Consider the following 57,671-nt stretch of genomic DNA (forward strand, 5'->3'; position numbering starts at 1 on the left):
GTAGATAGCGAGGGTAGCATGGGTGTCGTGGTTGTTCTCTGGCGACGAGAGCGCGGCCCCGGTGACCGCCACCTACGCTTTGGTGGGCAGCGTCGGGGGGGTGTAAGAGGCGGTGACAGGGCGTGTGACGTGGGGTGCGCTGTGACGTGGGGCGTGACAGGGCGTGTGACGTGGGGCGCGCTGTGACCCGGAGTGTGACCGGGCGTGCGGCTGTGTGACGCGGCGTGCCCACACCCGGTCACAGGGGTCCAAAAACCGCCATTTTCCAACGTTTTTCAACGGCCGTGACCGGGAATGGACACCCCATGTCACACGCCATGTCACAATCACACGCCCGGTCACACGCCGAGTCACAGCGCGCCCCACGTCACACGCCCTGTCACGCCCCACGTCACAGCGCACCCCACGTCACACGCCCTGTCACGCCCGCAACCCCGGCCACGCCGCCGGCCCCGATCACCCCACCAGATCGTGCTGCGTCCACCTGCCCGTGCGGTACCGCAGGTAGAACAGCAGCGCCCGCACGCCCCACTCGGAGCACCAGACCAGCCACAGGCCCACGATCTGCAAGCCGAACACCACGGAGACCAGATACCCCACGCCGATGCGGTAGATCCACATCGAGGACAGCGAGCAGATCGTGGTCCACTTGCCATCGCCGGCCGCGCGCAGTGTGGCGGGCAGGATCGACTGCAGCGAGAAGAGCAGCGGGTATCCCACGAGGTTGATGATGAACAGGATCCACAGGGTGCCGTGGATCTCCTCGGGCGCATGGAAGAACGAGTCCAGTGCCCACGGGTAGAGGGCCGCCATGACCAGTCCGCACGCCAGCGAGCTCACGGATCCGACGGCGATGAACAGCCATGTGATCTTCTTGGCGTAGGCGTAGTCGCGCGCCCCGATCGCGGCACCGGCGATCGGAACGACCGCGGTGCACAGTGTGCGCGGGACGATCTCGATCCATCGCACCCACGAGTAGATGATGCCGTTGGCGGCGAGCTGGAGGGTGCCGAAGGGCACGATGAACATCTGGATGATCAGTTTGCCGCCGTTGAAGAACAGGTCCTCCAGAATGAACGGGGCGCTCACGGTGAGCACCTGCCATATGTCCGCGAGGTTGGGCCGGAGCAACAGCGCGCGCGTGAGCCTGAGCTCGCCGGCGTGCGCGACCAGCATCGCGCAGCCCATCACCGCACCCACCAGCTGCGAGAGCACGGTCGCCCACGCCAGACCCTCCATGCCCCAGCCCAGCCATGTGACGAACACCAGATTGAGCAGCATGTTCGACCCGTTGGTCACCAGGGACAACACCAGCGTGATCCGGGTGCGCCCGATGCCGCGCAGCACGCCCGCCACCGCCAGATACAGGCCGCGCAGGGGGTAGCTGACGAGCACGCCGAACAGGAAGATGCTGATCTTGGCGAACACGTCAGGGTCGGCCGATCCGAAGAACAGACGGATGATCGGCTCCTCGAAGGCAAGCACGAGGCCCGAATACACCACGGTCACGGCGATCATGGCGTGCAGCGAGGCGGCCGTGACGCGCCCGATCCTGTCCTTGTGGCCGGCGCCGAAGTGCTGCGCCACAAGCACGCATGCGCCTAAGGCGATCGAGTTGAACGTGCCGAACATGAGCCAGTGGATGGCGTTCGCGGTGTTGACCGCACCGACCGACGAGGCGCCGTCGGAGCTGATGATGCCGGTGTTGCAGAAGTCCACAAGGGCCAAAAACACGGTGTCCACGAACACGGGCAGGGTCAGGTTGTACACATCGCGCGCGGAATAGTTGGGGCCGCTGAACGCGTGGACGGCTCGTTGGAAATGGGCGTTGGACGCGAGATCCGGCCGGTGCATCGTCGCAGCTCCTCTGGGTGTCTTGCCGTTGGCCAACGCCGACGGATCGACGCTGATGGACGGGCACCCATGCTAGTGCAACGTTGTCGTCCAAACGGAATGGTTGCCAGAAGTTGCCGATTTGGGCGGTGGCGCGAGACCCGTGTCGCACGGCCCGCCGCCCGGATCAGACGCTACAGCGTGCGCAGGCGGAACTCCCCGGTGCGGTTCGAAGCGACGATCATGTGATCGTTCGGCAGCTCGGTCCAGCCGTATTCGGCGGGCTGGTCGAATCCGGAGGAGGCGGCCACCACGCCGCCGGTGTTGAGCTTGCGGTAGCGGATCACGCGGTAGTCGTGCGCGAACCGTTCCATGCCGTAGGACTCGTACAGCTCGATCACGCGCGGCGAAACCTCCTTGCGGGCGCAGGCGCGCAGGATCACCAGTTCGTTCTCGCTCTGCAGCATGCAGTTGTAGGAGCTCAGCGGATAGGTTTTGCGCAGCAGCGCCACGGCCTGGGAGACCGATTCGGCCAGCGTGCAGCCCATGCGCACACGCTCCAGGATGAGCGCGAAGTAGATCGCCGAATCGCTGCGGCCGCCGGTTTCCGCCAGGATGGTGCGATCCACCGGAAAGTCGTGGTTGGTGACGATGTTGAGGCCGGTCTGCTCGGAGGAGATGTCGCCGTTGTGCATGAAGCTCAGACCGTCGCAGAAGAACGGCTGCTGGTTCTCGATGATCAGCGGCAGGCCGGAGGACGCGAGGCGCAGATGGTAGATGCCGCCGCGGGCGCCCTGGCGGGAGACCAGCTGGTAGATCTGATCGAACCGGGCGGCGACGGTGGACTTGTACAGGCGCGTGGCGGTTTCCGGCGTGCGCGCGCCGCCGTCGGAAAAGTGGCGGGTCACGGTCGGCTCAGTGACGAGCGCGCAGCCCCAACCGTCATTGTGGATCATGGACTGCTGACGGTACTGTTCGGCCAACCGCGTACCCAGCACATCCTGAAGGCTGAGATTGCGGCCCGACGTGGCATAACCAAGCAATCTGCACATAGTCCTCCACCTTAACGGCCAATCGCCGTTCGCACACGCGCGTCGTTATAACGGTTTCTTATGACCAGCCCGCATGCGGTCGGACATCAGTCATCTGAATAGGGCCGCCTGAACCCACAGCCCCGCCAAACCGGCCCGCCAAACCGACGGGGGCGCCCCGCCCCGCGATCAAACGCGGAACGCGGAACGCCCAGAAAGTCCTACTTCACCACCGGCCGGTTGCCCACGCGCACCAGACCGGGCACGCGCCACGTCGAGACGAACAGCGGCTGCGTTTCGATCAGCGGGTTGTAAGGAGCCAAGCCGAACCACTTGACGGGCGAGCCGGCCACATGGCGGATCGCGTATTTGATCTGCAGCGACAGCGCGCCGCGCGAGGAGATCTTCGACTCGGGCATCAGGGCCTTGTGGATCAGCACGTAGCGGATCGTGCCGATCTGCGGGTCGGCGTCCACCTTCGGGTAGATCGACTTCTGCTGCGGCAGTTCGCCGGAACGGGACAGATCGTGCATGATCTGGTGCAGGTACGCCGGGATGGACTGGTTGACCTTGAAGCCCAGGCGGATGCGCACGCGGAACAGGTAGTTCGTGCCGAAGTTCTCCACCGAGTACTCGCGCGTGAACGGCTCGTCTGTGGTCTGCACGGACACGGCCCACCAGGCGCGGGCGCGCTTGGGGTGGTCGGCGAAGATGGAGAAGAAGATGTCCGTGTCCAGGCGCTTCATGTCCGGATCGGACGTCAGGTACACGATGTTGTCCGCGAAGTACGGGATGCGGAAGTCGCCGTGCAGGCGCTCCAGGGCCGGCAGGCAGTCCTTGGGGGCCATGTGGCGGCGCTGGGCGCGCTCGAGCTTGGTGCCCTCGTTCCACGTGTACATGATGATCAGGATCGCCACGGTGAGCAGCAGCGTGAACCAGCCGCCGTGCAGGAACTTGGCCATCGACGCCACGAAGAACATGACCTGGATCGCCAGGAAGATCACGGTGAACACGATCGCGCCCACCCGCTTGCCGTCATGCCACAGGTAGACCGCCAGCAGGACGGTGGTGGTGATCATCGTGATCGTCAGGGCCAAGCCATAGGCGGCGGAGATGTGCTCGGAGTCCTTGAAGATGCCCAGCACGATCAGCGTGGCCGCGCACAGCACGAAGTTGATGGTGGGGATGTACAGCTGGCCGCGCGTGCGGGCCGGGTAGCGCACCTGCAGATGAGGCATCCAGTTGAGGCCGGTTGCCTCGGAGACCATGGTGAACGCGCCGGTGATCAGGGCCTGCGAGGCGATGATGCCGGCCGTGACGGACAGGATCACGGCCACGTAGCGCACCTCGGGGGTCATCATCTGGAAGAACGGGTTGAGGCCCGGCACATCGACGAGCTCCGGATTGTGCTGGTTGCGCAGGATCCACGCGCCCTGGCCGAAGTAGTTGAACACGAGGGCGATCTTGATGAACGGCCAGGTGAAGTAGATGTTGCCGCGCCCCACATGGCCCATGTCCGAGTACAGGGCCTCGGCGCCGGTGGTGGACAGGAACACCGTGCCCATCAGGGCGATGCCGGCCGCATTGTGCGGGCTGAACAGGAACTTGACGCCGTACACCGGGTTGAGGGCGGCCAGGATGCCCCAATCGCCGCCGATGTTGACGATGCCCACCACGGCGAGGAAGCCGAACCAGACGAGCACCAGCGAGCCGAACACCTTGCCGATGGACTCGGTGCCGCGCGACTGCACGGAGAACAGCACCACGATGATCACCACGGTGATCATGAGCGTGAGGTTCTCGTTCTCCCGGAACAGCGGCTCCATGAGCGGGATGGTCTTGAGGCCCTCCACGGCGGAGGAGATGGACACGGCCGGCGTGAGTACCGAATCGGCCAGGAAGGCCGCGCCGCCCAGCATGGCGGGGATCGTCAGCCACGTGCCGTACCTGCGGATCAGCGAGTACAGGGCGAAGATGCCGCCCTCGCCCTTGTTGTCGATGCGCATGGCGATGAACACGTACTTGACCGTGGTGATGAGGGTGATCGACCAGAACACCAGCGAGAGCATGCCGTAGACGGCCTCCTCGCTCGCGTTGGCCAGACCGCCCTGACCGGACAGGAACGTCTGGGCGGTGTACAGGGGCGAGGTGCCGATGTCGCCGTACACCACGCCGAGCGCCACGATCGCCATGCCGAAGGTCACCTTGTCCGGACCGGACTGCAGGCGGGCCCACCACCGGCCGATCGGGCCCCTGGACTGGGCCTTGGCGAGGCGCTCGGCCTCCTTGCGCTGCTGCTCCTTCTGCTTGGTGAGCTCGGCGCGCTCCTCCTTAGTGAGCACGCGCCGGGAGACCTTGGGCGCGTTGGTGAAGTTGCCGCGGGGCAACACGGCGGTATCCGTGACGTCGGCCTTGCTGCGTGCCGCGGTCGGCTTGGCGGGCTGCGGTTTGGCCGTCTGCGGCGCCGGCTTGCGGTCCCACGCGGGATGCTCCGACTGCGGCTGCGGTTCGTGCTGAGCGGCAGGCCGGGAGGTGCCGGCGGCCGGGGCGGGCTTGGCGGAGGGGTTCGGAGTCTGAGCGGGCTTGGCGGCCGCGGACTTCACGTCCGAGGGCTTGGCCGTCGCATTCTTGACGTCCGCCGGCCGATCCCCCTTGGGCTCGTGCTGTTCGTCTTGCACCATGTACGTCCTTTCAGATCCTTCACGGCACACACACATTCTCTCTTGCAGAGGGATACGTTAGTACCAAATGACGTAATTAGGAAATCGTCAGGATGAACAGCAGCCGAATTTCGCGCATTTGAGCCAAAATCGGCCCACAGGCCAAGCGGCTCATGGGCTCCCGTCCGCAAGATCGCGGCGATCAGCCCGTTAGCGTTCCGTCAGTCATGGGTAAGCGATCCGTTAGGACGCGGCCGGCCCAGCCGCGGTCAGACGCCGTAGACCTCGCGCGTGACCGCGCGCGTGGCCCGCGCCACCGCGGCGAGCGGCAGATCCATCGCGTCGGCGAGCGCGGTGAGCGTGTACGGGATCATGTAGGGCGCGTTGGTCCGTCCCCGGTACGGCATGGGCGTGAGGTACGGCGCGTCCGTTTCCACCATGATGTGATCCAGCCCCACCAATCGCGCCGATTCGCGAATGCCGTCGTTGCCCTTGTAGCTCACGGTGCCGGAGAAGCTCAGGTACCAGCCCTGCTCGCGCGCGATCTCGCCCATTTCCGCATCCCCGGAATAGGAGTGGAACACCGTGCGCTCGGGGGCCCCGTCCGCCAGCAGCGTCTCGATCACCTCACGATGCGAGTCGCGATCGTGGATCTGCATGGGCAGGCCGAGCTCCTTGGCCAAGGCGATATGCGCGCGAAACGCCTCGCGCTGCAACTCCTTGGCCCCCTCGCCGGTGCGGAACAGGTCCATGCCGGTCTCGCCGATCGCCACCACCTGATCGGGGTACTGCGTGGCGAGCCGATGCACCTCGGCCAGCGCGTCCTCGAACGACGTTTCATGCCAAGGCTTGTACTTGAGTTCCAAACCGTCCGGCCCGGGCACGCCTCGGTGCCCGTGGAGCACGGACTCGTTGGGATGGATCGCGAGCGCCGCGTGCACAAGACCCGGGTGATCGACGGCCATCCGGACCGCGGTCATCAGGTTCGGCAGCTCGCAACCCACGTCGATAATACCCTCAATGCCGACAGCCCGCGCCTGTCCCAGAATCTCGTCCACATCGTAGACCGGCACGGGGGGCTGCCCCTTGGCCTCGGCCTCGTGGCTCATGGCCCTGGCGAAGGGGATCACGGAGGCCACATGCGTATGGTTGTCGATCGTGCACGCCCCGTCCGGCAGCGGCGCCGGCGCGGGGGCCCAGCTGCGGTCCCTGTGGTGGTGTTTGCTCATCGCGATCGCCCGCCCATCATCATTGCACACCCATCATTTACGCAGGCTGCTGCGGTCGAAGCGCTCCGGCGCGGCGCCCTGCGACCCGGCCATCGAACCGGATCCGGCAGCAGTCTCCGCCTCGGACTGCCGGGCCTTGAGATCCTTCTCATTCGGCTCGAGCACATGCACGTCCATGCCGGGCAGGCGGCCCCACGAGTAGATCGCCATCATGGTGGCGAACACCGGCACGCCCACACCGAAGGTCATGAGCAGACCGGGCCACTGCCAGTAGGCCCACACGGTGAGCAGGAACAGGCAGAACACCATGAGGCTGCACATCGGGCGCGCGATCACCATGGACAGCGACGTGCGCAGGGTCCACATGAAGCCCTCGTCGAAGTTCGCGCGGATCGCCCAGCTCATGAATACGAACAGGCCGTAGATCAGGTTGAGCAGGAGCAGCACGCCGGAGACCGCGTAGCCGATGCGGCCCATGTCGTTGTTCTGCACCAGCCAGTACTCCCAGATGATCAGCGCCCAGATCAGGAACTGCGGCCAGCCGAACACGTTGGCCTGCACGAGCTCGTCCTTCCACGCGCGGTGGAACGTGACCCATGTGCGCCTGACGGTCCACGAGCGGTCGTCCACGTCCAGCAGCCAGGTGCGGTAGGTGGAGTAGGTGGCCGCGATGGACGGGAACAGGCCGGCGACAACCAATCCCATCACGGTGTGGACGATGAACGCCACGTTGACGATGAAGATCATCAGGATCACGCGGCAGACGAATTCGTATTTCAGGGCGAAGCCTTTCATGGCATCGAACCTCCTGTGTTCAAGAAACGGCTCCGACTATCGTAGCGCATGCGAATTCATCCTGAGGAAAGTGCAGTTCCTCTTCGTCATCCTGAGCGCTGAGCCGTGAATCAGACAGCCCGGTGGGCTGTCCGTAGGCAGGCCGAGCCGTGAAGCGAACGCCGGCGGCGTTCGCAGGCGAGGGCGAACGACAGTGAGCGAATGAAGCCGCGGCCGCAGGCCGACCGCAGTTGCGGTCGAGCCGCCGCCAAGGCGGCGACGGTCCGGCGCAGCCGGACACGGTAGGGCGGAGTCGAAGGATCCTTCGCTTCCTTCGGGATAGCGTAGGGGGATTACTCGCCCACGGTGATGAGACTCGCATAGCATTCCATTTCGAGCCCCTCAAAGCGTGCCTTCACGCGAGGTTCGTAGTCGCGCGGATCGGCGCTGCCTTGCAACATGGCATCTTCGGCGAGGACCAGCTCGCTATGGGATCGCATACGCAATGCCCCAGTGAGGAATACGCCGGCCGGAATGAGTACTGCCTCGTCCTGCCCGCAGTCATCGAGCGCACGCTGGATTGCGTCGGTGTTGAGCATCCTGCCATCGCCGATCGCGTGATACGGCGCGGCGGTGACGTCGATCATCCTTTTGACGACGGCGGTGCGGAATGTCGCAGCGGTAAGCGCTTCCGGTTCCGTACGAGTCCGCCGTTGCAATGACAGCTCGACCGAGTACTCGGCATCCGGATCCAATCCATCGATCACGGCGAACGTACGGTCGATACCGTCGATGACGCGATCACCGATACAGAGCCGATACCGGTCGGATGCTCCGGCCGTCTCCGGCTTGTCCCAGCAGACGGTGAGCGAGTACGCACGCGGCACCGCCCGGAACAGGAATCCCGTCTTCGTCGTCATTCTTCACCCCAAACCTGTTTCATCGCATGGAACATCTCCTCGTCGGTCTCGTGGTTCTCCATGTTGAGCACGACGATCACGTCACGCCATTGCTCGGCATAGCAGAACTCATGCTTCCAGCGGAAGTAGTGGGGTCCGTCGCCGCGGTTGCGCAGATACGACATCAATGTGGCGCACACCTGTGCGGAGAACTTGACATCGGTCAGGCAGTCGTTCGCCCAGTAGCCCTGCCACACGTCGTGTTCGCGTGCGCGCATTGCCGCGTTCCCGGCCTCGAATCGTTCGCGCGCCAGTCCGGCGTGGTAGAAGGCATGTTTGAAGTCGCCGGCGAGCGCCTCGCCGACCGCCGTGCACACCAGCGTGGTGCCGTGGATGCTCTCCCGATAGATCGTCGCCTGCAGGCCGATCGTGTCGCGGATGAGTTGCGCCGCATGCGCATCGCCATGATCCTCGGCGTCGAGCGCGGCCCGCTCGCAATCGCGTGCAAGCCGGTCGTAGCGCGGGAACGCCGCATCGCAGATGCCTTGGACGTACGCGATCTGGTCGGCGAATCCTCCGCGCACCAGCCATGCGAGGTCGTTCTCCTCGTCACGGTTTCCAGACAGGTAGTGCGTGGCGATCATGCGCGGCAGATAGTTGTAGAACTGTTCGCCGCATTTCTGGTCCCACTGGTCGCCGAAGCCCGCGGCGGCATCCCAGTAGCCTCGCATCAGCCGTGCCACCGCCGAGGAGGGTTCCTCGCCGTAGTAGCGACGGGCGTAGTCGTCGAGGAAGGCGTCGACGTCGAGGTCCGGTCCGTTGCGCCACATGCAGGCGATCAGGTCGAGCGTGAGCACATGCGGTTTGACGTTCGAGCAGTTGACGACCCACAGCGCGTTGCCGTTGTTCGCGAGCACCGCCGCCAGTTCACGGGCGATGTCGTCGGGCGATTCGGGCAGCTGGGTGATGTGGTTGGCGGCCTGCAGATCGTAGAACGAGGCGTGGTAGTAGATGCCGTTGGCTCCCGGATCGTCGGCGGACGGCATGGCCGGTTCGCGTGGATCCCAGTTGCCGTTGCGTCTGACCATCATGCGGCCGTACCCGTTGTCGGCCCAGATCTTGATCACGTCGTCGGGGATGTCGAGCAGCCCCTTGCGGTACAGTTCGAACGCCTCGGAGTACAGGTAGGTGGAGACGGGGGCGGATGGATCCGATGCGCGGATGAGATCGTATTCGTCGCGGATCGCCTCGGAGATCACGCGCCCACGGTCCTCGTCAGTGACGTGGCGCGGGTCATCGCCCCAGAACGGGCCGTCGGAGCTGCCGCGCAGACCCAGCGTCCACACGACCTTCGATCCGCGTTGCCGTTCGATCGATTCGCGCCACAGCGCCTCGTATTTGTCATGATCCTCCGGCCAGCGGGCCCTGGTGCCGGGGTACGCCTCGGAGAACAGACGGGCGCCGAGGGGCGTGGCATGATGCTGGTTGACGTACAGGCCCATGTGTCGTGCGAGATCCCAATGCGGTTCCATGTTCTGCCCGGAACCGGGGATGACCAGATTGCCTCCGCAGCGCAGCAGCGTGGAGAACACCATGCGCCAGGTCAGCTCGTTGTCGTTGCGGATGTTCCACGCGACGATGAGCACCTCGTCGTTGACGAACCAGCCTCGATAGCGTACGGCCGCGGGACTGGAGTCGAGTCTCGCATCGGCGTCCAGAACGAGGCGATCGCGGACCGCAGGCCTTTGGTCGTTCCAGAACCAGAAATCCTCGAAGCCGAGCCACGATCTGCTGATCGCGTACAGACCGTATATGCAGCCCAGATCGTCGGCGCCCGAGACGATGATCTCGTTCGCCGCGTCATCGACCGTGACATGGTACTGTTCGTCGTCCAGTGCGCGGTCGTATCGCACGGCGATGGTCGCCGGCGCATCACCGGCGACCGGCGTACCGGATGCGAACGCCGTGCGCAGGTCATGTTCCAGATCCTCGATCGCGTATGCGACCGGCTCTGGCGTGCCGGGGAACGTCCCGTCGCGCCAGATCACGGTGGATCGTCCGTCAAGTGTCACTGTCATTGCTGTCATGTCCTTGTCACTGCGTGTTGCGTGTTGCGTGTTGCGTTGTTGCCGATGCGATCACAGCGCTCATGCCGTTTCGAGGACGAGTACGGCGTAAGGGGCGAGGGTGAGGGGTCCCGCGGCGATGTCCGCGTCGGCGAGCAAGTCGTGTCCGGCGAGCTCTTGCGGCAGGTCGACGCTGACGGTCGCGTACGCGGGGTTGAGGACGAACGTAAACGTCGTGCCGTCGTCGGCGACGCGGCGTGTCACCTCGATGGTGACCGGCGTCCCATCGGCCGGTGCGGCGATGTCGGCGACGGAGTCGACGGGCGTGCCGGTCAGCGGTTCGGCGGTCAGGCCGGCGATGCCGGTGCCGTCCAGGATCCGGTCAACGAACAGCGGCATGGCCGTCTCGTCGGGGAACGTGGCGGCGTAGTACACGCCGCCGTTGCCCGCACTCGGACGGAACGTGAAGGCGGGTGTGCCGGCATAGTACTGGGTGCCGTAGGTGGCGAGCACCTGCGTGCCCTCGTCTGCCTCGAGCACGTCGAACAGCACGCGGCCGTTCGGGGTCGCCGCCGTCCCGTCGCCGGTGCCGTCCGCGAACCACAGCGGTACGACGGTCTTCGCCGGGTCGAGCGCGTCGGTCTCCTCGACCCACACGCCGGCCAGATCGCGCAGCGGCACCGGGATCTCGCCCTGATAGAGGCTGTCGTGCTCGTCGGCCAGGGCGCTCAGCGAGGTCAGCAAGAGTCGCCCGCCGCCCTCGACGAAAGCACGCAGACGAGAGACGAGCGAGGCGTCCATCATGTACAGGCAGGGTGCGAGCACCACGTCGTAGCGATCGTACGAATCGTACGGGCCGACGATGTCGACCGGGATGTTGCGGCGGTGCAGTTCGGCGTACCAGCGTCGCACTTCGGCAACGTAGTCCATCGAGATCGTGGGTCCCGCGGACAGGCCGATGCCCCAGCGCGACTGCCAGTCGAAGACGAGCGCCACCTTCGCCGGCGCCACTCGGCTGCCGAGGATGCGGCCGGAGACGCGCTTCAATTCGGCGCCGAGTTCGGCGCATTCGCGGAACGCGCGCGTGCGGTCGGTGCCGTCGGAGCCGATGAGCGCGCCGTGGAACTTCTCACAGCCGGCACGGTTCTGCCGCAGCTGGAAGAACTGGACCGTGTCGGCGCCGTGGGCGACGGCCTGCCAGCTCAGCTCGCGCATCTGGCCGGGACGCTTCTGCGTGTTGTACGCCATCCAGTTCTGTCGGCTCGGCGTCTGTTCCATGAGCATGAACGGCCTGCCACCGCCCACGCCGCGCATGAGCTCGTGGTTCATGGCCACGTCCGCCGCCGGGGCGTCGGGACGCGGGTAGGAATCCCAGGAGACGACGTCGACGCTGTCGCGCCAGCGGAAGTAGTCGTAGGTCGGGTAGGTGCCCATCATGTTCGTGGTGACGGGATTGACCGGGTCGAAGCGGCGGATCGCGGCCTTCTCCTCGTTGTACGAGTCGAGCACGCACTCGCCGTAGAAGCGCTGGTAGTCGAGGGAGTAGCCGCCGAGAATGGCCTTGCCGCCCCAGCTGGTCATGTCGCCGAGCTCGTTGGGCGGGAAGATCTCGTCGAAGCTGTGGTAGGTGTGGGACCAGAACGCCGCATTCCACGCCTCGTTGACGGCCTCGATGCTGCCGTAGCGCGCCTTGAGCCAGTCGCGGAACCGTTCGGCGCACGTGTCACACCAGCACATGCCGCCGTATTCGTTGCCGATGTGCCACGCGACGAGATTGTCGAGATGCCCGTAGCGTTCGGCGAGCTTGCCGGCGAGCGCCACCGAGTACCTGCGGAAGGTCGGGCTGTTGATGCACGCATTGTGGCGTTCGCGGTGGCGCATCTTGCGCCCCTTCTCGTCGACACGGTTGACGTCGGGGTGACGCAGGGCCATCCATGCGGGCAGTGCGCCCGTGGAGGTGGCCATGACGATCGAGAGCCCCGCGTCGGTGACGGTCTCGATGATCCGGTCGAGTCTGGAGAAGTCGTATTCGTCCTCGCTGGGCTGCAGCTGCGCCCAGGAGAACACGTTGAGGGTGACCTCGTTGACGCCGGCCTCACGCAAGAGACGCATGTCCTCGTGCCAGATCTCCTCTGGCCACTGTTCGGGGTTGTAGTCGCCGCCGTAGAGCATGCAGCCCTGCGAGGCGAGGCGGTCGGCGAAGGTCGGTGTGTCGGTCATGGTGATCGGTGTCCTTTCTCTACCGTCCGTAACGGTTGTCTTCGATGCCGCGGATTGCGTTGATGATTGGATTGGTGACGTCACTCGGCGTCGAGCCTGTGGCGAAGGATGAAGTACAGCGCCCAGTCCTGGTCGTTGGCCATCGGATCGGCGAAGTGCGTGCGCTCGCCGTTGACGGAGAACGGGAACACGTAGGCGCAGGAGGCGGTGCCGTCCGGGAAGAACAGCTGCAGCAGCGCCTTGCGGGAGGCGTCCGCACGACGGCGGTACGCCGCCGACTGATCGCCGTCGTCCATGAGATCGGCGGCCAGATCGAACAGGTCGCCGGTCAGCCCGCTCCAGTAGTGCGGGAACGTGTCGCCGTATTGCTTGCGCTTGCCGAACCAGAAGCCGTCCCAGTGGCGGATCGCGACCTCGTTGAGATGCGCGTCGGGCTGGCATCCGTTGAACTGGTCGAGCACGTGCAGCTGCTCGAATCCGGCGGCGAGCAGCGCCCGATCGCCGGTCAGCGCGGCGGTCTGCAGGATCACGCTCGTGGCCGGGGCGACGATCGACTGCTCGTAGTTGACCTCGTGCTTCGGGTAGTTGAGCCCAAGTCCTGCGAGTTCGCGCGCGTGACGGACGAACAGGTCGCGCATCTCGTCGTGCAGATCAGACTCCCCGGCTTCGTCGAGCGCGTGTTCGAGCGCGAGGATCGGCAGTTCGATCGGATAGAAGCGGAACGACCCCTGCGCGTAGAACCATGCGAGGATGCGGCAGGCGATCCTGAGATCCTCGACGTCGCCGTCGAGCTTCCACAGCTCCACGAACAGCTCGGCGTACCAAGGCGCGTTGTACAGACGGCGATAGGCGTTGTCCCTCGGGGAGTCGTTGAACACCTCGCCGGTGGCGGTGTCGACCAGTTCGCGTTCGACGAACGAGCGGTAGTCGTGGAGGCTGTCGGCCAGCTTCTCCCGCAGACCGTCGGAATCGCGCTGCGCGGTACCGTCCACGAAGGTTCCGTCGCCCAACGCCCGCAGGGAGGCGACGAGGAGCAGCCCCATACCGACGCGCTCGCGTCCGGCGTTGTAGTCGTTGACGACCAAGCCGCTGTCGTCGCCCGCATAGTAGTACTGTCTGCCGTCCTCGTTGTCATACGGTAGGTACGCGCCCTTGAGATGCTCGTCCTGCCCGCGGTACTGCTGGCGGTCGGCGATGAAGCGGACGCGTTCGGCGATCAGTCGGTCGATCGGCGTGGAGACGAACAGACGGGTCGTGACCGTGCGCTCGCCGGCCCGGACGGTGAAGCGGTGTTCGCCGACTCGGTCGCGGTAGGTGTCGTGCGTGAACGCGTCCGCGTCGTCGGGCGTGTAGGAGAACAGGTATCCGCCTTCCCCGTCCGGGGAGGCCGGTAGTCCGTTGACGCTGACCGTCTCGCCCGGCTGAAGCGCGAACGACGGGTGGATGCGCAGCACGGCCATCTCGCCGGGGAACGTGACGTACGAGTTCCAGCGTGCGTCGATGAACCGGCTGCGGAACGCGGCCTGGCGCAGGAAGTCCTCGCGCGAGTCGCAGGGGAAGATCGTCCATGAGATCGTGCGCATCTGCCCGGGAGCGAACTCCATCGCCTCGGGATGCAGCACGAAGCATCCGCGGTCGTTGCTGTAGTGGCTGAAGTCGCGACTGACGCTGTAGTCGGCGAGCGCGCCCTCGGTCAGGACGAGTCCCAGATGCGGCGCCTTGCCGCTCATGCGCAGGGCGAGGATCCAACTGCAGGTGCCGCCGCAGAAGAGGTGCGCGTTGCAGTGGCGTTCGATCGAGTAGTCGCCGGTCTCATCCCAGTAGCGGTCCTCGAGCGGCAGGGTGATGCCGATGTCGCCGACTGCGGCGCTGATGGTCTTGGCGGTGGCGTTGCCGAGCAGGATGGTGGTGACGATCGTGTCGCCGTCACGCATCATGTGGACGGTGGACTGGATGCCGGCCGGCGCGCTCACGGCGGCGTACGGGTGGTCGTGGCGCAGCCAGTCCATGCCCTCCGGGTCTGCGGAGAATCGGATCGATACGTCTCCCAACTGGGAGGTCATGGCCTTGGTGTCGGCGTACGCCGGTGTCACCGGTGAGTTGCTGCCGAGTGCGTACATGGGTTGTTCCTTTCCCGAGATGATTCCCGAGATAATCCCGGGTAAGTGTCCTACAGGCGGTTGTCCCATTCGTCGTGCCATTCGAGCAGCGCTTTGCGATCGCCGATCTCGATGGGCAGGGTGACGAGTTGCGAGTTGCCGAGGTCCTTCGGGTTCCAGCGGTCGCCGATGTAGAGGAAGCGGGTGGCGTGCCACTGGTCGGCGCCGTCGAGCGGGACGATGATGTCGCACTGCGAGTCGAACGTGCGCGAGCCCGCCGGGGTGAACGGCTTCCAGTCGCTCCAGGGGCCGTGCAGGTCGGAGGCGGTCGCGTACATGTTGTCGTTGCAGTCCCAACCGGTCAGCTGCGAGCCGAACCAGTAGTAGACGCCGTCACGCTTGACCATGATCGGCGACTCGTAGCCCGCCCAGTAGTCGGTGCCCTTGAGGCAGGCCACGTCCTCGACGACGCTCAGATAGTCCTCGGACAGGCGGTAGATGTGCGTGCCGTGCGGGCGGTCCTCGGACAGGATGTATCCGGTGCCGTCCTCATCCTGGAACACGCCGATGTCGCGCGATTCGTAGCCGCGGAACTGGAACGTGGAGAGGAATTCAAACGGGCCGGTCGGCGAATCGGCGATCGCGGTGCCAATGTGCGCGTACGAGTAGTTGTTCTCGCCGTCGACGTGCAGGTACATGACGTATCTGCCGTCCGAGGGGCGGCGCAGGACCTTCGGGCGTTCGATGATGCGGGTCGGACCGAAGATCTCGCCCTCCTGCCCCACCGGCAGGACGGTGCCTTCGTGACGCCACTGAACGAAGTCGGTGGTGGAGTAGCAGGCGACGCCCTGGAAGAGGTTGCCGTCGTTCTTGATCTCGCCGTACGCGTACCAGCGCTCGTCGAAGCGCTGCACGCCGATGCCGTGGAGCTGGGCTACATTGCCTTCCGTGTCACGGAACAGCTGGACGCCTTTGAGAGTGGCCATGTCGGATTCTCCTTTGATGGTTGTGATGGGTTGATGGTTCTGATGATGTGATGGTGGGTTGGTGATGGTTGCGGCAGGGACCTTCGGGAAGGTCATCTCCCGCTACTCCTGCATGGTCTTCAACCGCCAGAACTTGCCGCGAGCGGCCATGAGCTCCTCGTACGGCCCCTGTTCGACGATGCGCCCGTGTTCGAGCACGATGATGCGGTCCGCGTTGCGGATGGTGGACAGCCTGTGCGCGACCATGAACGTCGTGCAGTGGCCCATCATCCGCTCGGTGGCGTGCTGCACCTTCTTCTCGGAGACCGAGTCGAGGGCGCTGGTCGCCTCGTCGAACACGATGATGCGCGGGTGGCGGATCAGGGCGCGTGCGATCGAGATGCGCTGCTTCTGACCGCCGGACAGGGTGCCGCCGTGCTCGCCGATCAGGGCGTCGAGCCGGTCGGACAGCTGGGCGACCACGTCGTCGAGACCGACCTCGTCGATGATCCGCTCGACCTCCGCGTCGTCGACGTGTTCGAGACCATACGTGATGTTGTGCGCAGGGTGCCGGAGAACAGGATCGTGTTCTGCGGCACCACGGCGATCTGGCTGCGGTAGGTCTGGTCGAGCAACACCTCCACGTTCTCCACGTCGCGCATGATCTTCGACATGAGCCTGCCGGACTGTGTCTCCGTGTGGAAGCGGATCGACAGCTGCTGGAGCTTGGCGATGAGGCTGCCGCGCAGACGCCGTTCGATGAGCCTGTTCACCTTGCCGAAGTGCCTGATGTACAGGTACGCGGTGCCGATGTTCTGTGCGATGAAGAAGATGCCGATGATGAGGTTGATCACCATCTCCGTGACGGAATGCGACGCCGGATCCGTGGCGCAGTTGATGATGTTGCGGGTCACGATCGGCGTGACCCACATCGGCGACTGCTTGGCGATCAGCGCGATCGTCGAGATGGTCAGATCCCTGCCGCTGCCCTTGAAGAAGTGCAGCAGGATGCGGATCGGATGACCGCTGTTGCGCCGATAGTTCTGGATGTATTCGTCGAACATGGCCGCTTGAGCTTGTGGAGCCATGTTCCCATACCTTCCCTATGCTCCTAAGCGCTCCTCCCGAGGGAAAAGCCTAGCATCAGCACAATGCGGACAAGCCGCCTCGGATCGACTACGTTGGATGTTCACGGATGAGGAATTGAGGATGCCAGGACCGACGTCCGAACCGGTTGGCAGGAAGGAGAGAGATCGCCTTCCGGTTCGGTCATCGACCCCGGCAAGAGTATCGGTCCTTGACCGCTCAGCAATTAAGGACCGGTCTTCGACCGGGCTCAATGCTGCCTTCGCTCGGCTTTCGCCTCACTCAGGCTGAGCCTACGGGAAGCCCACCGGGCTTCCCGCTTAACGGCTCAGCCCTTGACCGCGCCGCCTTCGGCCTTCGCAATTGAGGACTTCGCTTCGCGAAGACTCAATCTGGCCTCGGCCCGCCTTTCGGCGGATCCTCGGCTCGGCGCGGTCGGACAGCCCACCGGGCTGTCCTCAAGGGCCTATCAGCCCTTGACCGCGCCGATCATGACGCCCTTGTTGAAGTACTTCTGGAGGAAGGGGTAGAGGACGAGGAGCGGGAGGGTGGAGACGATGATCACGCCGTACTTGATCTGGTTGGCGAACTCGCGCTGCTGGAGGAGGTCCATACCGCCGGAGCTCTGGCCGGTCATGCCGGTCTGGTTCGCGAGCAGGATGGAGCGCAGCACGTTCTGCAGCGGAAGCTTGTCGGCGTCGCGGATGTACACAAGGCCGGTGAAGAAGTCGTTCCAGTGGCCGACGAAGTAATACAGTGCGAGCACGGCGATGATGGCCGAGGACAGCGGCAGCACGATCCGCAGGAAGTAGCCCCAGTATCCGAGGCCGTCGATCTGCGAGGCGTCATACAGGTCCTCCGGGATGGAGGTCTCGAAGAACGAGCGGGCGATGATCACGTTCCACACGGACACGGCGGTCGGCAGGATGAACACGAGCCAGTTGTCCAGCAGGCCGAGCTGCTTGAAGAGCAGGTAGTTCGGGATCAGGCCGCCGGCGAAGAACATCGTGAAGGTGAAGAGGAACAGGATCACGCGGCGCGGCTTGAATTCGCGGCGGGACAGCGCGAACGCCACCGGGATCGTGACGATCATGTTCAGGGCGGTGCCGACCACGGAGTAGATGACCGTGTTGAGGTAGCCGGTCCAGATGCGGCCGTCGGAGAACACCTTCTCATAGCCGCCGAGGCTGAAGCCGACCGGCCAGAGCGTGACTTGGCCCTGGTTGACGGCGGTCTGGTTGGACACAGACGCGATGATCACGAACCACAGCGGATAGATGACCGCAACGACCACGAGGGCGAGGATGACCCAGATCACGATGTCGGTGATCCAGTCGGAGAAGGTTCGCTGCTGACGGACCTTCGGGTTCCAGGGGATGTCGTCCGAGCTGGCCTTGGGCGCGAGGGACGGCTGCACGGTTGCACTTGTCATGATGATTGCCTTTCCTTTCGCGGCTTAGAAGATGCTCGTGTCGGACGCCTTCTTCGAGATGATGTTCGCCAACACCAGGAAGAAGAAGTTCACCAACGTATTGAACAGACCGATTGCGGTTGCGTAACTGAACTGGTTGCCGAGAATACCGATGCGGTAGGTGTACGTCGAGATGACCTCGGATGCGGACAGGTTCATCGAGTTCTGCATGAGGAAGACCTTCTCGAATCCGACGTTGAGCACGTTGCCCATGTTCATGATGAGCAGGATGCCGACGGTGGGCAGAATGGTCGGGATGTCGACGTAGCGGATGAGCTGGAGACGACCGGCGCCGTCGATCTTCGCCGCCTCGTAGAGCGCGAGGTCGACCGACGAGAGCGCGGCCAGATAGATGATGCAGTTCCAGCCCACATGCTGCCAGACCTCGGTGATCCAGTAGAGCGGCGTGAACAGGTCGGCGTCGGCCAGTAGGTTCTTGCCCGGGAACAGACGGCCGATCATGCCGGTGTTCGGGGAGAGGAAGATGTTGATCATCGTCACGATGACGACGGTGGAGATGAAGTGCGGCAGGTAGGTGACGGTCTGCACGAAGGACTTGATCTTCGTCGAGCCGATCTGGTTGATGAGCAGGGCGAGGATGATCGGGCAGATGAAGCCATGACCAGGGTCCACAGGCTGATGCGCAGCGTGTTGCCCAGGATGTTCGAGAACATGCCGGACTTGAAGAACTGGTTGAAGTATTTGAATCCGGCGAACGTGCCGCCCATCAGGCCCTCGCGCGGGTTGTAGTTGTAGAACGCGAGGCGCAGGCCGTACATGGGCACATAGGCGAACAGTGCGATGAAGCACATGGCGGGCAGGCTCATGAGCCACAGCGCGCCGTAGCGCTTGAAATGGCGCACGATCTTGACGCCGAGCGGCGACTGCTTGGCGAGTTGGATGTTGTCGACGACGACCGCGCCGTCGCCCGACGGTGCTGCAGCCGTAGTCGCCGCAGTCTTACGAGATGCAGACATGGTGATTGCTTTCCTTGCTGGCTGAAGAATCTGGATGCGGAAGTGTAAGAGAAAGGGCCGGACGGGTTTTTGTGTGGAGAAAAGTCTCCCGTCCGGCCCCGTGCCGTCCGCGGGCGCGAATCACCCGCGTACGGCCGAATGGTTACAAGTCACTCGGGTGGCGATCACTTGGTGTAGGTGTCGTACCACTTCTGCCAGAGCTTGACGTTGTCGTTGAGGCCGAGGCTCTCGAGCTGCTTGACGTAGGCGTCCCACTCGCCGTCGATGCCGCCTTCGGCCATCCACTGCGCGGTCTTTTGAATGGCGGTGTTCATGATCTGCGTGTTGTTGTTGGAGATCGTGGTCGCATCGGTGGCGTCCGGACGCACGTAGTCGGGCATGTAGTCCTTGACCGGGTCGAAGTGCGTGCGCTGCTCCTCGTTCGCCTTGTTGACCTCCTGGATGTCGTCGGCGTTGTAGTCGCCCTTGATGGTCACCTCGTCCGGGATCCAGCCGGCGAGGCGGTCGGCGAAGGAGGGCAGCTTGTTGTCGGCCTTGAGCTGCTTGATCTTGTCGCCATCCATGGTGTAGGTGTGGTTGCCGTCATCGGTGAGCGCCACACCGAAGGAGCTGACAAACTGCTGGACGGAGTACTTCTCGGAGTAGAGGAGGTTGGCCACCTTGAGCGCCGCGTCCTTGTTTGCCGTTTTGGCGGCGATGGACAGCTTGAAGTTCTCGAACTCGTTCGACGAGCCGTCCCACACGACCTTGTCCGCGGACACGCCCGGAGCCGCCGGCACCGGCATCGCCTCGTACTGATCACTCAGATCGCCGAAGTCGGCCAGCGACCAGCCGAAGATCACGCCGGTCTTCGCGGTCTTGCCGTCGTTGGTCTGGTCGGCATAGTAGGCGTCAGCCTGCTTGGTGGACCAGTCGGCCGGGATCAGACCTTCGGAGATCAGCTTGTTGTAGTACTTGATGACCTCCTTGTACTCATCGGAGACCAGGTAGCTCTTGACCTCGCCGTCCTTGACGTAGATGCCCTGCGCGCTCGGCCCCTTGTTGTAGCCGGTCACGATGCCGGTCGAGTTGAGCAGCAGCATCGGGCTGTACCAGCCGAAGCCGCCGGTGTCCAGGGCGCGGATGTTCATCGGGATCTCATCGGCCTGACCGTTGCCGTTCGGGTCCTTCTCCTTGAACGCCTTGAGGACCGTCTCCAGCTCGTCCCACGTGGTCGGGACCTTCAGGCCAAGCTTGTCGAGCCATGCCTTGTTGATCATCATGTTCTGGCCCGAACCGGAGTACGCCTTGCCGCGGGAGGAGGGCAGGTTGTAGATGTGTCCTTCCGGATCGGCCACGAGCTTCTTCGCAGCCGGCTTCTCGTCGAAGAACTTCTTCACGTTCGGCAGCTTGTCCATGTCATCGGAGAGATCCTCGAACAGATCCGGGAACTGTGCGGCATCATCCGGACTGAACGCGCGCAGGGAGATGTCGGCGATCTCGCCGCCGGACATCGACGGGTTCTTCTGCTGGCCCCACTGGTCGTCGGTGACCTCCTGCCACTCGATCTTGACGCCGGCCTCCGTTTCGAGGTCCTTAGCCCACTGCATGTTCGCGATCTTGTCGGTGTTGGTGTTCTTGACGACCAGGATCTTGAGGATCGGCTTGCCGTCCTCCGTGGTCGTCGTCTCGCTGCTGCCGCCGCAGGCCGCCACCGTGCCTAGCATCGCGATCGCCGAGATCGCCGCCAGCGCCTTCGTCATCACACTTCTGCGTGTCATTGATGTTCCTTTCCTCGCCCCCGACCTCGTTGTGTCCGGGAGTGTCTCCCCTTCCCCATGCCGCCGTACGGGCCGGTTTCCACGTGAAAGGCTGACTGTGTTGTCTGCGTTACGAAACGATTCGGTGGGCTGCAGTACCCTCCGGAGGTTCGCTTTGTTTTCGCAACGCTGCGATTCTATATCGATTCGACAGCGAAGTCAAATCCCTGCGACACGCCTAGTTTTTCCTCAAATCCCTTCAATTCCAACAAATATCGCCTATCGAACGCGCGACACGCGCAATTCAGAGCGATGCGATTTTGCGAGTACCATCACAGTCAGATCGTATGAACCATCGAATCATTTCGATGCAGACGTACGAACATGTTCGTGCCCTTCCGCACAGGAGGCCGTCTAAGATCCGGCCGATGAGGAGGCCGCACAGACCGCAAGAGACAGGACGAAGGACGACGAAGATGGTCACCCTCAAGGACGTGGCAGCCAAGGCCGGCGTGTCACCATCAACCGCATCGGGCGCGTTGCGGCGACTCTCGTATGTGCGCCCGGAAACCGCCGAACGAGTGCTCAAGGCCGCCCAGGACCTGAACTACAGCACCAACGTCTCGGCTCGGGCGCTGCGCTCGGGCCGTACCGGCATCTTCTCGCTGGTCATCCCCACCGTGGACATCCCGTTCTACGGACGCCTCGTCACCGCGATGGAGGCAAGCGTCGAACGGCACGGATATCAGCTCATCATCCAGCAGACCAGATTCGAGGCGGATCGCGAACGGCAGCTGATCGCACAGTCGGACGACACGCTTTCGGAGGGCATGTTCCTGCTGGCCGCCAAAACCGACAGCCGGGAGGTGGCACGCCTCGCGGGCGACCATCCGACCGTGATGTTCGAGGACTACAGCACCGACATCGTCATCGATTCGGTCAACGCTCCCAGCACCGGCGGCATCGATCGGGCCATCCGCCATCTTGTCGGACGGGGCCGCACACGGATCTGCGTGGCAGGCGCCACCATACCGTTGCATGCCATGGCCGACGTATCCAGCAGCAGCCGCGCACGCTACGAACGGGCGCGTTCGGCGGTCAACGCCTTCGATGAGTTGGGAATCTCCGGCGATTGCGGCGCCATTGACTGCGACTGGGTCGCGAACGGCGGCACCGACGTCGGCCACCGCATCGCCGACACCGCGACCGGTCGGACCGACGACGGCAGACCTGCAGGACTCCGATACGACGCGGTATGCTGCATGAACGACGACATCGCGCTCGGTGTGCTCCGCGGTCTTGCCGATCGCGGCGTGCGCGTACCCGAGGACGTGGCGGTGACCGGATTCGATGGCATTCCGCAGGGCGAATGGAGCGTGCCGAGCCTGACGACCATCGCGCTCGACTACGAGGGCATGGCCGAGACGGCCGTGACCATGATGCTGCGCAAATTCGGCGACAACCCGGTCTCGATGCCCCAACGGGTCATCGCCGGATTCCGCCTCATCGAACGCGGTTCGACGGCCGTATCTCAGTAGTGGATCGGGTTGATCTCCTCGGGGATGCGGTCGAACGCCCCGCGCTCCCCCGCCGCGACCTCGTATAGCGACCGATGGCAGGCGCGCATCGCCTCGGCCATCTCCGGATACTCCTGCATGCACACATCCACCAAGCCGATCTGGTAGTTCTCGCCGTCGAAGCGGCCAAGCGGACTCTGATCGTTGTACTGGAAGTAGTGCGCGCCGACGAAGTACGGGCTGCGCGCGGCCTGCTCGACGTAGTACCGGTAGGCCACGCCGCGTTCTGCCTGCGTGGTGACGCCACGGATGCCGTGGGCGGTCAGGCCACGGTCGAGCGCTCCGTGGTGGAACTCGCCGACCATGACCGGCATGTCGAGCATGCGCCCGACCTGCTCGACCTGGTCATAGGCGGTGCGCTGGTAGCTGTTGATCGAGAACACGTCGTAGCAGTCGGCTCCGGCGAGCAGGCTTCGATCGGTGATGTACGCGTAGCGCATGCCGAGGTTCAGGTGATGCGGGTCGATTCGGCGCAACGCCTCAGCGGGCACGCGCACATAGCGATCGATGAGCAGCGTCGAGAACGCACGCAGATCGTCAAGACTGCCCGGCAGGGCCGTGGCCAGACGGAAACGCGGTTCGGCGATGATCGCGTCGAACGAGGCGAACGACGCCGCCCATGCCGCGTTGAGCGCGTCGACTTCGCCGTTGTAGCGCTCCTTCAGCCATTCGACGAACCGCCGCTTCGAGACGAGGTCGGCGGGGTTGGCGAGCATCTCCTCTACGATGTTGAGATCGTAGACGAACGCCCAGTTCGGCTCGTTGCGCATGAAATAGCCGATCAGGTTCGTTTCGTCCCTCCACGGGAGCAGACCTTGCGCGTATCGTTCGGCGTCGCGCGCGTATTCGGGCGAGAACACATCCGGGAAGTCGCGAAACAGCATGGTCTCGGTCTTCGGAAATCCCCCGTTCAGTTCGTCGGCGGGAAGGACGTACGGGATGCCGGCCCTGCGGATGAACCTGCGATCGGACCAGTTGCCGATCGTGTTGACGCCCCAGTCGGTCAGGTGATTGCGGGTGATGCGCGTCCACGCCTCATACCAGTCGTCGCCGAACGCGACGCGCAGATTGGCCTGCCCGTAGTCGTACGAGGCGTTGACGCCGTTGCAGCCCGCAGGATCGTGGCGCCACGAGAACGACGGGTCGCCGAAATCGGTGGCTGCATTCGTTCCTTGGCGCCCACTCCCGGAACCGGCTGCGGCCTTCGCGATCGCCTGGTCCAGCAGCCCGGCCGTGTGAGCGTCCAGCCAGGGGCGCATCGGGTCGAGTCGGGTCTGGATGCCCGCGCCGACGCAGTCGACGCCGGTCGAGAGGAACGCACCGCCTTCCGGGTCCACGAGCCAGAATCGCCCCGGTGTGCCGTCGGGGTTCGTCTCCCGTTCGACGCGGAACCAGCCGGTCGCCTCGAATCGTCTGCCGGTCCAGCCGCCGAAGCGGTCCCATACGGGGAATGCTGCGTACGGGTGATCGACGGCATGCGGGGAATGCGACTCGTTCCCGCGCGGATCAGATTCCCGGTCAGGTCCGCCGCCGGGTTCGCCATCGATCCCGTATCGTGCGTCTTCGGAATCGGCCATGGCCCGCAGCCCCGCGCTGCATGCGGCGCGATCGGGAACCTTGCCGGGCCATTCGCCGGGCTTCCACTGGCCGAGTTCGTCGATCAGGGGCTTTACGGGGATGTCGATCCGTGGTATGTCATCCAGGAGCTCGCACGGCCACAGGCGGAGCCTGCGCCCCGGGAATCCGGGGGTAGCCGACAGCGCGATGGACGCGATGTCGTCGCGGCGGATCCGCTTGCCGAACAGCGTCATCTTGAGACGCCCCAACGTGCGCGGAGCGAACAAGGTCTGGCCGTCCAGCCAGGTGAAATCGAACGAAACCGGCACCTCGACTCCGGGCAGGATGCCGAAGACCGCGCGCAGGGTCGGATCCTCGCCGCGCTCGCGCTGGCCGGCCTCGTAGAACGCGAGCTGCAGACAGACGGAATAGCTGTCGAGGCTCTGCGCGCGCACGAGGAGCGCCGCGGTGGATTCGAGCGCGACGGCCGCTTCGGGCATCACGGCACGCTCGAACACCGTCAAATCGACGCCGTCGGTGGAATAGTCAAGATCGATCGGCCCGCTTTGGCCGGGAACACAGGGCAACCGCATACTTCCTCGCTTCGGTTAACGTTAACCTTTCCCATCACCCTTCATGATAGGCCACAACCCGAAACACACGACGCCATCGGTGACGCGGCATTGAATCGCAACGATATGATTCTATCTGAACCGTGCGATCTTCCACCCATGCGCTAGGCTGGAGTCCGCAAATACCGGCGAAAACGGAAATGGATGGCATGGCGCCTATGGCGACTTTGAAGGATGTGGCGGCCCTGGCGGGCGTGTCGATGAGCACCGCCGGAGCGGCGATACGCGGGGAGGATATCGTTAAACCCGTCACGCGCGACAAAGTGCTCGCCGCGGCCAAGCAGCTCGGCTACTCCCCCAACCTGTCGGCGCGATTCCTCAAGAAGGGCCGCACCGGATCGATCGCGGCCCTGATCCCCAGCATCACGCACCCCTACTACGCGAATCTGGTGGCAGCCATTTCCAAGGCGGCCGGCAAGCGCCACCTGCGCACGCTCATCATGCAGACCGGATACAACATGGACACCGAAACCGATATCGTCAAGCAGATCAACTCGGCCGTATGCGATGGACTGATCCTCAATGCCAGCAATGTCGACGACAGACACCTCAAGGCTATGCTCGGCAATCATCCGACCGTCCTGCTCAACTATCAGGTCGACGATCCGCTGTTCGACAACGTGCTGCCGCCATTGTCCCGCGGAGCCGCATCGTTCGGATATCTGGCCGGACGCGGCTACCGGCATGCGTGCATCGTCGGCGGGCATCCGCTCGACAAACTCACCGACGATCCCGGCGGCCGCTCTCCGGCCATCCGATACACCGTCGCGGCGATGAAGGACAGTGGACTGGGAGACGAGCACGACTTCGTGGAATGCAACTGGGAGACGACCTCGGCTATCGCCGCGGCGCACAGACTGTGCGAGACAGATACGGACGGCACCCGCATGGTCGACCGGTATGACGTGTTCTATTGCATGAACGATCTGATCGCCTACGGACTGATCCGCGGATTCCACGACGAGGGCGTGCGCGTGCCACAGGACAAGGCGGTGTTCGGCAACGACGGCATCTACGCCTACGGCGAGCAGTTCACCGTGCCCACCCTGTCGACCATGGCGCTGGACTATGACGACACGGCCGAAAAGGCCTTGGACATGCTGGTTGACCAGATCGAGCATCCGGACGTGCAGCGCGAACCGCGGGTGGAACGGGGCCGCAGCCGTCTGGTCATCGGGGAATCGGCGTAGAGGCAGTACCGGCGGTCTTCGGCGGCGCCAGGACGTGGATGTCCATGCCGGGCAGACGGCCGTACGCGTAGATCGCCACCATGGTGAGGAACACGGGCGAAGCGAAGGATCCTTGGACTTGTGCGCCAATTACCAATGCGAAATGACGAAGGATCCTTCGGCTTCGCTCAGGATGACGGAGATGATTCCCATCCTGAGCGAAGCGTAGCGGAGTCGAAGGATCCTTCGTTTCCTTCGTGATGACGGAAATCTACTCGCCCACGGCTCCGGAGGCGGCCTTGATCATCGCGTACTGCGACTCGTAGAGCCGGTAGTACGCGCCCTTGCGCTCGAGCAGATCGGCGTGCGATCCGTGCTCCACGATCTGCCCGTGATCGATGTAGAAGATCTCGTCGGCGTTCTCGATCGTGGACAGGCGGTGGGCGATGATGAAGCTCGTGCGGCCCTTGAGCAGGTGCGCCAGGCCCGCCTGCAGCGCCTCCTCGGTGCGCGTGTCGATGTTGCTGGTCGCCTCATCCAGGATCAGGATGCGCGGATCGGCGAGCAACACGCGGGCGAACGCGATCAGCTGGCGCTGGCCGGCCGACAGGGTCGAGCCGCGCTCCTCCACCACCGTGTCGTAGCCGTCGGGTAGCTCCATGATGAACTCGTGCGCGTGCACGGCCTTCGCCGCCGCCTCGATCTCTTCGTCCGTGGCGTCGAGTTTGCCGTAGCGGATGTTCTCGCGCACGTTGCCGGAGAAGATGAACGTGTCCTGCAGCATCACGCCCATCTGGCGACGCAGCGATTCGAGCGTCACGTCGCGCACGTCGTAGCCGTCCACCTTCACCGAGCCCTCGGACACGTCGTAGAAGCGCGACAGGAGGCTGATGATCGTGGTCTTGCCGGCGCCCGTGGGACCCACGAGGGCGATCGTGCGACCCGGCTCCACATGGAAGTCCACGAGGTTGAGGATGTTGCGGCCGTCGTCCTCGTAGCGGAACACCACGTCGTTGAAGTCGACGCGGCCGCGGATCGGCGGCAGATCGGCCGCGCCCGGCTTGTTCTGGATCTCCGGGACCACGTCCAAGGTCTCGAAGATGCGCTCCAGGTACGCCGAGCAGGTGATGAGCTGGTTGTAGAAGTTGCCGATGTTGATCACCGGGTTCCAGAAGTTGTTCGCGTAGCCCACGAACGCGATCAGCACGCCGGTGGTCACGTTCACGCCGCCGAAGCCCATGACGCCCACGAAGTAGATGAACGAGATGGTCATCATGGAGATGGTCTGCACGCCCGGCCACATGAGGAACTGGATGTGCACGGCCTTCATCCAGGCCTTGCGCACCTCGCCCTGCTGCTCCTGGAAGTTGCGGAACTGGGTCTGCTCCTGCGCGAAGGTCTGCGTGGTCTTCACGCCGGCGATCGACTCGTGGATGTAGGCGTTGAGGTTCGACTGCTTGTTGGACAGCTTCTGGTAGGCGCGGCGCTGGAAGATCTTGAGCACGTAGACCCACACCAGCAGCACCGGGAAGAGGATCAGGCTCCACAGGGCCAGCTTCCAGTCGATCGCGAACATCACCACCAGCGTGATCACGAAGGTGAACACGTCGGAGATCACGTTGATCAGGCCGGAGGACAGCGTGTCGGACAGCGTGTTGACGTAGTTGACCACGCGGATCAGGATCTTGCCGTGCGGGCGCGAGTCGAAGTAGCTGAAGGGCAGCGTCTGGATGTGCGTGAAGATGTCGCGGCGCATGTCCTTGAGCATCATCTGGCCCACGCGGGTGATCGCCACCGTGCGGTAGCGCAGGCCGCATTCGTACAGCAGGATCAGCGTGGCCAGGGCGCCGGCGAGCAGGCCGAGCTGGCCCAGATCCCTGTTGGGGATCGCCTCGTCGATCATGATCTTGGTCAGGTACGGGACGGACACGACGATGCAGCTCATCGAGATCACCACGATCAGGATGCGCACCACGCGGCCCATGTACAGTTTGAGGTATTTGCCCACGCGCATGATGTCCCTGAGGTTGATCTGCTCCTCAAGCTTCTCATCCTCGCGATAGGTATTGCGTTGCTGTGCCATGATGGTTCACCTCCCTGTTCTCATTGCTCGAAGCCCTGCGAGCTGCCGGATTGCAGGCCGAGCTGCTTGTGGTAGATCTCCCAGTAGCGTCCGTGCTGCGCGACCAGCTGCTCGTGCGTGCCGCGCTCCACAACGCGCCCGTGCTCGAGCACCAGGATCAGATCGGAATCCTTCACGGAGGAGATGCGGTGGGCGATCGTGATGATCGTCTTGTTGCCGTCCATCTCGCGCAGATGGCGCTGAATCTCCGCCTCGGTCTCCATGTCCACGGCCGATGTGGTGTCGTCCATGATCAGGATCGCCGGATCGTCCGCCAGCGCGCGGGCCAGGCTCAGGCGCTGCTTCTGTCCGCCGGACAGGCCCACGCCTCGCTCGCCCACCACCGTGTTGTAGCCGTCGGGCATGGAGCGGATGAAGTTGTCCGCGCCGGCGATCTCGGCCATGTGGCGGATGTATCGCTCGTCGCGCGCGGCCTGCTCGGACGCGCCGAAGCCGATGTTGCTGCCGATCGTGTCGGAGAACAGGAACGTGTCCTGCGCCACGATGCACACCTGCGAGCGCAGGGTGGCCAGCGGCCAGTCGCGCGCGTCGATGCCGTCGATCAGCACATGGCCCACGGTCGGGTCGTAGAATCGGGCCACCAGGTTGACCAGCGTGGACTTGCCGGAGCCGGTCTCGCCCAGAATGCCCAGTTTCGATCCGGCGGGGATCGTGAAGTCGACGTCCTTGAGGACGGGGGTCTCCGGGTCGTCGAGGAAGGCGAAGCTCACGTGATCGAAGCGGATCTCGCCGCTGATGCGCTCGGGGGTGATCGGGTGCGATCCGCCCACCTGCTCGGCGATCGCGACCGCCTGCTTGACGGACTCCTGCGCGTCCGGCTTCTCGGTGATGCGCGATTCGGCCGTCAGCAGCTTGCGGATCTTGATGCAGCTGGCGTTGAAGCGCTGCCAGTCGTTGATCAGCCAGCCGGACTGGCGGACCGGGCCGTCGATCATCCACAGGAAGGAGTTGAAGCTCACCAGGTTGCCCAGCGTCATGTCGCCGCGGATCACCAGGAAGCCGCCCAAGCCCAGCGTAATCAGCTGCAGGCTGAAGCCCAGGCCGTCCAGCCAGGGCATGTAGCGGCGGGTGTTGTAGGCGAGGGCCATGTTGCGCTGCATGTAGTCCTCGTTGTGCTCGTCGAACTTCTGCGTCTCGTAGGGCTCGCGCACGAAGGCCTTGACCACGCGGTTGCCCTCGATGTTCTCCTCCACCATGGAGTTGAGCGACGCCAGCGAGTTGCGGATCGCGAAGAACAGCGGATGGGCGTGCGACGACAGGCCGCGCGTGAGGATGAACAGGAACGGGGTGACGCAGGCGAGCGCCAGGGCCAGACGCCAGTCGATGGAGAACATCACGCACAGCGCGCCGATGAACATGACCACGCAGTCGAGCGCCTGGTAGCTCACCCAGCTCAGGGCGTGGCGGATCGCATCCGTGTCGGAGGTCATGCGGCTCATGATGTCGCCGGTGCGCGTGTGGTTGAAGTAGGTGAAGTCCAGCTCGTGCAGCTTCTCGTACTCATCGGAGACCAGGCGGTAGATGGAGTTCTGGCCGAAGCGCTCCATCCACATCTGGTAGCCGTAGCGGGCTCCGACGCGCACCACGGTCAGGCCGATCATGGTCAGGCACAGCTTGACCAGCAGATCGGTTTCACCGCCGGTGATCACGCGGTCCACGATCATGCCGGACAGCAGCGGGATGGTCAGGGCGATCGCGTTGTTCAGCACGAACAGGACGAGCGCGCCGCCCACCCGCGGCAGATCGGGCTTGCAATAGGGCAGGATCCATCTGAGGTTGCCCTTGTCTTGGTTTCGGTTCGGATCGACGTACATGGGAAAATCCCTCGCGTTCCTTGCTTCTCTCTGGATTTCCGGCTGTTCCGGTTGGGTCTCTTCGTTGGAGTTGTGGATGTGTTGCGGTTTGTTGCGGTCTCGGCGTTCGCCCCGCACATGCCATAGCGCGCTGCGAACGCCGACTAGTTTATTCGTCTTATCAGCTAGTGCAACCTTGTACTATTTCGGCGTGTCATGGGGAGGAGGGCGGCGGCGGGCGGCTATTGGGTGCCGCTCGGGTGACTCGCGCGGGTGCCGTTGGGTGCCGAAATGGACACTTTGGCGCCGTAAAACGTCCATTCCGGCACCCGCGCTGAGTGACAGACCGAATATCGGACGCAGCGCATCAGACGCAGCGCATCGGATCCGCTCATTCTGGAACCCTTCCGGCGCAAAATGAGCAGATCCAATGCGCTGTAGGGGCGAATGTGGCCGTCAGACAATGGATCCGCTCATTCTGAGGGAATGAGGACACAAAGTGAGCAGATCGGATGCGCTGCGGAGCCAATTCGAGCCGCCACACAGCGAATTCGCAGCAAATTCGCTCATTCTGAGGGCACAAGAGCGCAGAATGAGCAAATCGGATGCGGACCGGCCCCGACTGCAGCACGGCGGCACAACGTGCACAGCCCGACCGCATCCCGTCAGCGCCACGGCCGCGCAGCTCGCACAGCCCGACCGCGCCCTGATGCCCGGCATTCTCCCCGGCGATCCCCGAAAACCGGCCGGATGAGAGGCACGGCCCGGCATATGGCACAACTGGGCAAATCGGGACATCCGATTCGCAAACTGGGCAGATCCAGTCATCTGGAGGCCGATTTCATGGGCTAGCCGCCCCGATCTGCCCAGTTCGCAAATCAAGTGGCCCGATCTGCCCAGTTTGCGCCCAGCTCGGAGCCCCCCGGGCACAGAATGAGCAAATCGGATGCGATGCAGGGGCGAATGTGGCCGTCAGACAATGAATTCGCTCATTCTGAGGGAATGAGGACACAGAATGAGCAAATCGGATGCGATGCAGGGCCAATTCAAGCCGTCACACAGCGAATTCGCTCATTCTGCGGCCACAAGAGCGCAAACTGGGCAGATCCGGTCCATTGGCGCCCTGCCCCAACCCCGGCACGACCCAGCCCGTCCCAATCGTGTCCGAACAGGCTCGGAAAAAGAAGAACCCGGCGGGGGGAAGCCGCCGGGTGAGAGAGAAGAGAGAAGAAGGGTTCAGTTATGGGGTTCTTCGGAACCTCGCCGGCGGTGCATTCCGCTGACATCTCCTATATAAGCCCCGGAATCTTGATGAAACGATGCGGCAATCTCAAAGAACCCTGAAAAATGTGATCGTTCTGTGATCGCGCGCACTGTGATCGCGCACACGCGACGCGCCCGCCCGCCCCGCAATCGCATGCGAAAAGCAACGAAAACGGCGCGATCATCCCAACCTGCGGCAATGCGCGCGCGGATTGGAACGATCGCGCCATCAGGAAATCAGCCCGAATCGGACCAAACCGGGCCAACCGGACCGAATCAGCCCGAATCGCCCCGAATCGGCGACCTTACTTGCCTTCCTCGGCGAGCTTGGCCTTTTCGGCGGCCAGACGGGCGGCCTCGGCCTCGCGACGGGCGTTCAGGGCGGACTCGAAGCGGTCGAGCTCCTCCTGCACGGCCTCCTGCGGGATCTTCGCGAAGATCGGCGACGGCTTGGCCACGGGGGTGCCGGCCACGATCGGCTCGCTCTTCCACGGGTGCACGTTCACGCCCAGCTTGTAGTCGCCGGTGATGATCGGGTACGAGAACCCGGGCTTGTCCAGATCCTCGACCTCCTCGATGCGCGGCAGCGGGGAGAACGTGCCGGTGCCGCCGAGCGCCTCCCAGACCTTCTGCGCGGAATGGGGCAGGAACGGGGCGAGCAGGTGGTTCGCGTCGGACACGGCTTGGGCGGCCACGTGCAGCACGGTGCCGAGGCGGGCCGGGTCGTCCTTGATCTTCCACGGCTCAGTGGCGGAGATGTACTTGTTGATGCTGCTCACGATGCGCATGGCCTCGCCGAGCGCGGCCTTCTGGTGGTGCGTCTCGATGGAGTGGCCGACCGTGCTGAACGCGGCGGCGGACTCGGCGAGCAGCGCGCGGTCCTCGTCGGTCATGGAGTCCTCGTCCAGCGCCGGGATCTCGCCGAAGTTCTTGTTGATCAGCGTGGCGACGCGGTTGACGAGGTTGCCCCAGGAGGCGGCCAGTTCCTCGTTGTTGTGGCGCACGAACTCGGCCCACGTGAAGTCGGAGTCGGAGGATTCGGGACCGGCCACGGAGATGTAGTAGCGCACGGCGTCCACGGGGTAGCGGGCGAGGATGTCCTTGACGTAGATCACGATGCCGCGGGAGGAGCTGAACTTCTTGCCCTCCATGGTCATGAACTCGCTGGCCACCACCTGCTCGGGCAGGTTGAGCGGGCCGAGCTTGCCGGTCTCGCCGCCCTTGGATCCCTGGCCGTTGTAGGCGAGCATCTCGGAGGGCCAGATCTGGGAGTGGAACGTGATGTTGTCCTTGCCCATGAAGTAGTAGGCGGGCGATGCCGGATCGTTCCACCACTTGCGCCACGCCTCCGGGTCGCCCTTGCGGCGGGCCCACTCGATGGAGGCCGACAGGTAGCCGATCACCGCATCGAACCACACGTACAGCTTCTTGTTCGGGTTGTCGATCCAGCCGGCCACCGGCACGGGGATGCCCCAGTCGATGTCGCGCGTGATGGCGCGGGGCTTGACCTCCTTGAACAGGCCGATCGAGAAGTTGATGACGTTGGTGCGCCAGCCCTCGCGGGTCTTGAGCCAGGCGAGGTTGGCCTCGGCCAGCGCCGGCAGGTCCAGGAAGTAGTGCTCGGTCTCCTCGAAGCGCGGGGTCTCGCCGTTGATCTTGGAGACGGGGTTGATCAGCTCGTCCGGATCGAGCTCGTTGCCGCAGGCGTCGCACTGGTCGCCGCGCGCGCCCTCGGCATGGCAGATCGGGCACTCGCCCTCGATGTAGCGATCGGGCAGGGTGCGGCCGGTGGACGGGCTGATGGCCACGCGCTGGGTGCCCTTGTAGATGTAGCCGTTGGCCAGGCACTGCTTGAACAGCTCCTGCACCACATGCTCGTGGTTGCCGGTGGTGGTGCGGGTGAACAGATCGTAGCTCAGGCCCAGATCGCACAGATCCTTGGCGATCACGCGGTTGTAGCGGTTGGCGAGCTCCTGGGCGGTGACGCCCTCCTTCTCGGCCTCCACGAGGATGGGGGTGCCGTGCTCGTCGGTGCCGGAGACCATCAGGACGTCGTTGCCCTTCATGCGCTCGTAGCGCGCGTAGACGTCCGACGGCACGCCGAAGCCGGCGACATGCCCGATATGGCGGGGGCCGTTGGCGTACGGCCATGCAACGTTCACAAGAATATTCGTCATGGTCACCGATCATACGCCGGCCGCCCTACTCGCGAGCGCGATCGGGGGATCATCCCGGGTGATGCGCGACCGGGCGCGGACACACCATGTCACGCGCCATCCGCCACCCACCGCTCACCGCCCACCGCCCGGCAGTTATCCACCAAGTTATCCACACCTGTCCACAACGACGCCGGTTGCGCACTTATCCACCGCCGAGCGCCCACCGCTGGCGCCCGCGCATCGGCCTCGCATACGGTCGAAGCATGAAGACCACGAAACGCAAGCCGCACCTCCCGCCGGAGGACGACACCCTCATCCGCCTCAGCGAACTGCCCGGCCCGCTCGGCCTGTCCGCGCTCTCGCGCATGGGCATCCTGACCGCGCTGGACGATTCGACCATGTACCTGTCGGCCCAAGCCCTCAGCATCCCCGGCCGCGCGGCGATCGCGCAGACCATGGTGCCGCTGGGCGCGACCGCCTGCACCACGCTGGCCCTGTGGGTCTGGCTCGGCGGCACGTTCCCGCCGAACATCCAGATCGTGTCGCACTCGCACTACCGCGAGCTCGTCCACAGCCGCCGCATCATGGTGCGCGACCGGCGCCTGAGCGAACGGGACATCTCCCGACTCGGCCAACTGCGGGTCACCACGCCCGCGCGCACGGCCTGCGACATCGCCTGCGAGAACCCGACGCGGCTCGGCGACATCAGCCCGGTCAACGCGGTTCTGGAGCTCATGAACGAATTCGACGTCACCCCGGACGACTGCCTGCGCATCCTGTGGGACAACACCCGCTGGCCCGGGCATTCGCGCGGGGTCGATCTGATCAATCGCATCGCGGCGACGCGGAAGGAGGACGGAACAGTCGAAACCGACGACGATGCGCAAGACAAACCATAACCAACGCAACCATAGCCAACGCCATCGGGCGCCCGGCGGCATCGCCGGAATCGCCCACATCACACGAAAGGACCCATCATGACCATCACCGCACCCACCTACACCCCATCCGCAGCCACCCAGACCCCCACACGTCCCAGCCATGCCGGCCCGGCCGCCCACGGCCCCGCGGATGCGCGCCCCGAATCCGCCCATGCGCCCGCCAGGGAGCGCGGATTCGGCCGCCATCGCCGCCGTCGCTCGCCCGACACCTACAACGCGCGCCTGATGGGCATTCAGCCCGCCTCACCGAACGCGGACGGCGATGTGCCGGGCGTCCGATCGGTCCACGTGGCGCCTCCCGCGCCGCCGATGAAGCTCACGCCCGCGGTGGCGTGCGACCCGCAAACCGATGAGGAGGTCCTGTGGTACATCGCCCACAACGCGCCGGAACTGCGCCGATGGCTCGTGGCCAACCCGCGATCCACGCCCGAGCTGCTGGAGTTCGTGGCGCAGGCGGGCGGACCGGGCGTCAACGAGGCGATCGAGGTGCTGCTCGATCTGATCGAGCGCTTCGGCAGACGCTGAGTCCGCATGCAAAGCCCGCACGCCGAAACCGGCACTACGCCTTCATACCGGCCAAACCGGCGCTACGCCTTCATCTCCAGAACCGCGGAATAGACCTGCTTGCGATTGGGCAGCGAGCCGTCGGGCAGCGGATGCTCGCCGACCACCTGGCTGATCGCATCCTTGATCCGCAACCCGTCCTCGAGCGCGCGGTCGATGGCGAGCACGGCCAGGTCCTCCACACTCAGCGTGCTGGGGGCCGCGGCCTGCGCCTCGTCATCGGACGCGCCGCCGATCACCAGCACCATCTCGCCGCGAGGCGGATCGTTCCGCACGGATTCACGCACGGTGGCGATCGTTCCGCGCCGCACCTGCTCGTAGTCCTTGGTGAGCTCGCGGCACAGCGCCATCATGCGGTTCGGACCGAAGCCCTCGAGCAGATCGTCCATCGATTCGGCGATGCGATGGGGCGTCTCGTAGAACACGATCGTCCGGCGCTCCGACTGCAGCATGCGCAGGTGCTGCATGCGCTCGGAGTGCTTGCGCGGCAGGAAACCCTCATAGCAGAAGCGGTCGGTGGGCAATCCGGAGATCGCGAGCGCATCCAGGACCGCGCTCGGACCGGGCGCGCAGGTCACCGGCAGCCCGCGTTCGATCGCGCGGCGCACGATCGCCATGCCGGGATCGTTGATCGTGGGCATGCCCGCGTCGGACACGACGGTCACGCACGCGCCTGCGGACACCTGATCGAGCAGCGCATCGGCCTTGCCACGCTCGTTGTGATCGTGGTAGGCGACCACGCGGCCGCTCACATGCACGCCCAGACGGTTGGCCAGATCGTACAGACGACGGGTGTCCTCGGCGGCCACGATGTCGGAATCGGCCAGCAGGGCCACGAGCCGGGCGGAGGCGTCGCCCACGTTGCCGATCGGCGTGGCGGCCAGAACGACCGTGCCCCGCGGGATCTCGACCTTGGGACCGGTCGATCCGACGGCTTCGGCCCCGGGCAGTTCGGCGGCACCGGCTACGTTGCCCCCCTCGGCTACGTCGTCCGGCAACGCCTCCGGAACGCCAGAAAATTGTGATGATTGCTCGGCTACGGTCTGCATATCTTCCAGTATCCCCTAATCTAGGCCCTGATGAAGTTAGGGCGCGTTAATTCTTGGAAAACGACGGCCACGGCGGCGCAGGTGCGCGCGCTGGGCTGGATCCTGCCGTTGCTCATGGCCGCTTTCGGCGGATTGCTGCGGTTTGTGAGGCTTGGTTCCCCGCATGCGATCGTGTTCGACGAGACATATTACGTCAAGGACGCCTACACGATGCTCATGACCGGCGAGCCCCGCAACTGGCCCAAGGACGTGGGCACGGCCGTCAGCGGGGAGAACCAGACCAACGCCCTGTTCGCCGCGGGCGATACCGATCGGTGGTACAACACCGCCGAGTACGTAGTCCACCCGCCGGTGGGCAAGTGGCTGATCGCCGCGGGGCTCAAGCTGTTCGGCGGCGCGGACAGCTCCTTCGCCTGGCGCGCGTCCACGGCCATCGCCGGCACGGTGGCGATCCTGATCCTGTGCCGCGTGGTCCTGCGCCTGTTCCGCAACCTGCCGATCGCCGTGATGGCCGGATTCCTGATGAGCGTGGACGGCCTGGGGATCACGATGAGCCGCACCGGCCTGCTGGACAATTTCATCATGGTACTCACGCTGGGCGCGCTGTCCCTGCTGCTCATCCACCGCGATTGGGCGCGGGCGCGGCTGCACGACGCGTTCGAACGGGACAGCCGGCGCAGGGGCGTGCGGTGGCTGCCCGGATCGGGACTGGGCCGGGCCGGCGGATTGGACGGGCGCGGCGGGCGCGAATGGGTGCTCGATGCGACCGGCCCGTTCATCGCCCTGTCCCCATGGCGAGTTGGCGCGGCGATCCTGCTGGGACTGGCGACCGGCGTCAAGTGGTCGGGCACTTACTTCTTCGCGGTGTTCTGCGTGATCTCCGTGATCTGGGACGCCTGGGAGCGCCGGCGGGCCGGGTATCGCAGCTGGCTGTCGACCGGGCTGTGGAAGGACGCCCTGCCGGCTGCGCTATACATGGTCCCGATCTACGTTCTTACGTATCTGGCCGGATGGGCCGGCTGGTTCATCCATCCCGATTCCTACATGCACAATTGGGCGGTCAACCACCCCGGCGAGGGCGTGACGTGGCTGCCCGATTCGTGGCGGTCATTCGTGGAGTACCACCGGCAGATGTGGCAGTTCCACACCACGCTCACCACGCATCACGACTACATGGCCAACCCGCTGACATGGCCGCTGCAGGTGCGCCCGACCAGCTTCTACTGGGAGGATCACCTGACCGGCAACCCCGGCCTGTGCGCGCTCAACCCGGGCGGCCGGTGCGTGGCGGCGATCACGTCGATCGGCAACCCGTTCCTGTGGTGGGCCGGATCGCTGTGCGTGGTCATCGCGATCATCGTGGCCGCGTTCGTCAGGCGCGGCGATTGGCGGATCTGGGCCGTTCTGGCCGGTCTGCTGGCCGGATGGCTGCCGTGGGCGCAGTATCTGAACCGCACCACGTTCACGTTCTATTCGATCGTGATCCTGCCGGCCATGATCCTCGCGATCTGCTACGTGGCCGACTGGCTGCGCGGCATGATCTCCGCGCGCGCCTACCACGTGACTTGCGGGGTTGTGCTGGGAGTGATCGGGCTGGCTGCCGTGTTCTGGTATCCGATCTGGACGGCCATCCCGGTGCCGTATGAGTTTTGGCTGTCGCATATGTGGTTCGATTCATGGATCTGACGATCCGTGAATCGAACCACATATGCGACCGTCGCCGCCTTGGCGGCGGGCTGCGATTCGGTGGCAACGCAACGGACAAGCTGATAGGGTGGTGTCCGGTTTAGGACACCCGATATCAATCGGACACAACAGCATCTGCAAGGAATTTCATGGGATTCGTCAATTTCATCCTCGAACTGCTCAAGGACCCGCGCGCCGCGATCGCCAGCTGGATCGCCATGGGCGTCGCCCCCACCCTGGGCTTCATCTTCCTCATCGTCTTCATCGAGACCGGCGTGGTCTTCTTCCCGTTCCTGCCCGGCGACTCGCTGCTCTTCGCGGCCGGCTTCTTCGCGGCCCCCGACGCGGCCACCGGCGAGCCCGGATCCCTGCCGCTCATGTTCCTGCTGCCCACGGTCTGGGCGGCCCCGATCATCGGCGACCAGTGCAACTACTTCATCGGCCACTTCTTCGGCCGCCGCATCATCGCCTCCGGCAAGGTCAAGGCCATGACCCCCGAGCGCATCGCCAAGACCGAGGGCATGATCGAGAAGTGGGGCCCGCTGGCCGTGTTCCTGGGCCGATTCTTCCCCTTCATCCGCACGTTCATGCCGTTCATCTCCGGCATCTCCGGCATGCGCTGGAGCCGCTTCACCCCGTTCTCGGTCCTCGGCGGCCTGACCTGGTCCACCCTCTTCACGCTGCTGGGCTACTTCTTCGGCGGCATTCCGGCCGTGCAGGAGCACTTCGAACTCGTGATCGTCCTGATCCTGGTGATCTCCCTGCTGCCCACGATCATCGGCCTGCTCAAGGCGAAGTTCGGCAAGAAGCAGCCGGCCGCCGCGGACGCCGACGACTCCCCCACCACCGGCCGCCACGCTTCCGGCACGCGCAAGTAGGTCGCAATTCGGCGGGACACGCCCGGAATTCGCGGCGTGTCCCGCCGAATTGCCAAAGTGCCGCAATCGTATTAGTATGTCGAGAGTTGTCCTGCGGAGCAAGACAACAGCCAAGGGGCTGTAGCTCAGTTGGTAGAGCGCTTCGTTCGCATCGAAGAGGTCGTGGTTTCGATTACCATCAGCTCCACGAAGAACCCTCCGGATTCCACCCCGGAGGGTTTTTCTTTGCCTGAACAGTCTTTTACCGGCCCTTCCAAGTCCCCGCCGCCCGGTGATCATTGCAAACTGGGCAGATCGAATGTTTCCTCCTCGTCATCCTGAGCGCAGCGAAGGATCCTTGGCCATTACGCACATGGTCATAATGCAGAAGGTTAAGGATCCTTCGACTCCGCCCTTCGGGCTTCGCTCAGGATGACGTAACCTCAGCTTCCCATACTCGGCGTGACCCGGCGTGTGACCCGGCGTGGGTTGTGACATGGGGCGTGACCCGGCGTGCCCACTCCCCGTCACAGCTGGTTCAAAATGGCTTTATTTCAACGATTTTGAAACCCTGTGACCCGGCGTGTCCACCCCATGTCACACGCCGCGCCCCGGGTCACACCCCGCTTCACGGCTCAGCGCTCAGAATGCCAGAATGCCTGCAGGATCTGCCAGCAACTCCACCCATTTTCCTGTGTACTGGCAGATCCTGCATCTTAGCGGGCTGCGGAGGGCACTCAGATGCAAGTTCTGCCAGCAAACCGGGAAGCGAGGGCGGTTGCTGGCAGAACTTGTAAGTCGGAGGGATGAGCCAGAGCGGGGACGAAGGATGGACTGTGCGGGAAGTTAAGGATCCTGGACCTTGCGCACAAGTGATCAATGCGAAATGACGAAGGATCCTTCGACTCCGCCCTTCGGGCTCCGCTCAGGATGACAGGGGGCGACCTACGGGCTTGGGATGAAGCGCACACTTCGCATGGCGGGACGGGACCCCGGATCCCCTGCCGATCCGGCCTATCCGCCCCACCGGCTCGGATCAACCCATCCGCTCCAGATTGGCCCGGCTCAGTACTTGTAGAAGCCCTCGCCGGCGTTGATGCCGGTCTTGCCCTCGTCGATGTACCGCTTGAGCATGGCGGCGACCTTGCCCTGCACGGTGGTCGGGTCGGCGGCGCGCGGATCGAGGCGGCCGATGTTGTACGCGGTCGTGAGCCCCACGATGTCGAGGATGCGGAACGGGCCCAGCGGCGCGCCGGTGGCCAGCTGCCATGTCTTGTCGATCGTCTCCACATCGGCCACCTCATTGGCGAGCAGGGCCTCGGCGGCGGACAGGAACGGCACGAGCATCGAGTTGAGGATGTAGCCCGGCTGCTCCTTCCTGAGCTTGAGCGGGATCATGCCGATCTGCTCGGCGAAGGCGACCACCGCATCGTATGCGGCCGGATCGGTGGCCGGCACACCCTCGGCGCCCGGGTGGCCCATGATCTCGGCGGTATTGTTGCGCCAGATCTCGTTGGCAAAGTGCAATGCGAGGTATTTGTCCGGTCGGCCGGTGTACTTGGCGAAGGCGCTCGGCAGCATGGTGGACGAGTTGGTGATCACGATCGTATGCTCCGGCAGGTGCTTGGCAAGCTCGGTGTAGAACGCGACCTTCTCCTGCGGATCCTCGGCGATGCACTCGATCACCAGATCGGCGTCGGCGGCGGCCTCATCGTAGCTGGTGGTCAGCACCAGACCATCGAAGGCCCTCTCCACCTGCGCCTTGAGCGCGTCGAGCTCCTCCGGCGTGGCGCCCTGGGGAGCCAGACCGCGGCAATAGGCGGCCGGATTGGTCTTCATGGCCTCGAGCGTGTTGAGATAGATGCCCTTAAGGCGCTCGAACTTCGGCTTGGCGCGGCCGATCGACCCCTCCGAGCGCAGCCAGACCTTGACGTTGCAACCCTTGTACGCGCTCTGGAATGCGATCTGGCTGCCCAGCACGCCGCCGCCCGCGACCACCACGTTCTTGATGCCCATATTGCGATCCTCCTTTGGATGCGGCCGCCGATCCCTGTTGATCCGCGATCCGATACCCCTAGCGTAGCCGCCGGGCGGGGACATGGGCAGGATTTTGCCAAAGGTTCGCCTCGGGCGGGACGGCGACCCCGGATGGCAACCGGGACGGCGACCCCGAGCGACAACCGGGACGGCCACCCCGGGCGGGTGCGCCGGCCGATCGACGCGCCTCCTCTCAATCGCGCGTCCGCAGCCACGCCACAACCGCCTGGATGGCGGTGTCCACGCGCAACTTTCGCCGCACGGCCTGCATGTGCTTGCGCACTGTGGCGCGATCGACATTGAGCGCATTGGAGATCTCAGCATCGGTCAGGCCGCTCGACAGCAGCGTGATGACCTCGGTCTCCCGGGGCGTGAGATAGTCGATGCCGCCGCCGTTCACCACGCGGGCATGGGCCTTGGCGACCGTGTCGAAGTCGTCGTCCAGCACCCCGCCGCCGGCCACGATGCGAATGGAACGCACGATCACATCCTCGTCGCCCTTGCCGATCAGCCCCTGGACGCCGGCGCGCACCGCGGCCTCGCGATACCCCTTCATGAGGAAGGTGGCCATGGCCAGCAGCGCGATCGCATCCGACCGCATCCTGATCTGCCGGCACACATCCACACCGCGCAGTCCGCCCAGCGTCATGTCGACCAGCACGATGTCCGGCTTGAACTGGTCGGACGCGCAATGCTCCACGGCGGCCTGCCCGCTGGTCTCCGTCCACAAGATCCGCCCCTCGGGGATGCGGTCGGCCACGATCTCGCGCAGCGAACGCAGGGCCAGCGCGTCATCGTCCACGATGCCCATGGTGAACGTGCCGGATGAGGTTGGAGATGCCATGGGGTCCCCCTTTCGCCGCGCGGCCTTGGCGTCCGGCGGACGTCCGACCTATGGCCCGGCAAGACGTCCGATCCGCCTTATGTACATGGCAATGTATCAGGCGAATATTGCATCGGATCGACTCCGGCGGCACCCGTCCGGCGCATGGGCGTTCAGCGCGCCGCAAGACGCTCGTGCACGAAGTCCTCCAGCGTCTGCGGGGTGATGCCGTCATAGTTGGGGATCATGGCGAACTGCGGTCCGCCGGTGGCGTCGGTGCGGGTGTAGCCGGTCAACGCGATCGTGGTGGCGCCCGATGCGGCACCGGCCTGGATGCCCACGCCGGAGTCCTCAAGGGTGATGCAATGGGCCATCGCATCGGCGTCCAGCGGATCGATGCCGATCTTGCGGGCGGCGGCCTGGTAGGGTTCGGGCGACGGCTTCTTGGCGGTGTTGTCGTCACCGCACACATAGGCGACGAAGGCGCCCTCGCCGGCCTGCCTGAGCACATTCTCGGCCATCACGCGCGGAGAGGCGGTGACCAGCACATTGGGCACGCCGGCCGCGGCGAGCGTCCTCACCAGTTCCAGGGCGCCCGGGATCCACGGCAGGCCCTCGAATTCGCGTTCCTTGACGTATTCAATCATCCTGCGGCCTATCTCCTCCACGGACAGCCGCGTGCCGGCCTCGACCAGCATCTGCGCGACCTTGGGCACGGGCGTGCCGGACATCTTCCAGCCCATTTCCTCGTTCCATGTGCCGCCGTTTTCGGTGGCGATCGAAATTTCGGCCTCATGCCACAGGGGCTCAGAGTCGATCAGCGTGCCGTCCAGGTCCCAAAACACCGCGCGAAGCTCCATCGCATGTCCTTCCAGTTCACGTAACGCATGGCGCGAAATCCCGTGAACCGGACCTCATGTTCGTTTTTTCGGCCCATTGCGCGGGATCAAGCCAATATCGAGTATCGCATATGTTCGCTTATGGGCGTTTCCCGGTTCACGCAATGACTTGGCGAAAATTCCGTGAACCGGAGATGAAGTAGTACGGCACCTCGAACAGCAGCATGCACCCCCAGCCGATCGCGCAGGCGAAGCTGATGCCGTACATGCCCAGGTGCGGGATCAGGATCCATGTGAGCAGCGCGCGCAGCGAGGCCTGGATGAATGTGGAGATGAGCGTGACGGACATGTTGCCCATGCCACGGAAGAAGCCCTGAATGCCGTTCGTGAACGACGGGAACAGGTAGAACAGCGCCATGGTGGTGAGGTACTGGCAGCCCAGATCCACCACGCGCGTCTGGTCCGGCGTCACGAACAGGCCCATGATCGGCCGGTTCAGCACGAGCACCGCAACGCCAATGAGTACCCAATAGACGAATTCCAATCGCAATCCCGCACGAAACCCCGGGCGGATCCGCTCGATCCTCCCGGCGCCGCGGTTCTGCGCCACATAGGTGGTGATGCCGTGCGAGATGCTCTGCTGCGGGGTGAACGCGAAATCGTCCACGCGCGTGACGGCGTTGAACGCGGCGATCACATCCACGCCCAATGTGTTCACCGCGCTCTGGATGATGAGCTTGCAGATCGGCTGGATGGACTGCTGCAGCGCGGTCACCGAGCCGTACTTCCAGATCACACCCAGCAGCGCCCCGTCCACGCGCCACTCGCCCCGGCGCACCCGGAAATCCGGCATGCGGCGGATCATCGCCGCGGCCGTGGCGACGGCGGCGAACCCCTGGGCGAGCACGTCGGTCAGTGCGGCCCAATCAATGCCGAATCCGAGCCAGCCAATGCACACCGCGTCCAGCACGGCGTTGAGCCCAATCGCCACGCTCAGATACGTGAGCGGGGTTTTGGAGTCGCCCGCGCTTTTGAGGGCCGCCGCCAACGCGTTGTAGCAGTAAGTGAACGGGACGCCCAAAAAGGTGATACGCATGTAGGTGCCGGTCATGGCGAGCACCTCGGAGGGCACGTTGAGCAGCCTGAGCAGCGGCCCGGCGAACGCGATGCCGGCGGCGGCGATGACGATGGAGGCCGCGAGCCCGGTGATGAGCGTGGTGGCGAGCGCCCGACGGAACCGGCCGTAGTCGCGCGCGCCGAAGCATTCGCTCATGAGCACGCCGGCGCCCATGGTAAGTCCGGAGATGCCCAAGATCAGGAGGTTCATGACGGGGCTGGCCATGCCGGTGGCGGCGAGCGCCTCCTTGCCGATGAACCGTCCCACGATGATCGCGTCGAAGGCGTTGTACGACAGCTGCAGCACGTTGCCGAGCACCAGCGGCACGGCGTAGTTGATCAGATGGCCGGTGGGTTTGCCCGCGGTCATGTCGATGGTGGGCATCGCGCTCCTTTCCCGCATTCCGCCCACCGAGCGTAGTCACGTCGCGTGCAGCCCGGCCCCGCTTTGCCCGCGTTTTCATCGGCCGGCAGGCCGATGGCCGAATACAGTCCGAATACAGTCCGAATACGTCAAAGCCCCTCCGTGAAGGGTGAAACACGGAGGGGCCTCAACGTTCCCCGAGGACAGTTTTCCGATTCTGGCAGCGAATTCGGACGGGGACGTGTGGGTTCGGCGGCGGGACGGGCCCGCAGCCGATCATGAGGATGGCGGCGATCAGGCCTCGTTCAGCTCGGCGGCGGCCTTGGCGTGGCGCTCGGCCAGCTCGGCCTTGATCTGCGGCTCCATCTTCTCGAACTTGCGGTAGAAGCACATGATCACACCGACGATGACGTACACGATCACCGGCAGCCAGATGAAGCAGAAGCTGATGGCGTCCTGCGCGGACTGGGACTGGGTCTCCAGGTTCGCGTCGTAGCCGGCCGCGCCCATGATCTCCAGCGGCAGGAAGGCGCCGAAGCCGGAGCCGACCTGGATGCAGAAGGCGGAGCCGACGGCGGTCAGGAAGCCGGCCGCATGGATGCCGGTCTTCCACTCGCCGTAATCGACGGTGTCGGCCAGCATGCCGAACGGCATGCCGATGGCGATGGCGGCGCCGAGCACGCCGACGGTCCAGAAGACCACCAGCAGCGGGACGTTGGTGCCGGCCAGCGGCATGAGGGCCTGGCCCAGACCGCCGATGACAAGGCCGATGATCATGGTCAGCGTCTTGTTCTTGGTCTTGTTGGCGATGATCGGCATGGCGATGGTGCCGATCAGGCCGATGACCTGCACGCCGTTGAAGATGGAGGTCAGGTCGCGGTTGTTGAGCACGTACTGGGCATAGTAGGTGGACACGCCGTTACGGGTGGACTGGGCGATCCAGTAAATGAGGAAGGCGACCACGAGGATGATCCACGGCCAGTTGCCCTTGGCGGCCTTGAGGGAGTCCTTCAGCGGGATCGGCTTGTTGAGTTCGGGGTGGTAGTTGTGCTCGGTGAGGTTCTTGAAGGAGAACAGGAGCAGGATGATGGCGACAATGCCCCAGATCGCGGTGACGATCATGAAGCCGGTCTTGTCACCGCCGCCGAACTGCACGCCGAACCAGCCGACCAGCGAGATGGTGAAGGACGAAGTGATGAAGGAGCCGATCTGGCCGCCGGCCATGCGGAAGGAGTTGGCGTTGTTGCGCTCGGTCGGGTCGTCGGTGAGGTTCGGCAGGATGGCGGTGATCGGCGTCTGGATGCCGGTGTAGACGGCGCCGGCGGCCAGGATGTAGGTGATCAGGGCGTACCAGAACTTCGGGGCACCGTCGGGCAGGCTCGGGGCGGTGAACGCGATGAAGACGGTGACTGCGAACGGGACGCACAGCCACAGGAACCACGGGCGGCTCTGACCCCATTTGGTGTTGGTGTGGTCGACGATCGAGCCCCACACGACGGCGGAGATCGCGTCGGCGAAGCGGGCGACCAGCAGGATCGTGCCCGCGCCGAGCGCTCCGGCGGCCGGGATGTGGAACACGTTGGTGTAGAAGTACATGATGTACGAGGAGATCGTCACGTACAGCAGGTTGCCTGCCATATCGGTGAAGGAGTATGCGATCTTCTCCTTTGTGGTCAGCTTGATCGCCGAGGCGGTCCGGGTTGCTGCGCTCATAGTTCCCTTCTTCATTGATTGTCGGTTATGAGAGATTCGGTTGGATTTGGTTATAGGGCCCCCTTACCCCCGTGGCGGAGAGGTTCCGCATCGCGGGGGAAGGGGACGAAATCTTGAATTGTCGGCGGGGTTCGGCCCGGATCAGAAGTCGGAGTCGAACCAGACCTGCATCTGGCCCTCCTCGCGGTTGGCCCACGCGTAGTACGGCACGAGCTTGAGGTCGTAGGACTTCTCCCCCACCGGGTGCTCGCTCACGTCGGCGTACAGCGGGAAGTCGGCGTCGTCGTGCGTGCGCTTGACGGCCGGCAGCGTGATGACCTCAACGCCGTCCAGTTCGCCGAAATGGTACTCGGCCTTGGCCTTCTCGGCGCTGTGGCTGTCGAGGCGGTAGTTCCACAGCGGGGCGGAGTTGTCCGCCTCCTCGGCGCAGAACACGATCGGTCCGCGCATCACGGCGACCTTGCCCACATCGTGGCGGGCCAGGGTCTTGGAGCGCATGAACTTCACGGCCATGTCCAGATCGAGCGTGATCTCGGTGGTGCCGGCGGTCACCTCGATCGAAACGAAGCCGTTGTCCACGGGCAGGCGGCGGGCGTCCTCGCCGTTGATGGTCATCTCGTGGCGGGATGCGGACCAGGACGGGATGCGGACCAGGAACTCCACCGGATCGGCGCCCTCGGGCACGGTCACGGTGAACTCGATGTGGCCGTCCCACGGGAAGTTGGACTTCTGGGAGACCTTCACGCCGTCAAAGAACTCGGCGTCGTTCGCGATGAACTGGTGGGCGATGATCTCGCGGCGGTCCTCGTGCACGGTGTACAGGTAGCGGTCCACCGAGGCGATCAGGCGGGCGATGTTGGCCGGGCAGCAGGCGCAACCGAACCATTCGGCGCGGTGCATGAGCACGTGCGCGCGGTCCGGGTTGTGGCGGGAGGCCTCCGGATCGGCCTCGAGGGCGTTGACGTAGTAGAAGTGCTTGCCATCCAGCGCGATGCCGGCGATCGAGCCGTTGAACAGCTCCTTCTCCAGCACGTCCGCGTATTCGCCCTTGGTTTCGAGCTCAAGCATCTGGCGGGCCAGGAAGCTCATGGCCACGGAGGCGCAGGTCTCGCCGTACATGGTGTCGTTCGGCAGGTCGTAGTCGTAGGTGAACGCCTCGCCATTGTGGGTGGAACCCACGCCACCGGTGATGTACATGCGGCGGCGGACGATGTTGGTCCACAGGCGCTCGGCGGTCTCGGCGAGCTCCTTGTCGCCGGTCAGACGGGCCACATGCGCCACGCCGGTGAGCATGTAGCCCACGCGCACGGCATGGCCTTCGGCGGTCTGCTGCTGGCGGATCGGGCGGGCGGTCTGCGTGTATTCGTGGGTCCAGCCGCGCATCTGCGGGAAGATGTCCGTGGAGCCGTCGCCGATCTTGGCGTTCTGCTTGTCGTAGAAGCTTGGATCCTTGCCGCGCACGTCGATGAAGAACTTGGCCAGATCGAGGTACTTGCGCTCCTTGGTGACCTCGTACAGGCGGGCCAGGGCCAGCTCGATCTCCGGATGTCCGTCGGCGCCGGGGATCTTGCCATCCTCCTCGCCGAAGTTGGCGTCCAGGCAGTCGGCCATCTTGCGCGCAACATTCAGCGCCTGCTCGTTGCCGGTGACCTCGTAGTACGCCACAGCGGCCTCGATGTAGTGGCCCATCACATACATCTCGTGCGACTGCTGGATCTGGCTGAACCGCTCGCGGGTGGCGAACGCGCCGGACTTGATGATGTACGGGGTGTCCAGATAGCCATCCTCGCGCTGGGCGCGGGCGATCAGGTCCACGAGGTTGTCGCACAGGGCCTTGAGCTGCTCGTCGGACTCGTAGGCCAGCGAGTACGCGGCCTCCTCGAGCCACTTGTACACGTCGGAATCCTGGAAGACGAAGCCCTTGAAGTCGCCCTGCTCGTCACCGGCCGCGATGCGCAGGTTGCGCACGGCACGGCTGTAGTGGGGGTCGATGTCCTGCTTGGCGCCCGAAGGATCCTGCGGGATGTCGATCTTCTGCTCGTCGTTGATGACCGCCCACTGGTAGGGGATCACCTCCTTGGCCACATTTTCGCGATACCTGCGCCAGAACGGCGAGGTCACGGTCACATGCGCGCTCATGTCGGTCCTTTCCACACTGATCGGAATTGGTCTTGTACGTATTGCGTTGCGGTTCGTGCCGCACGGCGCAGGGAACAGCCCGTTTCCTGCGTTCTGATCATGATGGTACGAAGATGAGCGAAGACGATTGTTGGGGTCTTGCGAATGCGAAAATTTTCGCATATTGTGGCCATTATGGACACTGAGGAAGGGAAGCGGCGTTCGGCCCGGCCCACGTTGCGGGACGTGGCGCGACGGGCCAATGTGTCCGTGGCGACGGCATCCAAGGCGCTCCGGGGCACGGACAGGGTTTCGGCGGCCACCACGCGCTTGGTGCAGTCGGCGGCCCGCGAACTGGGATACCGCAAATCGACCGATCGGCGCGCGCAGGATGGGAGCCCGGCGGCGGGCGGCTCGGGCCTGGTGGGGCTGATCACCTCGGACTACAACGGCCGGTTCGCCTTGCCGATGCTCACCGGCGCGGAAAGCACGCTGGGCGCCTCCAACCATGCGGCCCTGCTCATGAGCTCGCATGGCCGGCCGGCATTGGAGCAAAGCCACATCGACCAGCTGGCCGCCCGCGGCGTGGACGGCCTGATCGTGGTGGGCGACACCTCGAACGCGCGCCTGCCGCTCAAACCGTCCACCACGATGGGCCTGCCGGTGGTCTACACGTACGACCCGTCCACCGATCCGGACGACTGCAGCGTGGTGTGCGACAACGTGGGAGCCGGCGCGCAGGCGATCGAATACCTGCTGAGCCTGAGGCGCCGGTACATCGCCGTGATCGCCGGCCCGGAGGATTTCCAAGCCGCGCACGATCGCGTGAAAGGGGCCTGGCGCACGTTCACGCTGTACGATTTCCGCCCCGTCGCGGTGCTGTACGACTCATGGAGCGAGGAGTGGGGCGAGCGGGCGGCACGCGTGCTGGTGGAGCGATACCCCCATCTGGATGCGATCTACGCCCTGAGCGACGAGATCGCGCGAGGGGCCGTCCGAGGACTGATGGCGATCGGCAAGCACGTGCCGCAGGATGTGGCGGTGATCGGGCACGACAACTGGTTCGTGTTCTGCTCGAACGCGCATCCCACGCTCACCACGTTCGACAACAACATCGCGCTGATCGGCAAAACGGCCGCGAAGTGCCTGCTCGATGCGATCCGCGGGCACCCGCATCACGGCGTCATCACCGTGGAATGCCCGATGATCGTGCGCGAGTCCACCGAGATGACGCGCAAGACAACGTTGGAAAGCACCGATCGCATCTTCCGGCGCAACACGGCATGAACCGAACGCCGGCCGAGAAACGGGCTGCCCTACAGCTCCGGCTGCCAGACCACCATGGTGGTCTGGGCCACGGCGTGGGCCGGAAGCGCCGGCGGCAGCAGAAGCGATTCCTCCTGCGAGGCCGGACCGGCGGTGATTTCGCGGGCATGGGCATGGATTTCGTGCCGCCACATGCGCGCGCGACGGGAGCGCTGGACCTCCACAATATCCCCATCCGCATCCGCCGCGAAGATGGACGATCCGGCGGGCCTGCGCAGACGGCGGACCTGCCGGCGCAGCTGGCGGTTCTCCTCCTGCAGTTCGAGGATGCGGGTGATGCCCGCGATGTTGATCGACTCGTCCTGGCTCAGATGCTGGGCCTGCACAAGGCGGTCCAGATCGCGCAGCGAGTAGCGGCGGGCGCCGCCGCCCGTGCGCTGGGGCTTGACCAGCCCCACGCGATCGTATTGACGCAGGGTCTGCGGATGCACGCCGGCGGCCTGGGCCGCCTGCGAGACCGTGAACACGGGCAGATTCACGTCGAAGCCCATGTCGTCCAGATCATCCAATTCCGCGCGGCCCTCCGTGAGCATGTGGGCGCAGAGGGCGTAGGCCTTGCGGATCTGCTGTGCGATGCGCGCCATCTCCGCGCTCCTTTCTCAACTCTCAACAATGTCTCAACGATGTCTCGGCAACGCCCGGCGCGGCCATGCCGGATATACAACGAAAAATGCGCATCCCGGGCGGGGCGCAGGCCCGACGCCCGGGATGGCTGGGAGGGGGTTACCGTTCTGCGGCGAGTTCCGCGGCGAAGTCGCCGCATGCCTTGCCGAATTCCTTGGCGGCGTGCTTGAGGACCAGTCCCGGCTTGGCGGGCACGTGGATCATCACGCGGCCAACCAGGTCGCCCGGCGTGTTGCCACGCTGGACGCCGGCGCCGCCGATGCGCACCTCGGTGCCAGAGGACGAGCCCGCGGGCACCTTGAAAGTGACCTCGTTGCCGTCGATGTCGTGCGCGGTGACCTTGCCGCCCTCGACGGCCTCGGCGACCGTGATCGGCAGATCCATGACGATGTCACGGCCGCGCATCTCGAACTTCGGGTCCGATTTGACGGTGACGGCCAGATACAGGTCGCCGTGCGGACCGCCGTTAAGGCCCGCGTGGCCCTTGCCGGCCAGACGGATCTTCTGCCCGTCCTTCACGCCGGCGGGGATGTGGGTCTTGAACTTGGACCCGTCCACGCTCAGCGAGACCGTGGCGCCCTTGATCGCCTGACGCAGGGTCAGCGTGACCTTGGAGTTGCGGTCCTCGCCACGCTTGGGCTGCGGGGCCTCCTCATAGGGCTGCTGGTAGCCGTATCCGCCCGCGGACTGCGGGCCGCCGGCCGCGCCGCCGAACATCGAGAAGATGTCGTTGAGGTTCGGGTTGCCGCCGCCGGAGGTGGTGAAGCGGATGCGCTGGCCATTGCCGCCCTGACCGCCGAACATCCCGCCGAACATGTCGGCGAAGCCGGAGGCGTCGAAGCCGCCCTGGCCGGAGCCGCCGGCGAAGCGGGCGCCGCCCATGCCGAACTGGCGGATGGCGTCGTACTTCTGGCGCTGCTCCTTGTTGCTCAGCACGTCGTAGGCTTCGGAGATGTCCTTGAACTTCTCCTCCGCCTCCTTGGTCTCGTTGAGGTCCGGGTGGTACTTGCGCGCCAGCTTGCGGTACGCCTTGGTGATCTCCTGCTCGCTGGCGTCCTTGGAGACACCGAGGACCTTATAGAAATCCTTGCTCAGCCATTCATTCTCAGCCATCCCATGTCTCCTTTCCTAAAGTGTTCATTCAGTCCTTACGAGAAGGCTCCCCTCGATGGGGAGGGGAGCCGAACCGTGTGTCAGTTCTGCGGGGAGGCGACCACGACGCGGGCGGCGCGGATCACGCGGTCACCGATGCGGTAACCGGCCTCCACGACCGTGTCGACGGTCTCCTTCTCGGCGGACGCGTCCGGCTTGTGCAGGATCGCGTCGTGACGGGTGGGATCGAAGTCCTCGCCCTTCTCGCCGAACTTCTCGACGCCGAACTTGGCGAAGGCCTTGTCGATCTTCGCCGCGACGGCGCTCATCGAGTCGTTGAGCTCGCCGTGCTCGCGGATGCGGTCGATGTCGTCGAGGGCGGGCAGCAGCGCGGTGAGCACGTCGATGATGCCGTGCTGGCGGAAGCGCTCCTGCTCCTTGGACGCGCGGTTGCGGAAGTTGATGAACTCCGCGCGCTCGCGCTGCAGGGCCTCGAGGTAGTCGGCGGCCTCCTTCTTGGCCTTGCCCAGCGGGGTCAGGGTGTCATCGCCCTGATCGCCGTCGCCGGCGGGAGCGTCGGCCTTGGGGGCCTGTGCGGGCTCTTCCCCGGCCGGGGCGGCCTTGGCGGATTCGCCGGCCGCACCGGCGGACGCCGCAGCCGCATCCCCCGAAGCGGGGGACTGCGCCGCGGCATCCGCGTCGGGCAGGTCGTTCAGGTAGTCGTCCTTGTTGAACTCAGCCATCGCGAGAACCCTTACTTGTTGTCCTTGTCGTCGTCGTCCACGACCTCGGCGTCCACCACGTCGTCGTCACCGCCGTTGGAGGCGGAACCGGACGCGGCACCGGCGCCGGCGGCACCCGCGGCGGCACCGGCATCGGCCGCGCCGGCCTGCGAGTACAGGGCCTGGCCGATCTTCTGGGCGGAGGTCATGAGCTCGCTCTGCGCGCTCTTGATCTTCTCGATGTCCTCACCCTTCAGGGCCTCCTTCAGGGCGTTCACCTTCTCGGTGACCTCCTTGGCGACCTCGTCGGAGAGCTTGTCCTTGTTGTCGTTGACGAGCTTCTCGGTCTGGTACGCGAAGGATTCGGCCTGGTTGCGGGTCTCGGCGTCCTCCTTGCGCTTCTTGTCCTCGGCCTCGTGGGCCTCGGCCTCCTTGACCATGCGGTCGATCTCGTCCTTGGGCAGGCCGGAGCCGCCGGTGATGGTCATCGACTGCTCCTTGCCGGTGCCCTTGTCCTTGGCGGACACGTGCACGATGCCGTTGGCGTCGATGTCGAAGGTGACCTCGATCTGCGGGACGCCACGCGGGGCCGGGGCGATGCCGGTCAGCTCGAAGGTGCCCAGCGGCTTGTTGTCGCGAGCGAACTCGCGCTCGCCCTGGTAGACCTGGATCAGCACGGAGGGCTGGTTGTCCTCGGCGGTGGAGAAGACCTCGGAACGCTTGGTCGGGATGGCGGTGTTGCGGTCGATGAGCTTGGTCATGATGCCGCCCTTGGTCTCGATGCCCAGCGACAGCGGGGTCACGTCGATCAGCAGGACGTCCTTGCGGTCGCCCTTGATGACGCCGGACTGCACGGCGGCGCCGACGGCCACGACCTCATCCGGGTTCACGGACTGGTTCGCTTCCTTGCCGCCGGTGAGCTCCTTGACGAGCTCCTTGACGGCGGGCATACGGGTGGAGCCGCCGACCAGCACGACGTGGTCGATGTCGTTGACGCTGATGCCGGCGTCGTGCAGCACGTTGTTGAACGGCGTGCGGCAGCGGCCCAGCAGATCGGAGGTCATCTCCTCGAAGTGGGCGCGGGTCAGGGTCTCATCCAGATGCACCGGGGTGCCGTCGGGGGTCATGGCCAGGTACTGCATGGAGATGGACGTGGAGGTGGAGGAGGACAGCTCCTTCTTCGCCTGCTCCGCGGCTTCCTTCAGACGCTGCAGGGCGATCTTGTCCTTGCTCAGGTCCACGCCGTACTTGTTCTTGACCTCGCCGACCAGCCAGTCGATGATCTTCTGGTCCCAGTCGTCGCCGCCCAGGTGGTTGTCGCCGTTGGTGGCCTGCACCTGAATGGTGGAGAAGCCGTCGTCATCCTTGCCGATCTCCAGCAGGGAGACATCGAAGGTGCCGCCGCCGAGGTCGAAGACCAGGATGCGCTCATCCTCCTTGCCCTTCTCCAGACCGTACGCCAGAGCGGCGGCGGTGGGCTCGTTGATGATGCGCAGGACGTTCAGGCCGGCGATGGTGCCGGCGTCCTTGGTGGCCTGGCGCTGGGCGTCGTTGAAGTACGCCGGGCAGGTGATCACGGCGTCCGTGACCGGTTCGCCCAGGTACGCCTCGGCGTCCCTCTTGAGCTTCATCAGAATCTGCGCGGAAACCTCCTGCGGGGTCCACTTCTTGCCGTCGATCTCCACGGACCAGTCGGTGCCCATGTGGCGCTTGACGGAGGAGATGGTGCGGTCGACGTTGGTGACGGCCTGACGCTTGGCCACCTCGCCGACCAGGATCTCGCCGGACTTGGAGAACGCGACCACGGACGGCGTGGTGCGAGCGCCCTCGGCGTTCACGATGACGGTGGGCTGACCGCCTTCCAGCGTGGCAATGCACGAATTCGTAGTACCCAGATCAATGCCTACTGCGCGTCCCATAATGTGCTCCTTTGTTGTTCGTTCGTTCTTACGTTCTTCGCTCAGGTCCCGTCCAGCGGTTCCATCGCCTTCCAAGACTTGAGCCTACATCACTCAACTTTTGTTCGCAACTTTTTATTCCCGACTTCCCCGAAGATTTCCCCGGGCGCGTCGCGCCGCCGGATCCCGCGCCGGCCGCCAGAACGCCACGCACGCCCAGGCCCGCCGCGGGCGCCGGCCGCCGCCCGTCCCGAGACACGCGTTTGCAGTCGGACTGCCAACGTTTGCAGTATGATTGTTTTCTCAGAGAAATCAGCGGTTCCGGCACAGCGGCCGGCAATCGCGGACCACGGGCATGCAGGAGGGCAATCATGGCAAAGGCAGACATCCACGCGGTCGCCAAGGCGGCGGGCGTATCCATCTCCACGGTGTCGCGCACGTTCACCCGCCCGGAACTCGTCTCCGCGAAGACCCGCAGCAAGGTGCTCGAGGTGGCGGACCGGCTCGACTTCAACATCTCCCGATCGGCCACCGCGCTCAAATCGGGCCAGACCTACCGCGTGGCGCTGCTCATGAACGAGGAGATCACCAGTTGGTTCAACACCGAGGTGTTCGCGGGCATCGAATCGGTCATGCACCCGGCCGGATACGACATCTCGCTCTTCCAGCACATCGACACCTCCGCCAACCGCCACGACTTCTTCACCAATCTGCCCATCAGGCGCAACGTGGACGCCGTGTTCGTGGCCTCCTTCGCGATCGACCCCCATGAGGTGGAGCAGCTGCGGCGCACCCGCGTGCCGATCATCGGCATCAACACCCCCTCCGAGGACGGCTTCGACGCCACGATCAGCATCGACGACGAGCAGGGCATGTACAAGGCCACCCAATACATGATCAATCTGGGCCACAGGCGCATCGTCTACACCTGCTCGCAGGCCGCCGAGACCATGCACGCCTCCATCGACGCGCGCGCCCAGGGCTTCATCCGCGCCTGCGAGGACGCGCAGGGCAAGGGCGCGGACATCACCTGGCAGGTGCTGCCGGTGCCGCGCGGACCCGAATTCGCCGATTCGGCGCTCGCCGCGCTGCTCACGCTGGACCAGTTCCCGGACGCGATCTGCTGCCAGATGGACATGATGGCCATCCCGCTGGTGCTCAAACTGGGCAAATACGGCCATGTGGCACCGCGCGACTACTCGATCATCGGCTTCGACGACAGCATCTACGCGGACACGCTCAATCTGGCCACCATGCGGCAGAACCCGTACGACATGGGCCGGCGCGCGGCCGTCAAGGCGCTCAGGCTCATCGGCGGTGAGACGCTGGACAACCCCCACGAGATCGTGGAGGCGCAGCTGATCCCCCGCGGCACGGTGACCCCGTTCGCCGGCTGACGGCCGCGGCCGCATGTCGGTTCTTTCCAACCTGCGCCCCGATTTGCGCAGGCTGGAAGGAATCCGCAGATTGGAAGCCCAATCAAGGCCCTACCGCGCAGGATTGTTCCAATCCGCGATTTCGAGGGGCCAGGTTGGAAAAAGAGAGCGGAAAATGAGGCGCCAGGGCGCTAGGCGACCAGCGCGACGGCGGCACCCAGGCACAGCAGGACGGGATAGACCGCATACAGGGCCCATTGGACGCGGGAATCGGGCTCGTAGCCCAGCTCGTCGTTGCGGTAGTGCAGCAGCATCACGCCGATGGCCGGGGCGATGCACAGCACGGCGCCCATCAGGCCCGCGGCGAACATCATCGTGTTCTCCCGGGCGCGCAGCCAACGGAAGATCAACGCGAACAGCAGGATCGCCGCGCCGGCAAACATCACGCGCTGGCGGACCCCCACGCCGAGCAGCAGGTCCCACAGCAGGCCGGCGATCACAAACAGCGCGGACATCGCCCATTTCGCGGCCCCGGAACCGGACCCGCCGCCGTACCGCCGGTCGGCCCAATCGAGCAGCATCAGCACGATCAGCGCAATCACCAGCCCCCACACCGGATTCTGCGAGCGCATGTCGAACGCGGTACCGGAGGTGGCCAAATCGTACGGCACCTCGCACACCACGGCGAGCGCGGCCAGCCTGCCCAGATACGCCGCCGGCCGGCGGGTGCGGCGATGCCCCTCCGCCAGCAGCCACGCGTAGATGGGAATCGCGGCCCAGGAGACCACCTCGCACAGGACCATCGCGGTCAGCGCGCCCATGTTGTCCGCCGTGGGGGCGCCCAGCAGGGCCGGCAGCAGCGTGGTGGATGCGACGGACAGGGCCATCAGGACCGCGCCGATGGTCTTGAGCCTTAGCGCGGTCAAGCCGCGGACGGGTTTGCGTTCGTTCATGATCTCAGCCTACATTCCTAATGGTCGACACGGGGCCGGCACGGCGATCGGCACGCTCACCGCCGCGCGCAACGCCAGACGGTGACGCTGTACGCGGGCAGCGACAGATGGCGGTCCTCGGCATGCGCGGGCGTGGTCGGGGCGCCGCCATCGCCCGTCCCATCGACGCCGGCGGAACAGTAGGCGAGGCGCCACACATCGGGCGCGATCTTCGCCACCTCGTCGTACGGCCCGGGCATCTCCAGCTCCACGGTGGACTGGATGCGCGCCTCGCCGGTCGGGTTGATGGCCACGCAATCGTTGCCCACGCGGAAGACGACCACCTCATCGGACCGGGGCACGATCATGCGGGCCCCGCCGAAGTACGCCGGGTTCTCGCGGCGCAGGCGGATCAGCGCCGCATAGTGCTCCACCAGCGCATGCAGGCGACGCGCGCGCCGCCAGTCCAGGCGGTTCAGCGCCGCCGGGCTGCTGAACGAGTCGGAGACGCCCTGCTTGGTGCGTGCGAACTCCTCGCCGCCCAGCAGGAACGGCACGCCGGCCGCGGTGAACACGATGCCCGCCGCCAGCCTGTTGGCGCGCATCAGGTCGTCGCACCCGGGGCCGTCGGCCGCATAATCGGCCGGAACGGGCATGCCCCGCATGGTCGCGCACAGCTTGTCCCACAGGGTCAGGTCGTCGTGCGCGGACACGTACTGGATCACCTGCGACACGCCCGCCGTCTCGCGCAAGGTGCCGCGCCAGGCGTCGGCTGCGTGGCGGATGTCGTCCGCATAGTCGGCGGCCGCGCCGGTCAGATAGCCGGGCACCTTCTGGTAGAACACATGCCCGCGCACCGCGTCGCGCGTCGAATCGCAGAAGGCGCCGATGCGCGGGTCCAGATACGGCAGGCCGCGCTTGTCCGCGAGGATCACGCCGGCACCGGGCTCCAGGGCGGTCTGGCGGGCCGACCACGGCTCGCCGTGCATCAGGATCGACGCGCCGTCCGGCAGGGCGTCCAGCGAGGCGCGGATCGCGTTCATGGTGTCCACGTCGATCAGGCCCATGAGATCGAACCGGAAGCCGTCCACATGGTATTCGCGCGCCCAGTAGGTCACGGAATCCACGATGTAGCGACGCATCATCGGATGCTCGGTCGCCACGTCGTTCGTGCAGGCGGAGCCGTCCGCGAAGGAGCCGTCCGCCCGCCGGCGCAGCGCGTATCCGGGGATCATGCGCTCGAACCAGTTGTCCGCGGAGAACATGTGGTTGTAGACCACGTCCATGATCACCTTGATGCCGGCCGCGTGCAGGGCCTGGATCATGCGCTTGCACTCGGCGATGCGGACCTCGCCATGGAATGGGTCGGTGCTGTAGGAGCCCTCCGGCACGTTGTAGTTGAGGGGGTCGTACCCCCAATTGAAGCCGCGTCCGGCCGATCCAAGAGGCTTGGATTCGTCGATCGAGCCGTAGTCGTAGAACGGCATGATCTGCACGGCCGTCACGCCCAGATGCCGCAGATAGTTGACGCAGGTGGGGAAGTCGCCCTCGCCGTCCACGGTGGTGTCCGCATGCGTGAAGGCCAGATACGTGCCGCGATGATCGGCGGGCACGCCGCTGTGCTCATCGTTGCTGAAGTCGCCGATGTGCGTCTCCCACACCACCAGTTCGCTCGCCGGCACGCGCGGGCGGCGATCATCCCGCCACCCCGTCGGATCCGTGCGCGCGAGATCGACCACCATGCTGCGTCGACCGTTCACGCCCGCCGCGCGGGCCCACGGGTCAGCCGTGCGATGCGTCTCGCCGTTCGGGAACCGGACCACGTAGTCGTAGTACATGCCATGGCCCACGCCGTCGCAGCGAACCAGCCAGGTGCCGTCCGCGCCCGATGTGAGCTCGTGGGACGCCACGGGATCGGCACCGCCCGGCTCGTCCGGGGAACCGGCTTCGAACAGCCGCAGCGTCGCACCGCAGGCCGTGGGGGCCCAGATGCGGAAGGTCGCGCCCTTGTCATCCGGGAACGCGCCGAGATCGTCACCGGCGTAGACCGGCAGGTCCGGGCACGGCAGGGCCTCCTCGGCCGGGGTCCAGTCGCCGATCGCCGTGGCGACAATCTGCTGCTCCATGGCAGTGTCCTTTCTTGGGAAATGGGTGTGAAATGAGACGCATCACGCGGTGCGGGCGGGCGGCGCGCGGCGGCACGTGGCGGCGCAGAATGAGCAAAATGAGCAAATCCAATGCCGTGTGGCACC

38 protein-coding genes, 1 tRNA gene and 3 pseudogenes are annotated in these 57,671 nt (G+C 65.0%); 9 read left to right on the top strand and 33 right to left on the bottom strand.

Annotated elements, in window-relative coordinates:
- Positions 1 to 456: 456 nt before the first annotated feature.
- From EMO90_RS10445 to EMO90_RS10505, 15 genes and pseudogenes are all read right to left on the bottom strand, one after another.
- Positions 457 to 1,854, bottom strand: coding sequence for an MATE family efflux transporter (locus EMO90_RS10445; protein ID WP_150354597.1), 1,398 nt, complete (start codon positions 1,852 to 1,854; stop codon positions 457 to 459).
- Positions 1,855 to 2,027: 173 nt separating this feature from the next.
- A complete protein-coding gene (locus EMO90_RS10450) occupies positions 2,028 to 2,885 on the bottom strand; it encodes a class II glutamine amidotransferase (protein ID WP_150354596.1) in 858 nt (285 codons plus the stop codon).
- A gap of 200 nt (positions 2,886 to 3,085) precedes the next feature.
- Positions 3,086 to 5,545, bottom strand: a complete 2,460-nt coding sequence (locus EMO90_RS10455) for a KUP/HAK/KT family potassium transporter (protein WP_317909003.1) — start codon at positions 5,543 to 5,545, stop codon at positions 3,086 to 3,088.
- A 248-nt stretch (positions 5,546 to 5,793) separates the two neighbouring features.
- A complete protein-coding gene (locus tag EMO90_RS10460) occupies positions 5,794 to 6,753 on the bottom strand; it encodes a TatD family hydrolase (RefSeq protein WP_150354595.1) in 960 nt (319 codons plus the stop codon).
- A 33-nt stretch (positions 6,754 to 6,786) separates the two neighbouring features.
- On the bottom strand, positions 6,787 to 7,548 hold the full coding sequence (locus EMO90_RS10465) for a YesL family protein (RefSeq protein WP_150354594.1): 762 nt from the start codon (positions 7,546 to 7,548) through the stop codon (positions 6,787 to 6,789).
- Between the two features lie 332 nt (positions 7,549 to 7,880).
- Positions 7,881 to 8,447: a glycoside hydrolase family protein gene (locus tag EMO90_RS10470; RefSeq protein ID WP_150354593.1), complete on the bottom strand. Its 567-nt coding sequence runs from the start codon at positions 8,445 to 8,447 to the stop codon at positions 7,881 to 7,883.
- Positions 8,444 to 10,504, bottom strand: coding sequence for a glycosyl hydrolase 115 family protein (locus EMO90_RS10475; RefSeq protein ID WP_190972065.1), 2,061 nt, complete (start codon positions 10,502 to 10,504; stop codon positions 8,444 to 8,446). Before EMO90_RS10475 ends, EMO90_RS10470 begins: the two co-directional genes overlap by 4 nt.
- A gap of 69 nt (positions 10,505 to 10,573) precedes the next feature.
- Positions 10,574 to 12,712 (bottom strand): beta-galactosidase, encoded by a 2,139-nt coding sequence (locus tag EMO90_RS10480; protein WP_190972064.1) that lies wholly within the window; start codon positions 12,710 to 12,712, stop codon positions 10,574 to 10,576.
- Between the two features lie 80 nt (positions 12,713 to 12,792).
- Positions 12,793 to 14,832, bottom strand: coding sequence for a hypothetical protein (locus tag EMO90_RS12210; RefSeq protein ID WP_190972063.1), 2,040 nt, complete (start codon positions 14,830 to 14,832; stop codon positions 12,793 to 12,795).
- A gap of 50 nt (positions 14,833 to 14,882) precedes the next feature.
- Positions 14,883 to 15,797 (bottom strand): family 43 glycosylhydrolase, encoded by a 915-nt coding sequence (locus tag EMO90_RS10485; RefSeq protein ID WP_150354590.1) that lies wholly within the window; start codon positions 15,795 to 15,797, stop codon positions 14,883 to 14,885.
- Positions 15,798 to 15,899: 102 nt separating this feature from the next.
- On the bottom strand, positions 15,900 to 16,331 hold the full coding sequence (locus tag EMO90_RS12505; RefSeq protein WP_223849804.1) for an ATP-binding cassette domain-containing protein: 432 nt from the start codon (positions 16,329 to 16,331) through the stop codon (positions 15,900 to 15,902).
- The gene (locus EMO90_RS10490; protein ID WP_223849802.1) at positions 16,223 to 16,864 is read right to left on the bottom strand and encodes an ABC transporter transmembrane domain-containing protein; all 642 of its coding nucleotides are present in this window, start codon (positions 16,862 to 16,864) and stop codon (positions 16,223 to 16,225) included. The genes EMO90_RS12505 and EMO90_RS10490 overlap by 109 nt, the downstream gene beginning before the upstream one ends.
- A 467-nt stretch (positions 16,865 to 17,331) precedes the next feature.
- On the bottom strand, positions 17,332 to 18,294 hold the full coding sequence (locus tag EMO90_RS10495; protein ID WP_150354589.1) for a carbohydrate ABC transporter permease: 963 nt from the start codon (positions 18,292 to 18,294) through the stop codon (positions 17,332 to 17,334).
- A 24-nt stretch (positions 18,295 to 18,318) separates the two neighbouring features.
- A pseudogene (locus EMO90_RS10500) lies at positions 18,319 to 19,310 on the bottom strand (ABC transporter permease).
- 164 nt (positions 19,311 to 19,474) lie between these two features.
- Entirely contained in the window at positions 19,475 to 21,070 is a 1,596-nt protein-coding gene (locus EMO90_RS10505; protein ID WP_150354588.1) for a type 2 periplasmic-binding domain-containing protein, read from the bottom strand.
- 455 nt (positions 21,071 to 21,525) lie between these two features.
- Between EMO90_RS10505 and EMO90_RS10510 the strand changes: the two genes are divergently transcribed.
- Positions 21,526 to 22,587: a LacI family DNA-binding transcriptional regulator gene (locus EMO90_RS10510; protein ID WP_190972062.1), complete on the top strand. Its 1,062-nt coding sequence runs from the start codon at positions 21,526 to 21,528 to the stop codon at positions 22,585 to 22,587.
- Here the strand turns inward: EMO90_RS10510 and EMO90_RS10515 are convergent.
- Complete coding sequence (locus EMO90_RS10515) at positions 22,581 to 24,776, bottom strand: beta-galactosidase (RefSeq protein WP_150354586.1); 2,196 nt, start codon at positions 24,774 to 24,776, stop codon at positions 22,581 to 22,583. The two genes, EMO90_RS10510 and EMO90_RS10515, sit on opposite strands and share 7 nt — an antisense overlap.
- A 197-nt stretch (positions 24,777 to 24,973) precedes the next feature.
- On the opposite strand from EMO90_RS10515, the gene EMO90_RS10520 reads away from it, so the two are divergent.
- A complete protein-coding gene (locus tag EMO90_RS10520; RefSeq protein WP_190972061.1) occupies positions 24,974 to 26,005 on the top strand; it encodes a LacI family DNA-binding transcriptional regulator in 1,032 nt (343 codons plus the stop codon).
- A 250-nt stretch (positions 26,006 to 26,255) separates the two neighbouring features.
- On the opposite strand, the gene EMO90_RS10525 is transcribed toward EMO90_RS10520, so the two are convergent.
- The 4 genes and pseudogenes from EMO90_RS10525 to metG all read right to left on the bottom strand — a co-directional run bounded on the left by EMO90_RS10525 (position 26,256) and on the right by metG (position 33,360).
- Positions 26,256 to 28,067, bottom strand: a complete 1,812-nt coding sequence (locus EMO90_RS10525) for an ABC transporter ATP-binding protein (protein WP_150354584.1) — start codon at positions 28,065 to 28,067, stop codon at positions 26,256 to 26,258.
- 20 nt (positions 28,068 to 28,087) lie between these two features.
- Positions 28,088 to 28,873, bottom strand: a pseudogene (locus EMO90_RS12745) (ABC transporter ATP-binding protein); the annotation flags it as partial.
- 21 nt (positions 28,874 to 28,894) lie between these two features.
- Positions 28,895 to 29,941, bottom strand: a pseudogene (locus tag EMO90_RS12750) (ABC transporter transmembrane domain-containing protein); the annotation flags it as partial.
- Between the two features lie 1,547 nt (positions 29,942 to 31,488).
- Positions 31,489 to 33,360 (bottom strand): methionine--tRNA ligase, encoded by a 1,872-nt coding sequence (gene metG / locus EMO90_RS10535; RefSeq protein WP_150354583.1) that lies wholly within the window; start codon positions 33,358 to 33,360, stop codon positions 31,489 to 31,491.
- A 245-nt stretch (positions 33,361 to 33,605) separates the two neighbouring features.
- Between metG and EMO90_RS10540 the strand changes: the two genes are divergently transcribed.
- Together EMO90_RS10540 and EMO90_RS12510 are read left to right on the top strand one after the other, a co-directional pair.
- Positions 33,606 to 34,241, top strand: coding sequence for a sigma-54-dependent transcriptional regulator family protein (locus EMO90_RS10540; protein WP_150354582.1), 636 nt, complete (start codon positions 33,606 to 33,608; stop codon positions 34,239 to 34,241).
- A 78-nt stretch (positions 34,242 to 34,319) separates the two neighbouring features.
- Positions 34,320 to 34,808 (top strand): variant leucine-rich repeat-containing protein, encoded by a 489-nt coding sequence (locus tag EMO90_RS12510; protein ID WP_150354581.1) that lies wholly within the window; start codon positions 34,320 to 34,322, stop codon positions 34,806 to 34,808.
- 62 nt (positions 34,809 to 34,870) lie between these two features.
- Here the strand turns inward: EMO90_RS12510 and rsmI are convergent, their stop codons facing one another.
- A complete protein-coding gene (rsmI, locus tag EMO90_RS10550) occupies positions 34,871 to 35,896 on the bottom strand; it encodes a 16S rRNA (cytidine(1402)-2'-O)-methyltransferase (protein WP_150354580.1) in 1,026 nt (341 codons plus the stop codon).
- A gap of 30 nt (positions 35,897 to 35,926) precedes the next feature.
- Here rsmI and EMO90_RS10555 point away from each other — a divergent pair, with 30 nt between their 5' ends.
- The 3 genes from EMO90_RS10555 (at position 35,927) to EMO90_RS10565 (ending at position 38,647) form a co-directional block, all read left to right on the top strand.
- Complete coding sequence (locus tag EMO90_RS10555) at positions 35,927 to 37,582, top strand: dolichyl-phosphate-mannose--protein mannosyltransferase (RefSeq protein ID WP_190972059.1); 1,656 nt, start codon at positions 35,927 to 35,929, stop codon at positions 37,580 to 37,582.
- A gap of 149 nt (positions 37,583 to 37,731) precedes the next feature.
- Positions 37,732 to 38,460, top strand: coding sequence for a DedA family protein (locus EMO90_RS10560; RefSeq protein ID WP_150354579.1), 729 nt, complete (start codon positions 37,732 to 37,734; stop codon positions 38,458 to 38,460).
- A gap of 114 nt (positions 38,461 to 38,574) precedes the next feature.
- Positions 38,575 to 38,647: transfer RNA gene (locus EMO90_RS10565), tRNA-Ala, on the top strand.
- An 857-nt stretch (positions 38,648 to 39,504) separates the two neighbouring features.
- Here the strand turns inward: EMO90_RS10565 and EMO90_RS10570 are convergent.
- The 6 genes from EMO90_RS10570 to EMO90_RS10595 all read right to left on the bottom strand — a co-directional run bounded on the left by EMO90_RS10570 (position 39,505) and on the right by EMO90_RS10595 (position 47,470).
- A complete protein-coding gene (locus tag EMO90_RS10570) occupies positions 39,505 to 40,455 on the bottom strand; it encodes a 3-hydroxyacyl-CoA dehydrogenase (RefSeq protein WP_150354578.1) in 951 nt (316 codons plus the stop codon).
- A 214-nt stretch (positions 40,456 to 40,669) separates the two neighbouring features.
- On the bottom strand, positions 40,670 to 41,320 hold the full coding sequence (locus EMO90_RS10575; protein ID WP_150354577.1) for a response regulator transcription factor: 651 nt from the start codon (positions 41,318 to 41,320) through the stop codon (positions 40,670 to 40,672).
- A gap of 152 nt (positions 41,321 to 41,472) precedes the next feature.
- A complete protein-coding gene (locus tag EMO90_RS10580) occupies positions 41,473 to 42,159 on the bottom strand; it encodes an HAD family hydrolase (protein WP_150354576.1) in 687 nt (228 codons plus the stop codon).
- A 136-nt stretch (positions 42,160 to 42,295) separates the two neighbouring features.
- Entirely contained in the window at positions 42,296 to 43,639 is a 1,344-nt protein-coding gene (locus EMO90_RS10585) for an MATE family efflux transporter (protein WP_150354575.1), read from the bottom strand.
- A gap of 273 nt (positions 43,640 to 43,912) precedes the next feature.
- Entirely contained in the window at positions 43,913 to 45,331 is a 1,419-nt protein-coding gene (locus EMO90_RS10590; protein ID WP_223849801.1) for an MFS transporter, read from the bottom strand.
- Between the two features lie 141 nt (positions 45,332 to 45,472).
- Positions 45,473 to 47,470 (bottom strand): glycoside hydrolase family 127 protein, encoded by a 1,998-nt coding sequence (locus EMO90_RS10595; RefSeq protein ID WP_150354573.1) that lies wholly within the window; start codon positions 47,468 to 47,470, stop codon positions 45,473 to 45,475.
- 174 nt (positions 47,471 to 47,644) lie between these two features.
- On the opposite strand from EMO90_RS10595, the gene EMO90_RS10600 reads away from it, so the two are divergent.
- Positions 47,645 to 48,736 (top strand): LacI family DNA-binding transcriptional regulator, encoded by a 1,092-nt coding sequence (locus tag EMO90_RS10600; protein WP_150354572.1) that lies wholly within the window; start codon positions 47,645 to 47,647, stop codon positions 48,734 to 48,736.
- A gap of 29 nt (positions 48,737 to 48,765) precedes the next feature.
- Here the strand turns inward: EMO90_RS10600 and EMO90_RS10605 are convergent, their stop codons facing one another.
- From EMO90_RS10605 to dnaK, 4 genes are all read right to left on the bottom strand, one after another.
- Positions 48,766 to 49,359 (bottom strand): heat shock protein transcriptional repressor HspR, encoded by a 594-nt coding sequence (locus tag EMO90_RS10605; RefSeq protein ID WP_150354571.1) that lies wholly within the window; start codon positions 49,357 to 49,359, stop codon positions 48,766 to 48,768.
- A gap of 139 nt (positions 49,360 to 49,498) precedes the next feature.
- Positions 49,499 to 50,512 (bottom strand): DnaJ C-terminal domain-containing protein, encoded by a 1,014-nt coding sequence (locus EMO90_RS10610; protein ID WP_150354570.1) that lies wholly within the window; start codon positions 50,510 to 50,512, stop codon positions 49,499 to 49,501.
- 80 nt (positions 50,513 to 50,592) lie between these two features.
- Entirely contained in the window at positions 50,593 to 51,234 is a 642-nt protein-coding gene (gene grpE / locus EMO90_RS10615) for a nucleotide exchange factor GrpE (protein WP_150354569.1), read from the bottom strand.
- Between the two features lie 11 nt (positions 51,235 to 51,245).
- Positions 51,246 to 53,132, bottom strand: a complete 1,887-nt coding sequence (dnaK, locus tag EMO90_RS10620; protein WP_150354568.1) for a molecular chaperone DnaK — start codon at positions 53,130 to 53,132, stop codon at positions 51,246 to 51,248.
- Positions 53,133 to 53,482: 350 nt separating this feature from the next.
- Here dnaK and EMO90_RS10625 point away from each other — a divergent pair, with 350 nt between their 5' ends.
- Positions 53,483 to 54,508, top strand: a complete 1,026-nt coding sequence (locus tag EMO90_RS10625; protein ID WP_150354567.1) for a LacI family DNA-binding transcriptional regulator — start codon at positions 53,483 to 53,485, stop codon at positions 54,506 to 54,508.
- Between the two features lie 170 nt (positions 54,509 to 54,678).
- Here EMO90_RS10625 and EMO90_RS10630 read toward each other — a convergent pair whose 3' ends face one another.
- Positions 54,679 to 55,440, bottom strand: coding sequence for a TraX family protein (locus EMO90_RS10630; protein ID WP_150354566.1), 762 nt, complete (start codon positions 55,438 to 55,440; stop codon positions 54,679 to 54,681).
- 56 nt (positions 55,441 to 55,496) lie between these two features.
- Complete coding sequence (pulA, locus tag EMO90_RS10635) at positions 55,497 to 57,545, bottom strand: type I pullulanase (RefSeq protein ID WP_150354565.1); 2,049 nt, start codon at positions 57,543 to 57,545, stop codon at positions 55,497 to 55,499.
- Between the last annotated feature and the right edge of the window lie 126 nt (positions 57,546 to 57,671).

The sequence above is a fragment of the Bifidobacterium vespertilionis genome (assembly GCF_008698145.1).
GTDB lineage: Bacteria > Actinomycetota > Actinomycetes > Actinomycetales > Bifidobacteriaceae > Bifidobacterium > Bifidobacterium vespertilionis.

Bases quoted from the DNA above. Each gene is read 5' to 3' on its own strand.
- grpE (WP_150354569.1), bottom strand. From the start codon at position 51,234: ATGGCTGAGTTCAACAAGGACGACTACCTGAACGACCTGCCCGACGCG.
- EMO90_RS10505 (WP_150354588.1), bottom strand. From the start codon at position 21,070: ATGACACGCAGAAGTGTGATGACGAAGGCGCTGGCGGCGATCTCGGCG.
- EMO90_RS10605 (WP_150354571.1), bottom strand. From the start codon at position 49,359: ATGGCGCGCATCGCACAGCAGATCCGCAAGGCCTACGCCCTCTGCGCC.
- EMO90_RS10555 (WP_190972059.1), top strand. From the start codon at position 35,927: ATGAAGTTAGGGCGCGTTAATTCTTGGAAAACGACGGCCACGGCGGCG.
- EMO90_RS10595 (WP_150354573.1), bottom strand. From the start codon at position 47,470: ATGAGCGCGCATGTGACCGTGACCTCGCCGTTCTGGCGCAGGTATCGC.
- EMO90_RS10600 (WP_150354572.1), top strand. From the start codon at position 47,645: ATGGACACTGAGGAAGGGAAGCGGCGTTCGGCCCGGCCCACGTTGCGG.
- EMO90_RS10495 (WP_150354589.1), bottom strand. From the start codon at position 18,294: ATGACAAGTGCAACCGTGCAGCCGTCCCTCGCGCCCAAGGCCAGCTCG.
- EMO90_RS12210 (WP_190972063.1), bottom strand. From the start codon at position 14,832: ATGTACGCACTCGGCAGCAACTCACCGGTGACACCGGCGTACGCCGAC.
- EMO90_RS10460 (WP_150354595.1), bottom strand. From the start codon at position 6,753: ATGAGCAAACACCACCACAGGGACCGCAGCTGGGCCCCCGCGCCGGCG.
- EMO90_RS10465 (WP_150354594.1), bottom strand. From the start codon at position 7,548: ATGAAAGGCTTCGCCCTGAAATACGAATTCGTCTGCCGCGTGATCCTG.
- EMO90_RS10540 (WP_150354582.1), top strand. From the start codon at position 33,606: ATGAAGACCACGAAACGCAAGCCGCACCTCCCGCCGGAGGACGACACC.
- EMO90_RS12510 (WP_150354581.1), top strand. From the start codon at position 34,320: ATGACCATCACCGCACCCACCTACACCCCATCCGCAGCCACCCAGACC.
- EMO90_RS10590 (WP_223849801.1), bottom strand. From the start codon at position 45,331: ATGAGCGCAGCAACCCGGACCGCCTCGGCGATCAAGCTGACCACAAAG.
- EMO90_RS10575 (WP_150354577.1), bottom strand. From the start codon at position 41,320: ATGGCATCTCCAACCTCATCCGGCACGTTCACCATGGGCATCGTGGAC.
- EMO90_RS10525 (WP_150354584.1), bottom strand. From the start codon at position 28,067: ATGGCACAGCAACGCAATACCTATCGCGAGGATGAGAAGCTTGAGGAG.
- EMO90_RS10560 (WP_150354579.1), top strand. From the start codon at position 37,732: ATGGGATTCGTCAATTTCATCCTCGAACTGCTCAAGGACCCGCGCGCC.
- EMO90_RS10630 (WP_150354566.1), bottom strand. From the start codon at position 55,440: ATGAACGAACGCAAACCCGTCCGCGGCTTGACCGCGCTAAGGCTCAAG.
- EMO90_RS10455 (WP_317909003.1), bottom strand. From the start codon at position 5,545: ATGGTGCAAGACGAACAGCACGAGCCCAAGGGGGATCGGCCGGCGGAC.
- EMO90_RS10475 (WP_190972065.1), bottom strand. From the start codon at position 10,504: ATGACAGTGACACTTGACGGACGATCCACCGTGATCTGGCGCGACGGG.
- EMO90_RS10480 (WP_190972064.1), bottom strand. From the start codon at position 12,712: ATGACCGACACACCGACCTTCGCCGACCGCCTCGCCTCGCAGGGCTGC.
- EMO90_RS10485 (WP_150354590.1), bottom strand. From the start codon at position 15,797: ATGGCCACTCTCAAAGGCGTCCAGCTGTTCCGTGACACGGAAGGCAAT.
- metG (WP_150354583.1), bottom strand. From the start codon at position 33,360: ATGACGAATATTCTTGTGAACGTTGCATGGCCGTACGCCAACGGCCCC.
- EMO90_RS10610 (WP_150354570.1), bottom strand. From the start codon at position 50,512: ATGGCTGAGAATGAATGGCTGAGCAAGGATTTCTATAAGGTCCTCGGT.
- EMO90_RS10515 (WP_150354586.1), bottom strand. From the start codon at position 24,776: ATGCGGTTGCCCTGTGTTCCCGGCCAAAGCGGGCCGATCGATCTTGAC.
- rsmI (WP_150354580.1), bottom strand. From the start codon at position 35,896: ATGCAGACCGTAGCCGAGCAATCATCACAATTTTCTGGCGTTCCGGAG.
- dnaK (WP_150354568.1), bottom strand. From the start codon at position 53,132: ATGGGACGCGCAGTAGGCATTGATCTGGGTACTACGAATTCGTGCATT.
- EMO90_RS10520 (WP_190972061.1), top strand. From the start codon at position 24,974: ATGGCGACTTTGAAGGATGTGGCGGCCCTGGCGGGCGTGTCGATGAGC.
- EMO90_RS10510 (WP_190972062.1), top strand. From the start codon at position 21,526: ATGGTCACCCTCAAGGACGTGGCAGCCAAGGCCGGCGTGTCACCATCA.
- EMO90_RS10580 (WP_150354576.1), bottom strand. From the start codon at position 42,159: ATGGAGCTTCGCGCGGTGTTTTGGGACCTGGACGGCACGCTGATCGAC.
- pulA (WP_150354565.1), bottom strand. From the start codon at position 57,545: ATGGAGCAGCAGATTGTCGCCACGGCGATCGGCGACTGGACCCCGGCC.
- EMO90_RS10445 (WP_150354597.1), bottom strand. From the start codon at position 1,854: ATGCACCGGCCGGATCTCGCGTCCAACGCCCATTTCCAACGAGCCGTC.
- EMO90_RS10585 (WP_150354575.1), bottom strand. From the start codon at position 43,639: ATGCCCACCATCGACATGACCGCGGGCAAACCCACCGGCCATCTGATC.
- EMO90_RS10470 (WP_150354593.1), bottom strand. From the start codon at position 8,447: ATGACGACGAAGACGGGATTCCTGTTCCGGGCGGTGCCGCGTGCGTAC.
- EMO90_RS10570 (WP_150354578.1), bottom strand. From the start codon at position 40,455: ATGGGCATCAAGAACGTGGTGGTCGCGGGCGGCGGCGTGCTGGGCAGC.
- EMO90_RS10450 (WP_150354596.1), bottom strand. From the start codon at position 2,885: ATGTGCAGATTGCTTGGTTATGCCACGTCGGGCCGCAATCTCAGCCTT.
- EMO90_RS10625 (WP_150354567.1), top strand. From the start codon at position 53,483: ATGGCAAAGGCAGACATCCACGCGGTCGCCAAGGCGGCGGGCGTATCC.
- EMO90_RS10490 (WP_223849802.1), bottom strand. From the start codon at position 16,864: ATGGCTCCACAAGCTCAAGCGGCCATGTTCGACGAATACATCCAGAAC.